The sequence below is a fragment of the Streptomyces sp. NPDC102437 genome, from assembly GCF_044765565.1.
Classification (GTDB): Bacteria; Actinomycetota; Actinomycetes; order Streptomycetales; family Streptomycetaceae; genus Streptomyces.
This window is the reverse complement of sequence record NZ_JBIWKI010000001.1, coordinates 511,078-567,171: the sequence shown is the minus strand read 5'-3', so window position 1 is coordinate 567,171 and position 56,094 is coordinate 511,078. Positions and strand designations below refer to the sequence as shown.

Sequence of the window (56,094 nt, the reverse complement as noted above, 5' to 3'; positions counted from 1 at the left end):
CGCGACCCGGTCAGCAACCTCTACCGTCTCAGCCTCGGGATTCTCCCGCTGGCCGCCACCGCGACCAACCGGCATCCCGTCCACCGCGCGGCCCGCATGGTCCTCCAGGACCTCGCGACCCGCACCGGGCTGGGGGCCAATGTCGCGGTCCGCCGGGGCTCCGAGCTGATGTTCCTGTGCAATTTCGAGGGGCACCGCGCCCCGAAGTCCTATACGCAGGCCGGGCACACGGCACCGCTGCACGCCACCAGCATCGGCAAATGTCTCCTCACCGGCCTCACGCCCAAGGAGCGCCGCAAGCTGCTTCCCGAGCCGCTCGTGGCACACACCGACTACACGACCACCAGCCACGACCTCCTCGACGCCGAGATCGACACGGTCCGCCGCACCGGTTACGCGATCGAAGCCGAGGAACGCGCCCTGGGCCGTGCTTCCCTCGCCGCGCCCGTCCGCGACGCCTCGGGTGACGTGGTCGCCGCCATCTCCCTGTGGGGCCCGGCCTCCCTCCTCGGCAACCACGCCGAGACCAACGGGCAGCGGCTCGCCCTCACCCGTGAGGTCATCGAAGCCGCCGACGCCATCAGCCAGGCACTCGGCGTCCTCTGAATCACATGGCGAAGGGGCCCGGTGAAGGTTGTGCGACCTTCACCGGGCCCCTTCGCCGTGCCGCTTACGCGCCGTACGCCTTGAACGCGATCACGTGCGCGTGCCGCGCACCGTGCGTCGCATCCACCACGAGCCGCAGCGCATCGGTGCGCAGGGGCCCGCCGTCCGCACCGTTCAGCGGGTGCACGCGGTGGCGGCGGCGGTTGCCCTCCACCGTCAGCAGCGTGCGCCAGGTGCCGTCGGCCTCGCGGCTCTGGAGACGGTAGTCGCGGACCAGTTCCGGCATGACCTCGAACGGGGTGCGGTGGCGGTGCAGGTTGTTGAGGTACTCGTCGACGTCGTCGTCGAACACCACGCGTGCCTCGGTGAGCTGCTGCTTCTCGTCCCAGTCCAGGCTCAGCCACTGCCCGGCCCGGTCCGGGTCGGGCAGCAGCTCGGACGACCACATCTGCGGGCCTCCGTAAGCGCGCTGGAATCCCCCGACGGCCCGCTCGGGCCGGAACGCACCGGTGTCCGGGGCCGCACGGAACCCGAAGCTCCGGCGGCGCAGCCCGCGGGCCTGCCATTCCAGGACCAGTTGGCCGTCCTCCTCCGGAATGTCGTGGTCGACGGCCGCGTCCCCCTCGACCCTGCTGCGCAGCGCCAGGACACCGTCGGTGCGCTCGGGGACGAGGACCAGCGCGGCACCCGGGCAGGCGCGCACGATCAGGACGACGTTCTCCGGGGCGTCCGGGCGGTGGCCGAGGCGGGCCGTGACCCAGTGGGGGCCGTCGGCCGGCACGGCGACCGTGGTGGTGAGCAGGTGGTCGACCGGGACCGCGTTCTCGGGGCGGCCGGTGCTCCACAGTTCCACGCTGAGCTCGCTCGCCGGCCCGCCCGGGACGCCGTGGACGAGCAGGTCGACCGTGTCGAGTGCGGGGTCCACCGGCAGCAGCAGCGCGAGGTCTCGGGTGAGCGGGTAAGGCTCGCCGGGTGCGGTCCGCGTGGGCTCGGCGGCCAGCCGGCTCAGGTGCGAGGAGGCGCTGACGCGGGCGGTGCGCGCCAGGTTCTCGGGGTCGTCGTCGTACAGGCCGATGACCGAGGCGTCCTGCCGCAGCAGGGTGCGGCGCACCAGTTCAGGGTGTTTTGCGGCGAGTTCGCGCGGGGTGAGGCCCTCGGTGACACAGAGCGCGGCGGCCGTGCCCGCGGCCTCACCGAGCGTGGCGCAGGTGGCCATGACACGGGTGGCGCCGAAGGCGATGTGGGTGGCGGAGATGTTGCGCCCGGCGAACAGGAGGTTCGTGACGTTCGCCGAGTACAGGGAGCGCAGCGGTATGTGGAAGATGCCGTCCGCATAGCGCTGGCGGGCGCCGGGTTCGTCGGCGTACATGCCCTGCACCGGGTGAAGGTCCACGGACCAGCCGCCGAAGGCGACGCGGTCGGCGAACTGACGCTGTTCGAGGATGTCCTGCTGGGTCAGCATGTGGTCGCCGAGGAAGCGGCGGTACTCGCGTTTGCCGGGGAGGCTGCCGACCCATTCCAGGGTCAGGCTCTCGGCGTCCGGGAATTCGCCGGAGTTCTTGATGTGGTCCCAGATGCCCATGATCACGGACTGGAGCTCGTCGCGGATGCGTTCGTTGTCGTGGACGGTGTCGAGTTCGCCGCCCCACTCGATCCACCAGTAGTCGCAGCCGTTGTCGCCGGTGCGCAGGACCCGGTTGCGCAGGATGGGCGTGGTGGTGAGGTCGCGGGCGCTGGCGGGCGGCACGAACTTCACGGGCCGGCCCGTGTCCTTGGTGTGGAACAGGATCGTCGACCCGAGCAGCGCCTCGTCCTCCTCCTCGGGTGCCCAGGGCTCGCCGAACTCGGCGCGCGCCTCGCGGCCGATGCGGTGGTGGGCGCCGGCGAGGTGGCCGAGCAGGCCGTCGCCGGTGCAGTCGAGGAACTGGTGCGCGTGGAAGGTTATGCGCCGCTCGGAGCCCATCATCCAGCCGGTGCAGGAGTGCACCTCGCGTGCGTCGTCCGGGCCGCTCGCCTCGACCTCGCGTACGTCGGTGTTGAGGTACAGGTCGATGTTCGGCTCGGCGCGGACCGCGTCGAGGACCACCTGGTCCCAGTAGTACGGGTTGCCTTCGGGGTTGCGGAACTGGTTCTCGGTATACAGCTCGCCCATGATTCCGGTCTCCCGGGCCCAGCGGTGCACGCCGTGGGCGGTGGCGCCGCAGACCCAGACACGGACCTCGCTGCTGGCATTGCCGCCCAGGACGGGCCGGTTGTTGACCAGCGCGACGCGTCGGCCGAGCCGTGCCGCGGCGATGGCCGCACAGGTCCCCGCCAGGCCACCGCCGATGACGGCGATGTCGTAATGGACCTCTTCTTCCCGCACGGTGCGGCCTCCTTGATGTGAAGCTCGGATTCTCTCCGCCACAGCGGAGCGGCCTTGAACGTACATCACATCCATATTGTGCAACCACTGTTCAGCCAGTGGGATGTGTTGTAAGTTTCCAGCGCAGCCGACGACACCGTCGCCGCGGGCCGACGGACCAGCTCATGGCAAGTGCGGCGACTTCGCCGGTCCCCCACAGAACCGGCGATTCACTCACCAGCAGGGTTGACGCCGTCGCACGATATGGAGAACGATCCCGCATGCTGCAACTTGCGTTCAATGGAGCATGCAATGGCATTCACACAGGGCCTCCGGCGAAACAGGGGACGGGGCGAATCACCACTCGCGCCCGGCCGCGTCACATCCGGCTGCCGGTGCACGGCCTTCCGTGCCACGCCCTGCAACACCGCTCCCGCCCCGTTTGAGAGGACACACCCATGAGTACGGCCGCACCTCCCCAGAAGGCCGCTCCACGCCGCGAGCGGGCCGGTGGGCGGCTCTCCAACGGCGCGTTCGCACTGCTGCTGACCGCCCCGGGGATCGCCCTGTTCGCGACGATCATCGTCTACCCGCTGGTCTCGGCCCTGTTCACCGGCTTCTTCAAGCAGGATCTGCGGCTGCCGGGCCGGGAATTCGTCGGCCTGGAAAACTTCTCCTACTGGCTGGACGGCGACTTCCTCACGATCCTGAAGCAGACGCTGATCTTCACCGTCGGTGCGACGGTGGTGCCCTTCGTGATCGGCTTCGCGCTCGCGCTCGCTCTCAACTCGGGTCTGAAGGGCAGCGGCTTCCTGCGCGGCCTGTTCCTGTTCCCGTGGGTGATCCCCGGTGTAGTGATCTCCTTCCTGTGGATGTGGATCTTCAACGCGAACTACGGCGTGCTGAACGGCATCCTCATGAAGGCCGGGATCATCGAGGAGTCCATCTCCTGGCTCGGCCAGCCCGGCACCGCCATGCTCGCCGTCATCATCACCAAGACCTGGGCGAGCTTCCCCTGGATGATGGTGATGCTGCTGGCCGGTCTGCAGACCGTTCCCAAGGAACTGCACGAGGCGGCCTCCATGGACGGGGCGGGCTCGATCCGGCGCTTCTTCGCCGTCACCTGGCCGCAGGTCCGCGGTGTCGCCTCGATCGTGCTGCTCCTGGAGTTCATCTGGAACTTCCAGCACTTCGACACCATCTACGTGCTCACCGGCGGCGGCCCGGCCGGCTCCACCGAGACCTTCGCGACCGCCGTGTACCAGACCGCCTTCAAGGGCTTCGACATCGGCCGGGCGACCGCGCTGGGCGGACTGTGGATGCTGCTCCTGCTCGTCCTCGTCGCCGTATACCTCAGGATCACCGAGCGGAAGGGCGACGCCCGATGACCTCCACGACCTCCACCCCCCTGTCCGGCACCGAGCGGCTGAGGCCGCACACCGCGTCCGCCGGGCGCACCTCGCGACGCCGGGTCCGCAAGGACCTGCTGCGCTCGCGGATCGCCGCCTGGACCGCGGTCCTGGTGATCGGTGCCTTCGGCATGCTGCCGATCTACTGGCTGCTGGCCACCGCCCTGAGCAGCCCCGAGCAGACTTTCCAGTTCCCGCCGAAGCTCATACCCACCGAGATCACCTTCAGCAACTTCACGGCCCTCGCCGAGAACGAGCAGCTGATCAAGTACCTGGTCAACTCCCTCATCGTGGCCTCGATCACCGCCGTGCTGAGCGTGGTCGTCGCCACGTACATGGGCTACTCGTTCTCCAAGTTCCGCTACCGCGGACGCCGGTCGCTGATGCACCTGGTGCTGGCCTCCCAGATGTTCCCCCAGGCGGTCCTGCTGGTGACGCTGTACGCCGTCTTTTCCAGCTTCGGCCTGCTGAACACGTACACCGCCCTGGTGCTGTCCTTCACCACGTTCACGATGCCGCTGTGCGTCTGGATGCTGAAGGGCATCTTCGACACCATTCCGGACGCCCTGCTGGAAGCCGCGTCCATCGACGGCGCGTCCCGGTGGCGGACGCTGCACTCCATCGTGGCGCCGCTGGCCGCGCCCGGAATGATCGCCGCCGGCCTGTTCGCCTTCGTCCGCGGCTGGAACGACTTCATCTTCGCGGTGACGCTGGCCGACAAGGAGAAGCAGACCCTGCCGCCCGGCCTCGTCTCCACCTACATCGGTGAGTTCCAGACCGCCTGGCCGGAGCTGATGGCGGCCTCGCTCGTCGTCTCCGTCCCCGTGGTCATCGCCTTCATGTTCCTGCAGCGCTACCTCGTCGGCGGCATGACCGCCGGTTCGGTCAAGAGCTGAGACCGCGGGATCCTCCCGCACCCTCCCCCCACACTCTTCCCTTCCGCCCACTCCCCCATGGAGAGACCATGACCACCTCTGGCATCAGCCGGCGCGGCGCGCTGCGCATGTTCGGCATCGGCGCGCTCAGTGTGGCCGGAGCCGGTGCGCTGGGCGCCTGCGCACCATCCGGCGCCAGCAGCTCCTCGAACGGAGGCGACACGAAGTCCAAGGACTTCGACTTCACCTCCTGGTCGCTCAACGAGGAGGCCGCCAAGCCCTCCATAGAGAAAATCATCAAGGCGTGGGAGAAGGCCGAGGGCTCCAGGATCCGCGCGGTCTCGTACCCGTACAACGAGTACCTGAGCCAGCTCACCCTCAAGCTCGGCGGCGGCGAGACGACCGGCGCGGTGCACCTCGACATCGCCTGGCTCGCCGCGGTGGCGCAGATGGGCAAGCTCGCCGAACTCGACACCGTGGCCATGAAGGGCGGCTACACGAACGTCGCGCTGAACAGCGGCATGTACGACGGCAAGCAGTACGGCCTGCCGTGGAACACCGGCTCGATCGGCGTGATCGCCAACTCCAAGCTCCTGGAGAAGGCCGGCATCAAGAAGCACCCCACCACCATCGAGGAGTTCGAGGGCGCGCTGCGGGAACTGAAGGGGCTCGGCAACGGCATCGTGCCCTACGCCGCGGCCACCAAGGTCGCGCAGCTCAAGGACATCTTCCCGTGGATGCAGACCTTCGGCTGCGTACTCATGGACGGCGACAAGGTGACCATCGGCGACGACGCCTCCGTCGACGCGGTCACCTGGTACAAGAAGCTGCACGACGAGAAGCTGATCGCCGCGGACGTCGACCGCTTCGACGCACGCGCCCTGTTCGGGCAGGGCAAGGCCGCCTTCTACGACGACGCCATCATCGGCAAGGGCGTGACCTCGGCGCAGTCCAAGGACAAGACGCTGGCCGACGCGATGCAGCCGATGAAGCGGCCGGTGCTGAAGGCCGGCGACACGCCACAGGCGCTGCTGTGGGGCGGCGTGATCGCGATCGTCAAGGGCAAGGGACAGGACGCGGCGACGCAGTTCGCCCTGCACACCACTTCCGACCGCGCCACCACCACCGAGTACTTCGCTTCCCGCGCCCTGCCGCCGTCCACCACGGTGGGCCTGTCCGACCCGAAGGTCGCCAAGGACACCTTCACCACCGAGTGGACCGAGAAGATCACCGACACGGCGACCGGCAGCCCGTTCTGGCAGTTCGCGCAGAACGCCCAGATCGAGGAGGCCGTGGCCAAGCAGGTCCAGGCGGTCCTGGTCGGCAAGTCGGAGCCGAAGGACGCGATGAAGAAGGCCGGCGAGGAGGTCGCCGCCCTCATCAAGCGCTGAGCCGGCGAGCGGCGCTCCGGGCCCGGTGAAGGTCGAAACGGCCATCACCGGGCCCTTTGTCATGCCGCACACATCATCCCTATGACGTATTCAAGTTCCGCATTGTGCAACCTCTGTTCATGATCTGGGAACTGCTGTAAATTCCGGGCGCAGCGGAGGGGGTGTGCCGACATGCGGGGACACTCCCGTTCGCCTCACCGCCTCACCGCCACGAAGGAGTTCACCTTGCGACGTCCCAGTGCACGCGCGTACGCCGCCTCGGCCGCGTCCCTGGCCGCCCTGCTCTCACTCGTCCCGGCCGCCGCCCGCGCCGACGACACGGGCCGTGCCGCGACCGCGGCGGCCGCGGCGACGGTGATCGAGAAGGTCCCGTACGCGATGGACTCGTCGAACCAGGCCGCCTGGTGGGCGCCGGTCGCCACGTACAAGGGGCGCGGTCAGTACACGTACTTCGCCTTCAACGAGCCCGGACCGACGGCCGCCACGCACCGTCCGGCGATCGCGCGGCGCGACCCGGACGGGGTGTGGAGCCGTCTGCCGCTGCTCGACAAGAGCGGACAGCAGGCCGAGTTCCCCGACGACAACGGTCACAACCAGTCGTCCGTGGCGCGCGACGGCAGCGGCCGTCTGCATGTGTTCGCCTCCATGCACGCCGACCCCTGGCGCTACTTCCGCACCGAAGCCCCCGGCGGGGACGTCACGGATCACGCGTCCGAACTGCCCGACCAGGGCGTGGGCATCACCTACCCGGTCGTGACCACCGCGCCCAACGGCGATCTGTACCTGGCCGCCCGCGTCGGCTCCGGCTCCGACAAGCGCCCCGGCAAGCTGTACCGCTGGGACAACGCCGCCGCACGCTGGAGCGTGGTCGCCACGTTCGCCGACGCACTGAACCGCTCGGTGTACCCCGACGACCTGACGGTGGACGCCGACGGCCGCGTACATCTCCTCTACGAGTGGGCCAAGGCCCCGGCGACCGGGTTCCGGCACCAGCTCTCCTACCTGAGCTACGACCCGTCGACCGGCGCCTTCGCGGACAGCGCGGGCGCGAGCGTCACCACTCCGGTGACGCCCGACACGTCCGACGTGATCCAGGAACTCACCACAGGTGAGGAGTGGAGCATCGACAACGCCTACACGGGTCCGGCGGTGCAGAGCGCCAAGCTCACCCTCGACGGCTCCACCCCGAAGGTCGCCTACCGCTACCGCTCGGCCGACAGCGGCGGCAACTTCCGTGTGTACTACGCGTATCCGAGCGGCAGCGACTGGGTCCGCAAGACCGTGTACGCCGGTGGCCAGACAGCCGCGGCCCTCGGCATCACCTGGGACGAGACGGACACCAAGCGGATCTACTACGTCGCCGGCTCCGGCACCGACCGCGTCTTCGCCGCGACACAGTCGGCGGACGGAGCCTGGACCGCGGAGTCCGCCGCACCCGGCGTGAGCGCGGACCGGCTCGCGGTACGGCGGGACTCGGACGGCAACGACGTGCTGTACCTGCCGGACACGACGCACAACTCGCTTTACTACGGGCTTCGTTGATTACCTGAGACAGCGGCGGGGAGGGGCGGCGGACGACGGACGCCGCCCCTCCCGCCCGTTCAAGGCCGTTGGATTGCGCCGCGTACGTCCAGTGCGCGCTGCCGACGGGCGGGATACCTCCACCGGCTCAAGCAGGCAGGTTTTGCTGTGGATCTGATGACAACGGCCGTGCTCGGACTCAAGAATGCGGGAAGTCGGTGATTGCAGGGTCAGAGGGATTCAGGGGGAAGAGAACGTGCCGCAGGCTGGGGATGTACTGGACGGGCGTTACAGGTTGGACTCCCGGCTGGGCGCCGGAGGATTCGGCACCGTCTGGCAGGGCCGTGATCTGCGTATGAACCGCGACGTCGCGGTGAAGACCGGGGTCCCGGACACCGTGGAGGAAGCCCGCCGGTTCGTGCGGGAGGCGGAACTTGCCGGCTCTCTCGCACATCCCAACATCGTGACCGTCCACGACTTCGCCCACATCCACTGGGAGGGGCGGGAACTCGTCTATCTGGTGATGGAGTTGGTGCGCGGAGAGAGTCTCGCGGACGTGCTCCGACGCGGCCTCCCCGGCTTCCACGACGCCGTCGGCTGGGCCGGGGGGATCTGCTCGGCTCTGGAAGCGGCCCACTCGGCGGGGATCGTGCACCGCGACATCAAACCCGCGAACGTGATCATCGGAGCGGCGGACACCCTCAAGGTCCTCGACTTCGGCATCGCCCGGCACCAGCTCTCCCGAACCGATCTCACCGGGAACGGCGTCATCGGCACCGCTCTGTACATGGCTCCGGAACGCTTCCGGGGCGCGGCGGACGCGCGCTCGGACCTGTACTCGCTCGGCTGCCTGCTGATGGAGATGTGGACCGGCCGACTACCGTTCCCCGGAACGTCGTGGCAGGAGCTGTACGCCCAGCACATCGGTGCACCGCCGCCGCGGCCGAGCGCGTTCACCCCCTCGCTCTCCCCCACCGCCGACCAGCTCGTCCTCGATCTCCTGGCCAAGGACCCGGCCGGCCGGCCGCCGCACGCAGCTGCTGTTGCGCAACGCCTGACGTTGCTGGCCCAGGTCACCGAGCCCACCGCGCCGCGGCCGGGCACGACGCCTCAGCCCCCTCTTACACGCCCACGGTCCTCGACGAGGGTGCGGAGCCGGTGCGTGCCGCTCTGCGTCGTCGACTGGGCCAGATCATGGCCCTGCCCGATGACTCGGACATCGGCGAGTTCCAGGAACTGCTGGGTGCGCTGATCCCCGAGGCCCAGCGGGAACTGGGCCCGGACGACCCGCTGACCACGGAGGCCGTCCTCGTCCGTGCCCGGCGGTTGTGGCGCCGGGACCCGACCGACCCGGCTCTGGCCCGGACCGTTCCGAAGTTGCGGAGGGTCTTCGGCGAACAGGATCGGCGGACGATCGAGGCACGGGCAGTGCTGCTGGGGCACCGGCTTCAGTCGGAGCACGCGGACAGGACTGCGGTGACGGCCGAAATGCGCGAGGTCATCAAGATGGCGCAGCATGTACTGGGCCCCTTCGACCCGGTCACTCTGCACGCGCGCGCCGAGCTGGCCACGGGCCTGTGCAAGGGGCTGTCGCGGGACAGGTTCGAGGATGTGAAGCGGCGAAGGGCCGTGTTGGAGCACCTGCTGCCCGACCTCGTCCGTGGACTGCCTGCCGAAGACTCCCATCGCCGCGACATCCACCTGACCGTGGCCGACGACGCCTACCTCATGCAGGATTACGAGACGGCCGCGCGGTACTACGACGAACTGGCGGCCCTCGGTGACGGCGAAGACCGGGGATGGCCCGCGAAGACCCTCTTCGCCCACGCGCGCAGCCTCGGTGAGTCCGGTGAGTTCGAGCGCGCGGCTGCCATGTTGGCGCAGCTGGGAAACACACTGGCCGACGAGGGGAACGCCCGGAGCTACCTCGGGAGCGAGGCGCGCCGACTGGAATCCCGCTACAGGCGACGGCTGCGCCGCCGGACGAATCAGCCGCGCGGCTGGTTCACACGCGGCTGAGAAGCCGGCCTCCATCCCCCTCCGTGTCGGCCGGTCTCGCAGGTCGCCGCCCCGGCCGCCGGAGGCGTTCCATAGGATCCCACCGTGACAACGGGGACAGGAACAACGGGTACGGGTACGGCGGAGACAGCGGCACCGTGGGCGGACTGGTCGCCGCCGACCGAGACGGAACGGCTGGTCCACGAGACAGTGGTGACCGGCAGCCGGGATGCTTTGCTGGACGTCCTGGCCAGGAGCAGGCTCTTCGTACTCGTCGCCCGGCTGTACGCGGACACTCCCGGCTTCACCCCACCGCTCACGGCGCAGCCGGATCCCGCGTCGGGCCGGAGGTGTGTCACAGTGCTGACATCCGGCGCGCTGCCGCCCTGGCACCCGGACTGGGTGTTCGAGGCGACCGGTCTCGACGATCTCGCTCGCCGTTGGCCGGACGGAGTGCGGTGGCTGGGAATCAATCCCGGCACACCGTATGCGGTCACTCTTGAGGCCGGTCCGGGACGTCGCCGGGCGTGGCTGAAGGCCCACGAGCGGTCGGGCGGTCCGCAGCCCGGCCTGCTCTTGACCCATCGGGCCGGTCCGCTGCACGGACCGGTCGCACACGGGCTGGCTCTCGGAGCCCATCTCGCCGTGCACAACGGCCTCGTCTGGAACGACCTCGGCGCCGCCTACGAGGGGTACGCGACGGATCGCGTCCGGCTCCGCAACCCCTGGTGCGTGCAGGACCGCGCCGCCTACCGGGAGACTCTCGAGGCACTGCTGGCCGCCCGACTCGTCGGCCGTACCTACGAGTCGGTGCTCGGGATCCGTCGCACCCTCGCCGGGCGGCTGGGCCGCACCCCCACGGTCCCGGAATGGTCTGCGGCGCTCACCGACGCGCTGGCGCGCCGCCGGTCCACGCCCTCCGACGCGGACGAGGCCCATGAGGCGCTGCGGCTGGCCGCCAAGTACGAGGACAGGTTCCGCGCGGACGGCGCCCTCGGCCCCGGCGAACGGGTCGACACCCTGTCCGCATTCGACTACGGGCGGGCGGTCAACTTCGTACGGCTCGCGCTGGGTGCCCGCCTCTGCGATCCACGCGAAGCCGAACAGGCCGTGCTGCGTATCGGCGCCCTGGCCGGGCAGGCGTACGGCTCCTGGGCACAGTTCTCCCTCGGTTACTCTCTGGCGACGAGGACGATCCGTCCGGAGTGAAATACGGGCAGTCGCTCGCACAGCACCGCGTCCTGACCGAGGACCCCGACAGCCCCTACCGGAACATCGCATGGTCATGAATCCGCTACCCCCTCACCCCGGCTTCCCTGCCCCCGGCGCCCCCTGGATCCCTCCGTCGATGACCGAGCACCTGCTGCTCGAAGCGGGCGTACGCGGTGACACGGAGGCCCAACTGCGTGTGCTGGCCGGCGAGGAACTGTTCATCGTCGCCCCGAAGGCCGAGGTGGACGCGGCTCCCGACATGGTCACCTGGCGCCCGTACCGGGACCAGGGCGGGCGAAGCTGCCGTCCGGTGCTCACCCGCGGGATGCTGCCGCCCTGGCACCCGGAGTGGGTGTTCCACGCCGTCTCCCTCAAGTGGGTGGCGGAGTTCACCTGGCGCGACCCGTGGCAGCTGCTCGTCGTCAACGCCGGCACTCCCGCACAGTCGGTCTTCCCTGCCACGCCTGCGCACCGTGCGCTGTGGATGCGCTACCACGCGGAGAACGACCGTCCGAGGAACGACCGGCTGATCGCGTTGCGGCACGGGGCCCTGCACGGCCCACTGGCCTACGGGCTGGCGTGCGGGGTGCATCTGGCGGTCGGCAACGGCGTGCCCTGGAACGAGGTGGGCACCGCGTACCACGACTACTCGCGCGAGCTGGAGCTGCTCCGCGACTCATGGGGCATCACCGAACCGACCCGCTGGCGGGAGCAGTTGGACATCCTGCTTGAGGCGCGCAACAGTCCGCCCGAGCCCGATTTCGTGCTCCGGGTGCGTGAACGGCTCTGGGCCGGGCTCGGCGAGCAGCCCACCGTGGAGCTGTGGCGCGAGACGGCCGCCGGGCACGCCCAGGACATCGGGGTGGGCCACGGCACGGTCAAGGACATCGAGGATTTGGTGAGGCGCATCGTCAGGTACGAGGCCCGGTTCCGCGCCGACGGGCTTCTGCCGCCGGACGGCCGGGTCAGCACTACGGTCGCCTACGACTACGGACGTGCCGTGAACCTGGCCAGGTGGGGATTGTCCGCCCGTTTCTGCGCCCCGCACGAGGCGGAGCAGGCCATCGTGCACGCCGGCGGCCTGAGCAGACCGGCCTACCGGTCCTGGGAGGAGTTCTCGGCGGGATACGCGCTGGGCCGTGTACTGCGGTTCGACGGCGAGGAATACGGCCACTACTACCAGAGCAATGTCACGGCGCACCGTCTGCTGACGGAGAGCGAAGGCAGCCCGTGGCGGAACCTGCCCTGGCGCTGAACCCTGCCGCGTCTCTCCGCCGACCTCGCTGATCCGGCGGCGGCGGAGCGCGAGTTGCTTGTATGATCACTGGCGGGATAGGGCTCGTAGCGCAGAGGTCGTCGCGCCTTCACCGCGTGTGGGAGGACGCCGGTTCGAATCCGGTCAGCCCCATCCCGCCTTCCGTGGTCACGCGGAGTGGACACATCCCTGACATCGACGGCAGACACGGCAGCCGCCAGATTCCGTCCAAGGGCGAGCCTCTGGGTTCAAAGGCTCAGCACGATGGCGGCGCTGATGCCGCCCACGAACAGCGCGAAAGCGGCTTCCGGCCAGCCGCCCCTCCCCCAGCGGAACGGTCTGTCGAGGGCGAACCGGCCGGGACCGATGGCGGCGACGGCCAGTGCCACGACGGCGATGCACACGTTGTACTCGACGCCGCCTTCCGTCTCCCACAGGCCATGTGCCGCGGTGACAGTCGCCATGGCATTGATCATCACGCCGATCAGGGCAGCCGCTGCCAGTGGGGTGAACAGCCCCAGTGCCAGGCCCAGCCCGCCCAGGAACTCGCAACCGCCGCCGATGGCGGCATAGACCGCTCCTGGGCGGTATCCCAGAGCGGCGAAACCCCTGCCCGTTGCGTCGAGACCTTCACCACCGAATATTCCGAAGAGCTTCTGTGATCCGTGCCCGGCCATGAGGAGGCCGAAGGTGATCCTGACAAGAAGCAGACCGCAGTCACCGGCGGAGACCATGCTCCCTCCCGGAACGCGGGCCGCCTGCTGGGGCGGAGCGCGCAGCTTCTCATCGATGAACTTCATCGCAGACTCCTTCTTCGCTCCGGACTGCCGCGGAGATTCAGTTGGCCTGCCGCCCCCACCATCGAGCAGATGCGCGTTCTCGCATCGAAGTGCGCGAAGCGGATTGCCTTTCCATCGTTACCCCTCCTCCCACCGGTATCGACCCCGGAGCGGTGGAGTGTGCGCGGTATCAGCAGGCGAAAGCCCTGAGGTCAACATGATTCATCGTGCACCGATCCGTCCGATCGCTGTCGGTGACGCCCCGGTCGTGCCGGGGATCCACACGTCGCCGCCCGGTGGACCCCGCCTTGTCATGTCAGGGGGCCGGAGCGTCGGCGATGCGATAGCCGACCCCGGGTGTGGTCGTGATGACTGACGGGCCGCCCAGCTTGCGGCGCAGTCGGCCGATGGTGACGGTCACGGTGTTGGTGAACGGGTCGGCGTTCTCGTCCCACACCTGTTCCAGAAGACCCTCGGCGCTCAGGAAGCCGGGAGCGGCGCGCAGCAGGGCCTCCAGGACGGCGAACTCCTTGACCGACAGCTCAAGCGGGCGGCCGTCGCGCAGGGCGGTGCGGCGTACCGGGTCGAGTTCGAGGCCGGCGGCGCGCAGCGTGCGGGACCGGGCGGCCGGTCTGCGGCGGGCGAGGGAGTGGATGCGCAGGATCAGCTCCGGGAAGTGGAAGGGCTTGGCGAGGTAGTCGTCGGCGCCGAGGGTGAGGCCGCTGACCCGGTCGCCGGGTGTTCCGGCCGCCGTCAGCATCAGGACCATCGCGCGGCCGTCCCGCTCGCTGATCATTTGACAGAGCGTGTCGCCGTGGATCCCGGGCAGGTCACGGTCGAGGACCACGACGTCGTATGCGTTCACGTCGAGCCTGGCAGCGGCGGCCAGGCCGTCGTGCGCGACGTCGACGGCCATTCCCTGGTCCCGCAGCCCCTCGGCCACGACCTCGGCGAGCGACCTCGCGTCCTCCACGACCAGAACTCTCACCGCTTCACTTCTCCTCTCCGGAAACCGACCGCCGTCGGCATCGCCGCCGCGACACGCAGGCCGCCCTCCGGCCGGGCCAGGAGGGTGAGACGGCCGCCGTGCGCCGCGACGATCGCTGCGACGATGGAGAGTCCCAGCCCGGAACTGCCCTCCGGTCCCGTCCGGTCGGCGCCGAGCCGCTCGAACGGCTGCGTCAGCCGGTCGACCTGGGCCTGGTCGAGAACGCGCCCACCGGTCTCGACGACGAAGTGTGTTCCGGCGCCGTCGCGTTCGGTGGCAACCCGGATCCAGCCGCTCCGCTCGTTGTGCACGATCGCGTTGTCGAGCATGTTCTCCACCATCCGGGACAGCAGTGGCCGACTGCCCCGTGTCCAGGCGTCCCGCCCGACGGCGTCGTCATCGACGGTCAGCTTCTTCGCGGTGATGTCTCCGGCTCGTCCGGTCAGTGCCTCCCGCGCCAACTCGCCCAGCGATACGGGGGTCCGGTCGGCGAGGGTGCCGTGCTGGGCCCGTGCGAGGACGAGGAAGCCGTCCAGCAGGTGGTCCACCCGGTCGAGTTCGGTCCGAAGCCGGCCCACGAGTCCGATGGTCTGCGGCGCGGGCTCCGGTTTGGCGGCGGCGACGTCCAGCGAAGCCCGCATCGTCGCCAGTGGCGTGCGCAGTTCGTGCGAGGCGTTGCCGACGAACCGGCGCTGCGCGACGAACGAGGCTTCGAGTCGCTCCAGAAGGCCGTCGACCGTGTCCGCCAGCTCCTTGACCTCGTCGATGGGCCCGGTCACGGCAAGGCGCTGATCCAGGTTCTCCGCGGAGATCCGCTGTGTCGCCGCCGTGATCAGCCTCACCGGTCGCAGGACATGGCCGGCCAGGATGCGGCCGAGCAGGAGAGAGACACCTGCCATCACCAGCAGTGCGATCAGCGAGCCGACCAGCAACCGGTGGCTCTGCTGCGCATGCACGTCCGCGAGTCGCCTCTCCAGATCCTGGATCTGCTGTTCGGCGGCTGCTACGTCGAACGGGCCGGCCGGGGGCTGTTCGGGAGCGGTGCCGGACACCCGGCCACCGGACATCAGATACGTCAGTGCGAGCAGCACGATCGCGGACCCGAGGAACCCGGCCGCGTACAGGATCGTGAATCTCCGTCCGACGGTCCAGCTCCATGGCTTTCCCACGTTCCTCACTCCCCTTCTTCCTCCTTCTTCCGTTTCCGTCCGCTGCGGGTCCGGCAGCCGGACCCAGACTGCCGCACGGCGCCTAACAGCGGGATGACAGAGGCGGTTCGGACCATGTCATGGGCCGAACCGTAGAACCAATGCCATGCTCACGACCAACAAACTGCTTCGACAGGTTCGACAGGAGTGGACCGGGTTCCGGCGTCCGGGCCGGCTGAGCGCGATGGCGGTCGCGGCTCTGGTCGTCATCGCCCTCGGTCTCCTCCCCGCGTTCGGCAACCACACATCCTGCGACGGCCCGTGCCCGGCCGAACCGACCGGGCCGGACGGCTCCCACGTCAACGACCAGTTCTCCTTCCTGCATCGCGATCTGGACGAGAACGGCAGCATCACGGTCCGCATGACATCCCTGACTGGCACGATCACCTATCCGCCGCCGGACCATGACCGGATCGTCCCGGGCCTGGTGCCGTGGGCGAAGGCCGGGATCATCGTCAAGGACGGGCTCCGCCGGGGATCGTCGTACGCGGCGTTGATGCTCACCGGCAGCCACGGTGTGCGGATGCAGTACGACTACCGACACGACATCGCGGGCAGCCGCGGTGGGGTCTCGGCCCGGTCGCCACGCTGGCTGCGGCTGACACGGTCTGGCGACTCCGTCACCGGCTACGAGTCCGCCGACGGCCGGCGGTGGACGAAGGTCGGCACGGCGCAGCTGTCCGGGCTGCCCAGGACTGTGCAGGTCGGTCTGTTCGCCACCTCTCCCGGCGATCTGACACTGCGGCCCGTCGGCCTCGGCGGCGCGACGGAACAGGTGCGTTTCACTCAGGCCGGCGGTTCCTTCGACAACGTCGTTCTCAGCGACGTGCCCTCCTCCGCCGAGGGCTGGCGCTCCGACACCGTCGGAGAAATGAACCGGACCGACTGGGAGAAGTACCACAAGGCATCCGGGGCGGTGGTGGATGGCGGCACGATCACCGTCACCGGCACCGGCGACATCGGGCCGGGAGGTACCGAGGGAGGAGACCGCCCGGTGGAACGTACCCTCGGCGGCCTGGCCCCCGGGCTGCTCATCGTGCTCGTGGTCGCCGTGCGGTTCGCCCAGTCCGGGTCCCGCCGTGATCCCGCGCGCGGCACTCCGGTCACCCGCCGGGGGCTCGCCGCGAAGGCGGCCGTCGTCGGAACCGTCACGTTCGTGACCGGTCTCCTGGCCGTGGGGATCGTGATCCCCATCGGCACGGCGATCCTGCGCGAGTACGGGACCACCGTCATCGCGGTGTCCGCACTCACCGGCGTGCGGATGGTCGTCGGGACGGCCGCTGTGCTCGCCCTCTCCGCCGTGCTCGCGCTCGCGCTCGGCGCCCTCCTTCGCCGCATCTGGCTCGCGGTCCTCGCCGCCGTACTGGCGATCGTGGTCCCGTACGTGGTGACCTCCGTCCCGCTGCTGACCGACGGTCTCTCGCAGTGGCTGTTGCGGGTCACTCCGGCCGCCGGCTTCGCCACCCAGCAGACCCTCGTCGAATATCCGCAGGTCACTGCCCACTTCGTGCCCTCCACCGGGTACTTCCCGCTTCCGTGGTGGGCCGGGATCGCCGTGTCGTGTGCGTACGTGGTTGTGTTCCTGGGGCTTGCTCTGAGCAGCCTGCCGCGAAGCGACGGGCGGGCCGGGCAACCGGGACGCTGGAGGTGACCGTCGGCGGCACGGGGCCACGTACCGGAGTACGCCGGAGGAGACCGCGGTGACCGGCTCCTGGCCGACATCGGCATCGCATCGGCCGAGGTGTCCGACGCGCTGGAACGAGCCATGACGAACGGACACCTCGGCGAGCCGGACCGGGCCTGGGCCGCGGCAGCGCTCTCACGGCTCGGCCGGATGGATGTGGTGGCGAGGCAGCTCGACAGCATTCCGCCGGATGTGGCGGCGCAGGGCCTGGCCGCACCGTACACATCGTTCCGCGACCACGGCGCCCACGGTCCCCTCGACTACGCGCCACTGGAAAACGTTCTGACGGCGCATCCGGACCGTCATGCCGCCGTACTCCACCAGCTCGCCCCCGGCAGAGGCCTCTGCGCCATCGGCGCGGAGGAGGTCGAAACAGCGCTCACCGCACTGACTTCGGCTCTGCCCGTCGTACGGCGCCACGCGCTCGTCGTCCTGTCCGGCGCGCCGCTGGACGCGGAGCAGCGTGAGCGCTACACCGCCCGGCTGCGACACCTGCGTCAGGACGACCCGGATCCGTCGGTACGCAACGCGGCGGCCACGCTCGGCGGATGACGGTACACGAACCCGGGGTCCGTCCGGTGGCGGGTCACGGAACAGCCCTCAGGACTGGCGACGTGCAAAGAGGACAGCTCCTGGCCGGCTCCCGTCGAGATCGAGCAGCCATTGGGCCTCGACGGTGAATCCGGCATCGCGCAACCAGTCCGTCATCCGGGCAGGCTGTCGTCGATGGACGTGAACGTTCATCGGGTGGCCGCCGTAACCCTGGGTCTTCAGTCGCGACTCGTCGCCCACGTGAAAGCCGAGCAGCAGTGGTCCACCAGGGCGCACGACCCGTCGGAAATGGCCGAGGACCGCAGGGATCTCGTCGTCGGGAACGTGGATCAATGACCAGAAGGCGAGCAAAGCGGTGACGGAGGCGTCGGCGAGGCGGAGGTCCGTCATCGTTCCCACCTCGAACCGCAGGTCGGGGTGGTCGCTCCGGGCCACGTCGATCATCCCGGGCGACAGGTCGATCCCGAATGCGTCCACACCCAGCTCATGCAGGTGAGCGGTGACATGACCGGGTCCGCAGCCCACGTCCGCCACCGGCCCGCCGCCGGCTGCATGCGCCATGTCGGCGAACAACGCCAGTGCCGCCCGAAGGTACGGCTCTCCAGCGATGGCCTCGCGCAGTTGGTCCGCGTAGCTGACCGCGACTGTGTCGTACGAATTCCGGGTGTCTGCCAACCATCCGCTCACATTCATACTCCGCCACGGTAGTCGACCAACTGTGCGATGTTGTCCTGACGGCCGCGGGAGCACACGGCACGAGGCGGCCTGGCCCTCGAATGGTCAGTGACAGCATCCATGTCTCATGGTGCCCCCGACCCGCCAGTCCCAGAACACCCTGCTCAGCCGAGCCTGCCTGCCCGGGACAGCGCTTCCCCGGCCTGTGCGGCAAGGGTGCCGACCAGGCCGAACGCGGACGGCAGGTCGTCGATGAGGTCGATGGCCTCGCTCGCCCACCGGGGCATCGGGGGGATCTCGCCCCGGACCACGGCTTCCTGGTACGCCTGTTGCGCACGCGGGGCAGCCGCGAGCTCGTCCTCCCGGCCCCGCCATGCGTCGAGGTAGGGGTGGCCGAGAGTGCGAGCGGTGTACTTCGACGGCCACCGCGAGCTGCGGGCGATGTCCAGCACCCTGTTGCGCTCGGTGTCCTCCCCTCGTCCCTCAACGATCGCCTGGGCGGTCCCGGGAGCGAGCAGGGCCTCGGTAGTGGCCTGGAAGCGGGTCCCGATCAACGCTCCCTCGGCCCCCAGCGCCAGGGCGGCGGCCACACCGCGCCCGTCGGCGATCCCACCGGCCGCGAGTACCGGGACCGGCGTCGCCAGGTCCACCACGGCGGGGACGAACGGCAGTGTGGACCGCCCGTTCCGGGCTCCGTGCCCGCCGGATTCGGTGCCCTGCGCCACGATCACATCGGCGCCCAGGTCCACCGCCCTCCGGGCCTCCTCCATGTCGGTGGCCTGAATGATCAGCACCGCCCCCGCGCTGAGGATGTGCTCCACGAACGGACTCGGGTCACCGAAGGACAACATCACCGCAGCCGGCCCGTGTTCCAGCGCTCGGGCCACCACTGCGACGTCGATCGCGCACGCCTGGAATCCGATGCCCCACGGCTTCCCGGCGGTCTCGTCGACCAGGACAGGGAGCTCGCGGGCCAGCCAGTCCTGATCGCCGTTCCCACTGCCCAGCAGTCCGAGCCCGCCGCCACGCGATACCGCCCCCGCCAGAGCCCCACCGGCCGACCCGCCCATCGGGGCCAGCGCGATCGGATGTTCCACACCGAACATTTCCGTGAATGCCGTCGACAGTCCCATCAATCCCATGGTTTCAGTCCTCGCCCATCTGTCCTGTCGGCAAACGGCGCCGAGCCGTACACCGGAAGTGAACCAAGTGGGGTCAAGCAGATCAGGCGGATCAGGGCGAACCGGCAAGTTCGACGAGGTGCCGGGCTGTTCCCGCAGGATCCACGATCTGATGGAGGTGTGCACCGGGCTGATGTGCCACGCGCCAGCCGCGTTCGCGAGCCTCGGCGGCGCAGTCCTCGTACGGAGGGCCGAACAGCAAGTAGGAGCACGGGTGGTCGTCCCAGCCTTCGGGGACCGGGATGTGCTGCTCGTAGTAGGACAGCGGAAGGCAAGGCTGCTCCTCGATGACCTCTCGCCTCACCACCGGATCGGAGAACATGGGGGCGACGTCCGCTTCGTCCCACCAGTCGGTCCAGCGCGGCAGCCTGCCGTTCACCGCCATCGGGCGGAGGAATTCCAGAAATTCGGGAGAGGCGACAGGCGTCGGTCCCGTCCGGTCCGGCAGCGCGGCATCGACGAAGACCGAACCGGTCACCGGATGATCGAGGCGCGCACGGATCGCCGGGAGGAACAGTCCTGCGTTGCTGTGCGCCACCAACGTGACGGGGCTGTCGGCCGGAACCTGCCGGAGGTCGTCGCGGACGGCGTCGGCCACGCAGGGCCAGAAGGGCGGAGCACCGGCGCCGATGTGCAACAGGGACGGCACCCGTACCGGGTAACCAGCCGCCGTCAGGCGTTCGGCCACGGGGTGCCAGGTCGAAGGACCTACGGACGGGCTGTGCACAAGAACGAAGATCGGCTGCATCTGACGATCCTGTCGCCCTCGCCTGGAAGGCGCGACCGCGTCAGCCGACAGCAGAACGGCTCCCTCGCAGCGGCTCAGCCGGACTCCGCCGCACGCCACACGACTGGATGAACCAGAAACCCGCGCCCGTCGACCGCGCCGGCCCGACCGTCCTGCTGCGCACGTTCCTTGGGCACGTCCGGGGGCCCGGCCGTGTGCGGGTGCTCGCTTGCCTGGAGCTGCACCGCGAGGCGACGCGGACTTCGTGGCCGGCGGCGCCGATCGACGCCTTCGCGGCCGCCGATTTCGCGTACTCCGAGCACGCCCAGCGCAGTGCGGGCCTGCCCTCCGTGACCGTGCGGCGCGCCGCCACCGTCACGCTGGCCCTGCATGCCGCGCTCCCCCACCTGGTGGCCGACAATCCCACCACGCAGGCGGCAGCCGGACTCGACGGGTACGTCAACGGCCTCCTGGACACGGTGTACGGGACAGCGTGAGGGCGCCCGCCCCCTGCGCCTGCGGACCGGTGGTTCCGCAGGCGTCTGAGGCTCTGGTGGACTCACCCTCATGACGACACCGCTGTCCGCATCGTGCGAGCACTTGATCAGTTCCACGCCACCCACTCCTGGGACCACAACGCCCACTACCACCGATGGATCCTGCTCCGGCTCCCCAGACGTTTCGACAGCGCTCTGGACGTCGGAAAGCGGTGACCTCGCCAGGCTCCTGGCCTCACGGGCCGGAGCAGTGCACGGCATCGACGTGGACCCCACCATCCTCGCTCGCGCGCGGGAGCTCACAGCCCCGACAGCCCCGGTGACCTTCTCTGTCGGAGACGCACTGAAGGAGGTACCGCCCGGCCCCTACGACGTCATTACCTGTGTCGCCACCATCCACCACATGCCGTTCAGCGACGCCCTCACCCACTTCCGACAGCACCTGGCGCCCGGCGGAACTCTGGTCGTCGTCGGCCTCTCCCGCCCGCAGTCTCGGAGCGATCATCTGATCGATGCCGTCGCCATCCCGTCGAATGTCGCCATGGCCTGGATCAAGAACAAGGGCCGCAAGGCGCCGCGACCAGCCTCAATGACCGCCCCGACCCAACCGGCGACCATGACCTTTGCAGACATCGTTCGCGACGCCCGCCGGGCGCTGCCCGGCGCACGGCTGCGCCGGCGGCTGTTCTGGCGCTACACGCTGGTCTGGCACCAGCAGTAGGCGCTCGGCCTCACGGCTCGGCCGGGAACGGCCCGTCTCAGGCCGGGGCCTCGGCTCCCCAGTCCCACAGGGCGTGGAGGACCGGGCCGAGGCGGTGTCCTCGCTGGGTGAGCGCGTAGCGCACTCGCGGAGGCCAGCCCGGGTGGCGGTCGCGTTCGACGACTCCGGCCTCGCCAAGGTGTGCCAGCCGATCGGACAGCACCTTGTCCGACAACACGGGCGGCACGTCTACCGCAATGGAGCCCTGGCGCTGCTGGTCGTGGACTGGGCCATCGACGGGACCGACCGTGACGGCAAGACGGTGCACGTCGAAGGCACAGCTACCGACGTCGCCCGGCGGGGCCCGGACGGCCGCCGGCGGTACGCCATCGACAACCCCTTCGGTCTCCGTTCGCAGCGGGTCGCCACCGAGGACGCCGCAGATCCGACGTCCTGAATCGGCACAGCTGGTCGAGCGTCTGCTGTCGGCAAGAGCGAGCAGACGGCTTCCGCCATCTCCGCGTCCGCCCGGACAGTGCGGCCGAGGCCCTTGATCGGATCGGTCGGCCGAGCCGGTTTCCGAACACCCCCGAGGCATCACCACGCTGGGCGAAGACACCTTGCGGACCCGCGAAACAGGTGCTGCTGGAAGTGGAGAATCAATCCAGTGGGACGCGCGGCGCCTTCTTGTGTAGCTTCTGCGGATGAGGCAATTCGCGGGCACCGAAAACCTGTCGGAACTCGTGCGTGATGCGCTGGGAACGGGACGCCGCGTTGTCTCGGTGGACCGGTTGCGTGGGGGAAGCCAGAAGGGCGTGTACCGGGCTCGCCTCGATGGCCCCCGTACAGAGAGCGTGATCGTCTACAGCTGGGCCGAGGACGAGAACTACTGGCCGAGCACAGGAGAGGCCGATCCCGCCGATCCCTTCGCGCCCGCGTCAGGAATGGTCCAGTTCCTGACTGCACAACGGACCTTGCACGGTCTCGGGGTACGGGTTCCGCGGGTGCTCCTGGCGGATGGCAGCCGACGCCGCTTTCCGGCCGATTTCGCCGTGGTCGAGGACGTTTCCGGTGGCACGCTCGAGGCTTTCTTCGAGACGGATCCCGCGCGCGCAGCAGGGACCCTCGGCGGCCTTGCCGAGATGCTCGGCGTGATGCACCGTGACCGGTCCCGGAACTACGGCGGCGTGGGCCTGCGGGAGCACGGCGACTGCGTCTCCGAGCTCCCGTGCGAGCGACGGGTCCTCGACCGTGCCCTGGGGCACCTCAAGGAGGCGGCGGCGCGTGACGGCAGCATCGCGGCGGCCGAAGCCGCTTTGCGCGACCGTCTTGAACAGCTGGCGGCACGCGTGAGCCCCCGCCAGGAATACGGCCTGATCCACGGAGAACTCGGACCCGACCACGTCATGGTGGATGCCGACGGGCGCCCCGTCCTGATCGACATCGAGGGCCTGATGTACTTCGACATCGAGTGGGAGCATGTATTCCTCCGGCTCCGCTTCCACGAGCGGTACGCCGCGCTGTCCCGGTCCGATCTCGATCCCCGACGACTCGACCTCTACATGCTCGCGATGCGGCTGTCACTGGTGGCCGGCCCGCTGCGTCTCCTCGACGGTGACTTCCCCGGTCGGGCGTTCATGCAGGGAGTCGCTGTCCACAACGCCAAGGAGGCACTGGCGCTTCTGCCGCAGGCGTAGCCCTCAGGGGTGTCCAGCCACCTGCCGGGGGCAATGGGGTGAACTGCCCTATCCAGTAGGGACATCACGGCCAGTCGGCGGGGCGGACCCGGTCGTCGACGGTCGGAGTTCGGCGCGTCGTAGCACGGGGACGGCCAGGCCGAGCACCGCGGCGGACAGGCAGATCGCGCCGCATCCGGCGAAGAACGCATCCGCTCCCCACAGAGCCACCGTCACGCCGACCGCCGGGAAGAGCGCGGGCGCGAGGCCCAGCGCACACAGGGTCGTGACCGAGGTGACCCGGCCGAGGTAGCGCGGATCGGTCTCCGTCTGGATCAGGGCGCCGGTCACGACCGTGGTGAGCCCGCTGGTCAGGCCGATCAGGGCGCCGAACCCCACGGCAGCGGGCAATGAGGGCGCCTGCCCCAGCGCGACCGCGCCCGCGGCGGTCACGAGCAACGACCCGGACATCGCCAACCCGGCACGTGGGATCCGGGGCGACACGGTGAGACTCAACCCCGCCGCCGCACCTCCGACACTGAACGCACTCGCGACCCAGCCCATCCCCGACGCGCCCCAGCCGCGTTCGTCCGCCAGGAGCACCAGACCGGTGGCGACCGGGCCGCTGAAGCACATCTCGCTCAGCCCGACAACTGCGACCAGGGATGAGAGCGTCCGGTGGCGGCGGACGTATCGCAATCCGTCACCCAGCTCACGCCAGACAGAGGCTCGCCGAGGCAATTCGGTCGGGGTCGCGATCCGCACGGTGAGCAGAACGGCGAGCGAGCCGGCGAAGAGAACCCCCGCGGCCGCGAACGCACCGGCCGCACCGCCGATGGCCAGCACCGCCCCCGCCAGGAGCGGGCCGACCGCGTTGCTCAGCCGGATCGACAGCCCGCGCATCCCCTGGACCCTGGCGAGTTGCCCGGGCGTCGTGATGCGCGGCGGCAACGCACCCACCGCCGGCATGAACACCGCGTCCACCACACCGAAGATCAACGCCACCGCGACCAACAGCCACACATCCGGCGACGCAGACATGACTGCCGCGGCCACGGCGAGGATCACCACGCAGCGGACCGCATCGCTGACCACAGCGACCCGGCGCGGCCCGAACCGGTCGGCCACCACGCCTCCGCCGAGCATGAGTACCGCCCGGGGAAGTGCCCCGGCCGCGACCACCAGGCCCGCCTGCGACGGCCCGCCGGTCCGGGTGGCGGCCCAGGACAGGGCGAGGAAGTACACGACGTCGCCCGTCACCGAGGCGGTGTACGCGGCAAGCCAGCGAAGGACATTGACGTCCCGGTGAGCGGGCCGCGCGAACGCTGCCATGCCGTGCGTACTCACGCGTCACCGGTCGGTCGCAGGGCCGCACCGGGCACCGGAAACGCCTGCACTTGCAGGACTATCGGAGAGGAACCTTCAGGCGCCCTGCGTACCTCGGTCGCCCCGCGCACCTCGGTCGCTTCAGGTACTTCGGGTGCTTCCCCGGCTCCGTGGCGGTAGCGGGCGATCACCTCGAAGAGCTCGGACCTCATCCGGTCCACGTCGCCGGGCGTCAAGCACAGGAGGAAGTCGCTGTAGACGGCGACGTCGAGCCATTCCTGAGGAAGCAGGGCCACCTCCTGCGCCGCCCTGCGCAACCGGTCCGCGGCAGCCACGGCGACTGTCTGCGTGTATGCGCGTCCGGCCTCGCGTTGCTCCGTGGACGCTGTCGCAGGATCGTGGATGGACTGGCGGTGAAGGGATTTCCACCATCGTTCCCGCCCGGTTCCCCGGCCCGGCTCGTCCACGATCAGCCCGCCCGACGCGAGGCGACGCAGATGGTAGCTCGCCGCACCGGGGTTGATGCCGAGTTCCTCCGCGATGCGGGTGGCAGTGGAAGGACCGCGCTCGCGCAACAGGGTGAGCACGTTCAGGCGCAATGGATGAGCAAGTACGCGCAGGGCGGCGGTGTCGAGTTCGATGTCCCGTTCCGACGAATCGATGTCTCGGTCCGAGGGATCGGCGGGGGCGGCGGAATCGGAGGAAGAAGCGGCCATGCGCCGAGGATAGACCTACAACAGTTGTTTTGAAAGAGATGTTGTGAACCATGGCACGACAAGCCGAAGCTTTGCTGAGTGTTCGTCGACTCAGCCTGCACCGGCTCAGTTTGCTCCGGAATGTTGATCACCGCGGTGAAGCCGCCGATGTCGACGAACGTGACGCCGAAGTCGGCAATGCACGTCACGGTGCCGGTGACGAGCTGACCGCGCCGTAGGGACTTCAGGATGGCCCAGCCCCGGTCGCTGGGCGTCGATTCGCCGATCTGCGGTTCACGGACCACCAGTTGGTCGATGCCCGTGTCCTCGGCGAAGGCGGCCACTGCCATCAGGTAGGCGGCCTCGACCGTTCCGTGGTCGCTGATCTCGGACTCGGCGCCGGTGTAATGGCCGTGCTGGTCGCGGTCGGCGGGGTCGTGTTTGGTGACCCGGTGGACATGAGGCAGCACGTCACTGCCTGCCAGGGGTCGAAGGCGATGCTGGGGACATGCCTTCAGCGTGGGCCGGTCTCCCCTCTCTTGCGCGAACGGCCTCTCTCCCCCATGTCGGAGAGGCCGTTCAACGTCTTCGTCTGGGCGGCCCCGCCGAGTGGTCGGGCGCGGCCGTCTCAGTGGGCGCCAGCCGTCTCGTCGAAGAAGCGGACGATGCGTGGCAGGGCCTGCCTCACCGAGTTGCCGTGGTCGTAGTCACCGACGTCCGTGAGCCGGTAGTCGGCGCCGTTGTCCCTCAGCTGTTGCGCACAGTACGCGGAGTGGGAGTAATCGACGTCCTGGTCACCGCGGGCGTGGAAGAGGCTCACGGGTACGTTCGACTTCCAGTCACAAGTGGTGTCCAGCGCATGCAGCCGGTACTTGAGGACACCGCTGGGTGTGCGGACCCTTTCCAGGAAGTCTTCGGTGAACAGGTCCTTGGACGTGGGCGGAAGCGCACCGGCGATCTCCTCTGTCGTGTGATCACCGTCGAAGAGCCCCTCCACGATCCGGTCGTAGGGTGCGCGGAAGGCTTCGCTCGGCGAGCCGTAGAGGCCGTAGGCCTTGTTCCACGCAGTCGCGAAGTAGGCGAGATAGAGTCCGGACTTGGCGATCCTGTCGTTCGCCGCAGCCGATTCGAAAGCGGACAGATGGAACGGACCGGCGACCGGGGCGAGCGCCCCGAGCCTGAAGTACCGGTCGGCTCCCCCCTGGAGGGCCCGGCCGACGGGCATGGTCGCGGGCCCGCCTTGCGAGAACCCGCTGACGTGGACCGTACGGTCGAGTTCCCGGCCGTCTCGATGGGCGAAGGTACGTGCCGCGCGCAGCCCGTCGACGGCGGCGGCGACGGTGGCCCGTGGATCGCCGTACGGATGGAAGCCCTCGCCCGTACCGAGGCTTACGCAGCCGGGCGCCGAGACCGCGCGTCCGGTCGAATCGGGGCGAGGTACGGAAGCGTTGTGAAGTCAGGTGTGGATCTTGCCTGTTGACGGGTTCGCAATGACATGAGGCCAACGGCTCGCTCCGCGTAGGGCCAGCCCTACAGGGATTCCCTAAGGGCTGTCCGGTGATCCCGGGTGAATCAGCGTGCGGCGTTCGGACGCGGTGCATCGCAAGGCGGAGGGGCGCCCGAATACTGAATGTATTCGGGCACTCCGACAACGCGGCGAGGGATGGGGGCCTCCCGTGCACGAGCGCAGCCGAGAGTTTGGGGTAGTGGCTGTCGTCGCACGCCCACCAGGGGTCCCGGGAAACCACTTAAGGGTTTGCGCGTGGAGGGCAGGCACGGGGCGTCGGTCTCGGGCAGCCCTTGCTCCGCGACAGGCCCGTAGCGATCATGGGGACTCCAGGCACTTGGCTGTACGGCTCGCTCCACTGCACACCGATTGCCGATCGCCACTGCCAATCGATCAACGGAAGGTCGTCCGTGCGCAAGCTTGTGTACTACATCGCATCCACTCTCGACGGTTTCATCGCAGGACCGGACAATACAGACCCCTCCGGTCCGGACGGATTCTGGCCGATCCCCGAGGACTACATCCAGCACCTCATCGCCGAGTACCCGGAGACCCTCCCTGCCCCGGCGCGTGCCGCGCTCTCCATCACAGCCGACGGCACGCATTTCGACACCGTCCTCGAAGGCCGGCGCTCCTACGAGATCGGCCTCAAGGCCGGGCTGACGAATGCCTACCCGCACCTGCGCCATCTGGTGTTCTCCAGGACGCTGACCGAGAGCCCGGACCCTGACGTGGAACTGATTGCCGACGATCCGGCCGCGACGGTAAGGGAGTTGAAGCAGCAGGACGGCAAGGACATCTGGCTGGTCGGCGGTGCCGAGCTGGCCGGAGCTCTGTACTGCGAGATAGACGCGCTGATCATCAAACTCAGCCCCATGACCATCGGCTCAGGAATTCCGCTCTTCTCCCACAAGGCGGTGTTCGACCCCCGCACCTGGGAACTCACCGATCACACTGTTCTGAAGTCCGGGACAGCGTTCCTCACCTACGCCCGCAGAACCCCCACCGCGTAACGGCTCGAGAGCGGGTACACCTCTGACCCAGCCCGGTTTGAGGACGTACGTCCTGCGGCTTCATCCTTGGGGTGGGCCGGAGCTTGCCCCGGCCTCGGCGAGTCGGAGCCCTTGGCCGCAGTCGACGGGACGATGTCGGTCTTCCTCCTTCATCGTCTTGTCGATCCGGCCCGCGTGGGCTGAACGCGGAAGGTTCCCGCCGTTGAGGCGTGGTGTCGGCGGTACGTCGGAGCGCTGTCGGTCCGATGTCGACGAGGCCTGGCACCCTTCGAGAGGTCCTGCGTTTCCTCTCCTCAACCGAGTCCAAGGAGCCCACGTGTCGATCACTGTCCGGCCGGGAAGCACCGTGATGTTCACCGGCGATTCGATCACCGACTGCCAACGGCGGGAGAGCGAAGACGGTTTCGGGTACGGCTACCCGTTGCGCGTCGTGGGCGAGTGGGGACTCCGGTACCCGGACCGGCCCGCGACCTGGCTGAACACCGCGAACGCGGGCGACAAGGTGAGGGACCTCGAAGCCCGCTGGAAGACCGACGTACTCGACGCGCGCCCGGACGTGGTGTCGATCCTCGTCGGGGTCAATGACATGGGCTGGCACACCCTGGCCCCGAAGGGGCACGTGATCTCGGCGCAGGAGTTCGAAGCGGGCTACGACCGCCTGCTCGCGCCCCTCGCCGAGGCGGGCACGCAACTGGTCCTCATCGAGCCGTTCCTCCTGCCGATCAACGGCGTCATCGAGGCCGGTGCCGCGCGCATCGGGGAGGAGGAACGGAGGCAGTGGCGCAGCGACCTGGATCCGAAGATCCAGGCCGTGCGCAAGCTGGCCCGCGCGTACGACGCCCATCTGCTCGCCGCCGACGGCATGTTCGCCGAACTCGCCGCGACGAACGGCCCGGAGTACTGGGCCGCGGACGGTGTACACCCGACACCGGCCGGTCACGCCGCACTCGCGGCGGCCTGGCTGCGCCTGGTCGCATGACCGGTCGGCGGGATCGGTGACGGCGAGCTCATGCACGTAGTCGACTGTCAGCTACACATTCAGGGGCGAGCTGCGCATCGCTCCGGGGTCAGGCTCAGCAGAACGGCATGGTTCGCACATAGCCGCCGCTCCGGGGCCGCCGACGGCCCGGCCCTGGAGGGGCGCCGGAGGGCGTCACCACTCTCCGAACTCCACTGACCGATCCATTAGTCGGCCTCGTCCGCGGCCGGTGCAAGGATTGCGGGATGAACGATCTACGCTTCCGTCTCGCCGATGACACCGACCTCCCCGCTCTCGTTCGTCTGCGCGACGACGCCGCTCGCTGGATGCTCGCCCAGGGCATCAACAACCAGTGGCAGCCCGGCGAGCTGGACGAGGCGCATTTCCGCCGGGTCATGGCCGGTGGTGAGGTCTGGATCGCCGCGACCGGCGGCAGGGTGGCCGGGGCCTGGGAGCTGTGGTGGACGGACGAGGATGCCTGGGGGCCGCAACCGCCGGTGGCCGGCTATGTGCACCGGTTGATGGTGGACCGCAGCAGCGCCCGTCCGGGTACCGGGCGGCAGCTGCTACGAGCTGCGGAGCAGCGGGTGGCCACGGCGGGACGGACGTTCGTCCGTCTGGACTGCCTGGCCGGGAATGCTCGTCTGAGCTCCTATTACGTGCACGACGGCTACCGGATCGTCGGCCACAAGGCGGGCAAGCCGCAGCCGGGCGGTGTTCCCAAGTCGTTCACGCTCCTCGAGAAGGACCTGCAGACCGTCCACGAGCGCTGAGCAGCCGGGGCCCGACCCGCCGAGGACGACCCTGGCGGACTTTTCCGGAGCGCGCGGTAGCGGAGCGTGCCACGCCAGCCGCACGAACACGCGCCGCGCAACTCGGTGGCGACCGGAGCGCCGGACGTGCCGTCGTACACGTACCAGTCAGTGCTCCGGTGCACCGTCGGCCCGCTTTCGGTGTCGAAGTACACCGGGCCCGGCTCGGTGCCGTCGGCCTGCAGGACGCCAGGTCGGCCCTCGTGCTCGCCACCGAACTCCTCGGTCTCCCACATGCCGGGCTCTGCACCGGTCGCTCCCGAGGTGTTCGACCAGCGGTACCAGGCTCCGCGGAGCCGCTCGTCAGAATCACGGCCAGTCGTTGCCGCGGTCGATCGCGGGCGCCGCCGCAGCCGGCCGGTGCTGCTGAAGAATGCTGCTGGGGACCGGAGGATCGGGATGGCTGTCGAGATGGACCTGCCGCTCGGCGAGATCGCCGGTGCTGGTGCCGATTCCGATGACCATGCCGCCCGGCTCGCTGCCGAGCTCACCGAGCTGGGGAACGAACGCTTCCTCCGTGCGGCGCTGCCCGGTACGGCACGCTTCCACCACCGCAGCACCGACCGGCTCGTCGGTTGGCCGACGACCGCCCCGGAGGCCGGCGAACCCACCTCCAGTCTCCTCCTGCGCGCCATCCATCTGTGCTTCACGGCTCACTTGCCCCTGAGCCTGTCCCCCGACCTGCTCTGGTACGCCGTCGTGCACGAGACGGCCGTGCACATCCGCCTCAACTCCCTGGCGTACGAGGGAGTGTTCACCGAAACACCGGGGAAACAGCAGCTCATCACCGTTCGCGACGACCTGGCGGCGCTTGACTGGGAGCGCTCGACCAACCTGGTGCAGCAGCCGCTGCGGGCCCGGATCGGCGACGACGTGGCCGATCTGTTCCAGCCCACGTTCTCCACCACCACTCCTGGTGACGCCACGGCCGCGCTGGTGGCGCTGATGGACGTGGTCAGCCCGTACTACCGCTTCCAGTGGGTCTCGCTCTGCGGAATCCCCAGGATCAGACTGGAGGGCTCGGGCCGGGACTGGCGGCTTCTGGCCGCCCGCGTACGTGAACTGGAAGGGTGGTTCGAGGGCCTGCGGCCGTGGTTCCAGGCCCTGCATCCCGTGCTGGACGCGATCTGCGCGACGGCCTCGGGGTGGGGAGCGGACCGGGAGTTCTGGCGTTCGCTGTACAAGTGGGAGTCGGCGTCCGGCGGCGATCGTGTGACGGGCTGGATCACCACCTTCTTCGCCCACCGGTACACCGACGACGGCCCCGTTCCCAAGAAGTCGTTCGGCGCGGGGGCCACTGTGGAGGAGGACTTTCCCTCACATCTCTCGCGCGTCCCGTTCCGCTGGGAGACGCCGGCCGGCGACCTCCGGATGGCCTTTCTGGGGGGGCGTTCTCGGTATCGACCGCGACGGTGAGTGGGTCCGCCCCCTGCTCGGTCATGCGGTGGTGGAACTGACCGCGGATCACGCGGATTGATCCGGCGTACGGTTCGCTGCCGGGCGGCCGGTCAGCGGTCCTGCGACAGCTCAAGGAGTTCGGCGAAGGTGCCTGCCGCGTGGACCAGGTCCTCGTACCGGCCCTGTTCGGTGATGCGGCCGTGCTCCATCACGACGATGTGGTCGGCGATCTTGGTGTTCTCCAGCCGGTGGGTGACCACGACCGTGATGCGGTCGCCTGCAATGGCCTTGATCCGCTCGAAGATGCCGTGCTCACCACGCGGGTCCATCTGCGAGGTGGGCTCGTCCAGGATCAGCAGCGAGGGCCGACGGTACAGCGCGCGGGAACAGGCCAGCCGCTGCCACTGTCCGCCGGACAGCTCCGCGCCGCCGAAGAGCTCGCGGGCGAGGAGGGTGTCCAGACGCTCCGGCAGTTCCTCGACCGCCGCACGCATTCCGACCGCGTCGACCGCCTCCCACACGGGTCCGTCGTCGGTCGTGCGGGGCTGGCCGAGGGTGATGTTCTCCCGCACCCGCAGCGGCCACTGGGCGAAGATCTGCGGGACCAGCCCCGTGCGGCACCAGACGGAGGCCGGGTCGACCTCGGCGAGATCCGCTCCGTTCCAGGTCACTCTGCCCTTGTCGGGCAGGTTGATTCCGGTGAGCAGCCGGGTCAAGGTCGACTTCCCCGAGCCGTTCGTGCCGACGATCGCGACGATCTGGCCGCGCCGCAGTGTCAGGGAGACGCCCGCGACGGCCGGTTTCTCCTTCCCCGGGTACTGATAGACGACTTCGTCGAGCCGGATCTCGTCGACCGGACCGGTGACGGCGCGATCCCCTCGCCTGGGCGCCCGCGCGGCGGCGGCGTCGAGGAATGCCTGCATGTCGCCGAGGTAGAGGCTGGTGTGGAAGACCGCGGCTCCGTTGATGACGACCTGCGACAGGGAAGCCAGCGTGGTCTGCACGGCCAGGACCGCGGTCGCGGCGATCGCGAGCCCGATCCGACCGGTCACGGCCAGCCAGGCCAGCACGGCCCAGGTGAGCACGAGGAACGCACCGCCGGCCAGTGAGGAGAGCAGTGCGATGCGCAGGGTGCGCGGGGCGGCGGCCAGGGTCCGCCGGTCGCACCGTTCGGACAGTGACCGGTACCAGAACAGCAGGTAGTCGGTCATTCCGTTGGCGCGTACCTCGTCACCGTACTTGGGCGTGGTGGACCACCAGCGCATCATGCCCCGCACGTTGCGGTCGGCGACGTTGGCGTAGTGGATCTCGTAGTCCACGCGCGCGGACAGGACGGCTCCGATCCCGGCGGGCAGGACGGCGAGGAGCAGAAGCGGCAGCATCACCGGGTTCAGTACGGACAGGACGCCGCCGGCCGTGACCATGCGAATCAGGGCGGAGATGAGCCTCTGGGCATCGGTGACCATCACCTGGGTGCGCAGCACGCCCATCTCCGCGGCCTCCTGACGGTCGGCGAAGCCGTGTTCCGAGTAGGCCGCGGCCTCGACCCGGCAGACCGCCTCGACCAGGGCGGTGTCCGTCTCGGTGGTCAGCCTCGGGGTGATGCGCCGCTCGGCGTACGTGGCCGTCGCGCCCGCCGCTCGGGCGAGGGCGGCCGCGACGGCCACGAGAAGGAGCGCCGGCAGGGCGTCGCGCAGCCGTTCGGCCACGGCGCCGGTCCCGAGGACGGGTTTCATCGCCCGTGCCGTCGCCGTGAGAAGGACGGCCGCGGACAGGCCCGTCAGCAATTGGCACCCGATCAGCAGCCGCACCGCATTGCGGTCGGTACGCCACGACAGCCGGGCGATCCGGTGCAGGACCGTAGGGATCTGCCCGCACATCTTCCGGAAGGAGACCTCGGCGAGCGGGTTGACCGCGTACTGCCCGCTGTAGCTGAACTCCGCCGGAGGCGGTGGCGGCAGTTGCGGTGGCGGCATTGGCGTCGTGAGCTGATGCTTTCCTGTCTCGGTCGAGGTCAAGTGAGCCTCCTGGTAGGTCGCTTGGGCATGTCACGGAGCTCAACGACCGGGCCGGACCATTCGAACACATGTATTTGAGCCGAGGTGGATTCCGTACGGCAGAGCGAGAAACGGAGCGTGCGGGATGCACCGACCGTTGCCGGGTACGGGGGCGGCTCGGAACGTCGTTGGCCGAAACGCCGACGGGCCCCGCGAGAGCCCGGGATCAAAAGCCGAGCCAGGTCGCTCGCGGACTCAGCCGCCCCACTCCCGGCCGGGCGCCGTAAGCATCGCCCCGCGGTCACCCACCGAGGCCGCACCTCTTCCCCACTCCGCCGCAGTGGACGACACTCGTCCCAAGATCACAGCACTCTGCGACGGGGGAGATCGGAGTGGGTACATGCGGGGTCTCGTGCTGCGACTTGCCGGGCTCAACGCCGGGGCGGAGAGCGCCATGCAGCTCTTCGGCTTCTTCGACACCCTCGTCGAGCAGCGGCTCGGCCTCGCCGGGGTACTGGGGATGGCGGCCCGGGTCGCCGAGTGTCCGGTAGGACTGTCCGGGCCCGGTTGCGACGGCCTGGCGGCCGGGCCGGACGGCAGTACCCGGCCGGGCGAGTCTCCCCCGGGCGCGGCCGTACGGGAGCTGCGCGGCGGGCAGTACGCCTGGCTGGCACGCGAGGGTGGACCGCAACCCTTCGACGAGCTGCTCCTGGAGCGGCTGGCGCTGGCCTGCGACACCGTGCTGAGCCGTCGCGGCAGCGAGGCCGTACCGCTCGACCCGGCGCTGTTGGAGACCGTCATCAGCTCCACCGCGCCGCTGCCCGAGCGGGCGCGCGCACTGCGACTGCTGGGTTTCGCGCCCTCGGGCCCACTCACCGTCCTGGCCGTCGACGGCGGGCGGGGCCCGCAGGGAATGGCACCGGTCCTCGAACGGCTCCCTCCCGCCCCGGCGGGGCGCCGCCACGGCCACGCTCGGCTCGGTGCACGCGGTGGCCGTGGTGGGTCCGCTGCCCGAGCGGCTGCTCGCCCCGGCGGGCTTCCGGATCGGGGTCGGTCCCGAGGTCACCGCGACCGAGGCGCCGCGCTCCTGGGAGGGGGCGGTGCGGGCGCTACGGTTCGCGGGGACGTCGCGCTCGGATGTGGGGCCGGCCCCGGTCGCGGAGGAGCCCGCGATCTACCACTCCTCGCTCGGCGTCTTCGAGGTGCTGGCGAGGGAGCTGTCCGGCCCGGCCATCGCCGGCATAGGCGACCTGGACGTCCTGGACGCGCTCGCGGCGGAGCCGGGCAGCGGCACGGAGATGCTGACCACGCTCGAGGTCCTGGTGCAGGCGGGTTCGCTGCGCGCGGCGGCGCGGGAGTTGCACCTGCACCACAACTCGGTGGAGGTTCGGGTCGCGCGGGCGGAGACGGCGCTCGGATACGGTCCGGGCGAGACGGTCGGCCGTTTCCGGCTGGCGCTTGCCCTGACCCTGCGGCGCCTGCGGGACAACCCGGCATAGCGCGATTGCGGTCACGGAGCCGGTGGCGCGGGCCGGACGCGTGACGGGTGGGGCGAAGGACGTTGCCGAATGGGCGGGGCCCCTCTCCCCCGCCCGCCCCACGAGCCCCGCCCCGCCGGACAAGTCGCGCCCTCTCCCCCGCCCGCCTGACGAGTCGCGCACTTGTCCCCTCCGCCCGCCGGGCGCAAGCCGCCAACCGGCGCGGACGGGGGCGGATCGCGCGCCACCCGGCTCATGACCCGGTCGGGCCCGCGGACACAGACTGGCGACGTCAGCAGCGGTTCTCCCGGGCGGTCCTGTTCCGTCCGGTGCCGCTCCGTGTCGTCCGCCGGAGGCCACCGTGCCCCTTCCCCTGCCCGTCGATCCCGAACTCGCCCCCTGGCTGGCCCTGCTGCCCGCCCTGGATGTCGGTGACGCCGCCGCCGCGCGGGCCACCGTCGAGGCGATGGGTGCCGCCGCGCCGACGACCTGGGAACGGAGACGGACGGCACCGGGAGCGAGGACTCGGGCCCGGCGGCGCAGGTCGTCGAGGAGATCCGGGCGGCGGGCGGGACGGCGGTCGCGAGCACCGTGGACGCGAGCGGTATCGAGGGGACGCAGTCCCTGATCGATCTCGCGTGCGCCGAGTTCGGCTCCGTCGACGGGATCGTGGCGAACGCCGGGATCTACCGGCCCGGGCTGCACTTCACCGACATCGACGAGGCGCTGCTGGAGCGGATGACGGCCATTCACTCCCTCGGCGCCTGGCGTCTGGTACGGGCCGCCTGGCCCCGCTTCACGGAGAGCGGACGGGGCCGGGTCGTCCTGGTCACCTCGGCGGCCGGCCTGTACGGGATGGCCGGGAACGCGGCGTACTCCCTGCTCAAGGCAGGGATCGTGGGGCTGACGCGGACGCTGGCCGACTATGGCGCCCGCCACGGTATCCGTGTCAACGCGGTGGCTCCGGTGGCCTGGTCGCGGATGTCGGCGGCGACCGAGGGCGTGCCGGCGGAGGTGCTGGAGCGGCTGCGGGAGCAGGCGCCGCCCGAGGCGGTCGCGCCGGTGGTGGCCGCGCTCCTCGCGGATGACGTACCGGTCACGGGCGAGGTGCTGAGCGCGGGGCGCGGCCGTGTGGGGCGGGTGCTGACGGGTGAGACCCCGGGCATCCGCTCGGCGGACGGCGGACCGCTGCTCGCCCAGGACCTCCCCGAGCGGCTCGACGAACTGCTCTCTGTGGACGGGGTCGTGTACCCGGCCTCGGCGCACGAGACCCCCTGAGCGGAGTTCCTTCAGGGGCGCCCCGCGGGCGGCGGGGACGCCCTCCGGTGGACGCCCCCGTCCATCTGCCTCAAGCCGCCGCGGCGAGGAACCGGCGGGCACCGCGCAGCGTCGTTTGCAGCCTCCGCCGGGTGGTACGGCTGTCGAGGCGGATGTCGAGTCCCCCGGGAAGTGCGCTTTCGGACCGCAGACCCGCAGGCAGGCGGGAGGCGTCGAGCCCGTCGCGCCGGGCGATGAGGATGCCGAGCTCGTGACGGCTCACGGCGTCGGTTCCCGCCAGATGGTGAACACCCTTCGAGTCGTTGTAGGCGAGTTCCAGCAGGGCGGCGGCCAGGTCGGTGACATGCACCGGGCATCGGATGTCGTCGGTGAAAAGGACTCCGTCGCGGGTCCCGGCCGCGAGGCCGTGCACCGCGCGTACGTGCTCGGAGCGTCGGCCGTCGCCGATGATCAGTGAGGTACGGGCAATGACGGCATCGGCGTGCAGGAGGCGGACGCCCGTCTCCGCCGCTGCTTTCGCCGCACCGTAGGGAGTAAGAGGGTCGGGGAGGCAGGATTCGTCGTAGTGGACACGGTTGCCGGAGAAGACCGCGTCGCTCGAAACGTGGATCAGGCGACTGCCGTACTTCGCCGCGGTCATTGCCAGCCGGACAGGGCCCTCCGCCGTGACCGCCCAGTCGGATCTGCTGCTCGTCGCGTTGATGATCACGCGCGGTCCCACCTCGGCCACGACCGCTTCGACACGATCGGGGGCGCGCAGGTCGAGGGCGTGCCAGGTGGCCTCCGCGGTGCCGCCGGGGCCGGTCGCGAAGGTCGCGGCCGTCGTGTGCCCCGCCGCCACCGCCCGGCGGACCAGCTCGGCACCCAGGAAGCCACTGCCGCCGATGACCAGGAGTGTCATGACGCGACACAGTAGAGGATCATTCGGTAGGCCGTGGCCACCGGAGTTTCGCCGTAGCACCCCGATTCCGCCCGCTCGCGGGCACCACAGGGCCGGGTCTGCGAACACCCGAGAATAATTTTGCGCAGCACGCAAACTTGCATAGCATGCACTCCATGAGTGCCGACCATGCCGACAGCGCCGACGACACGGCCCTCGGGCTGCGCGAGCGCAAGAAGCGCGCTACACGCAACGCACTCGCGGACGCGGCGCTGCGCATGGCCGCGGACCGCGGGATCGAGAACATGACCGTGGAAGCGGTCACCGATGCGGTCGGCGTCTCCGTGCGCACCTTCTTCAACTACTTCCCATGCCTCGAAGACGCGATCACCCGCCCCGACCACGACAACGCCGAGCGGACCCGTCGCGCGGTGCTCAACGCACCGGAGGGACTCACGGCACTCAACGCCCTGCGCGAGGCGGTCGGCCAGGAGCTCGCCCATATCGAGGAGGACCACGAACGCTGGGAGCTCCAGATGGCCGTGCTCAGGAAGAGTCCTGCGCTGCTGTCCGGATTCCTGGCCGCCCGGGGCGCGGACGAACGCGCGCTGGTCGCAGCCGTGGCCGAGCGCCTCGGCCGGGACCCCGATACCGATCTCCGCCCCCGGCTGCTCGCGCTCGCGACGATCGCAGCCGTGCGCGCCTCCGTCGAGTTCTGGGTGGCCTCCGGCCGTACCCGCACGTTCCAGAGCATCTATCGCGAGGCGTTCGCCTCGCTGGCCGCCGGTCTGAACGACTGAGGCACATCCGAAGGCCCCGCCCGGGGCCGTTCGACCGAGAAATCAGAGAATGAGGAACGCCAGCCGATGAGCGCTGCCGTCACACCCGAAGCCGGCACGGCCGGTGCGCCCGAGGGGGCCGCACCAGCCATGACGCGTCGTCAGATACTCCAGGCCATGTCGGGCCTGATGGCCGGCATGTTCGTGGCCATCCTGGCCTCCACCGTGGTCTCCAACGCCCTTCCCCGCATCATCGCCGACCTGCACGGCACCCAGTCCTCGTACACCTGGGTGGTCACCGCGGAGCTTCTGGCGATGACGGCGACCGTTCCGATCTGGGGCAAGCTGTCCGACCTCTACGACAAGAAGCTGCTCATCCAGCTGTCCCTCTCGATGTTCATCGTCGGCTCGCTGGTCGCCGGCTTCTCGCACAGCGTCGGCCTGCTCATCGTGAGCCGTGTGGTGCAGGGCATCGGCGCGGGCGGCCTCACGGCGCTCGCCCAGGTCGTGATGGCGGCGATCATCCCGCCGCGTGAACTCGGCCGCTACTCCGGCATCTTCGGTGCCGTGTTCGCCGTCGGCACCGTCGCGGGACCGCTGATCGGTGGTGTGCTCGTGGACACCTCCTGGCTGGGGTGGCGCTGGTGCTTCTTCATCGGCGTGCCGTTCGCGCTGCTCGCGATCGCGCTGCTCCAACTGACCCTGAAGCTGCCCACGGTCCGCCGGGAAGTGAAGATCGACTATCTCGGTGCCGTCCTCATCATGAGCGGGGTCAGCTCCCTGCTGCTGTGGGTGACCCTCGCGGGCAACCGGTTCGACTGGGCGTCGTGGCAGACCGCCGCCCTGGTCACCGCCGGTGTGATCCTGCTGGCCGCCGCGGTGGTGGTCGAGTCCAGGGTCCAGGAACCGATCATCCCGCTGGACATCTTCCGCAACCGCACCGTGACGCTGACGACCGTGGCGAGCCTGCTGGTGGGCGTGGCCATGTTCGGTGGCACGGTGTTCCTCTCCCAGTACTTCCAGATCTCGCTCGGCAAGACGCCGACCGTCGCCGGTCTGATGAGCCTGCCGATGATCCTCGGTCTGATGATCTCCACAACGGTCGCCGGGCAGATAATCTCCGCCCGGGGCAAGTGGAAGGGCTTCCTGATCGCGGGCGGCATCATCATGACCGCGGGCATGGGCCTGCTGTCCACGATCAGCGCGGACTCCTCGTTCGGGCTGCTCAGTGTGTACATGGTGGTGCTCGGCGTGGGCGTCGGCATGCTGATGCAGAACCTGGTGCTTGCGGCCCAGAACGACGTGCCCGCGTCGGAGCTGGGTGCAGCGACCTCGGTGCTGTCGTTCTTCCGCAGCCTCGGTGGGGCGATCGGCACGAGCGCGCTGGGCGCCGTGCTCAGCCACCGGGTGGCGAGCGAGATGGCGAAGGGCTTCGGCGGGGCTGCGGACAACGGGGGCGCCGGACACGGCGTTCCCGACCTCTCCACGCTTCCGGAACCGGCCCGGCAGATCGTCGAGCACGCGTACGGGGTCGCGACCGCGGATGTCTTCCTGATCGGAGCGCCCTTCGCGTTCCTCGCCCTGATCGCGGTGCTGTTCATCAAGGAGAAGCCGCTCAAGACGCAGAGCGGCATGGAACGGCTCGCGCAGGAGAACGCCGCCGGCGGGAAGTCGCCGGCCGCCCCGGCGCACTGACCCCAGCGGGGCAATGAGACCAACGGCCACACCGATCAGCCGATCGGTGTGGCCGTTGGTCTCCGCGGGGTCAGCGGGCGGGAGGAGCGGGCCAGGCGCCAGGTTGCGCCGGGCGGTTCGGTCTCTTCCCGGCCGAGCGGTTGCTGATGAGCGCCTGCCGGATCTGCGCGGCGGTCGCCCGTGCGTGCTCCGAGGTGGAGATCGCCTCGGCGGTGGCGGGGACGAAGCGGTGGGCCGGTCGGCGGCAGTACGGGCAGGGCGCTCCGTCGGCGAGGAGATAGCCGTCCTCGCAGACCCGGTTCGAGCAGTTGGTGGGACTTACGAGGGCCTCGGCGATCTCCTGGGGTGCCCAGCGCCGGCGGTTCTCCTCGTCGCGTTCGTGGATCGCGTGGGACCAGCGGTTGCTCCAGCGCCTTTCGATCCGGTCGAGGAGCTGGGCGGCCGTCCGGAGCTTGAGCTCCTCGTACAGGATGTCGTGCAGGGTGCGCGGGACGCGGTGCCCGAGTGCCTGGAGCAGTGGCTGGGGAAAGCCCTGCATGATGAAGCGGATCGGGTCGCTGCCTGGGCTCTGCTTCCACTGCTGGCAGTTGCAGATTCCCCCGTCGGGCAGCGGCTTGTGGCAGCGGGTGCACAGGCCGCGGCAGTCCACGCAGATCCCGTCGTTCAGCCCGTCCAGATGCGGCGCGGGGGCCCGGCCGCATTCGCGGCAGCAGGCCGCGCACAGCCCGCACAACCGCTCGTTGCCCTGCTGAGTCGTCCAGTTCCGCTGCTGGCAGCGGCAGCACAGACTGGTGTTGCAGTAGTCGCTGTGCTCGCCGTTGTGCCGGCCGAGGGGAGCGAAGGACATGGTGCTTCCTCTCTTCGTGCCCGCGCACGGTCTTGCTCCGTACAGCGTAAGGGCTCTCCCTTGCTCCCCGGCGGACAAGGCCCGAACCGGACGGCACGGCTCGCAGGAAGTCCTCGTGGCCGCATCGGCGGAAGCCCGCCGGCCTCTCGCTCTCAGCCGTTCGTCTCCTCCCCTTTCATGAACCGGCGCAGTTCGTGGGCGAGCGCCGACGGGTTGTCCATGGGGACCAGCGTTCCGGCCCCGGGGATCTCGACGTATCGCCCTCGCGGCAGCAGTTCGGCCAGGCGTCGGCCGGTCTCGGGCGGCATCATCCGGTCCTCCGCGCCCCAGCGGATCGTCGCTGCCGCCACCGAACTCTTCCGGCACCAGGGCTATGCGGCGACCGGCAGGCGCTGGGGTCCACCGAACAGTGCCGGGCCGCCCCGTGACGGCCCGGCCCCGGAAGCGCTGATCGCAGCGCTCGTTGTGTCGTCGAGGCTGTCCCGATGGTCTACGAGTGGAGCCCGGTCCGCGGCGACTGAGCGCCTGCGGCACGCGGACGGCTCGGCACCGCGCGACGACCGCACGCACCCGGGCGGCCTCTCCCCGACGAAGTCGGAACGTGGCAGGGCGACGTCCGATTTCCGCCAGCTCCGGTGCGGACGTCCGCGGATGCTGGAGCCATGACCACGACTTACGAGGTGCGGGCCATCGACTCCGCCGTGCTGAAGCGACTGCGGGAACGGGACGACGCCGGTCGGACCCGGACTCCCCTCACCGATCCGGAGGGCGGTGCCCCGCTGCGCTGCTGTCTGCGCCACAGCGAGGCGGCTGAGCGCATCATGCTCGTCTCCTACGCGCCATTGCGTCGCTGGGGGGCGGAGACGGGTGCCGATCCCGGCCCGTACGACGAGTGCGGTCCGGTCTTCGTCCACGCCGAGGAGTGCGGCGGACCGGCTTCCGGCTCCGGCTATCCGGCCGAGCTGCACGGTGCTCGCCGGGTACTGCGGGCCTACGACGGCCGGGGGCACATCCTCGGCGGGCGACTGATCGAGATCCCCAAGGAGCGGGCCGCCGAGGTGGACGACGCACTGCACGAGGTCTTCGCCGATCCGACAGTGGCCCTCGTTCACGTCCGCGCGGTGGAATTCGGCTGTTTCATGGTCGAGGCGCGCCGCCGGTAGCCGAGGTGGGGCAGGTCCGGGTTGCGGCGGCCGGACTCATGCGCCTGCACCGCCGACAGCGCGCACACGCCCCCGGGGCCGCCGGGGAGATGGGAGCACTCGGGTCTGCGACAGCCTCGTCCACCAACGCTGCGCAGTGACTCCACCTCCCCGGCGGCACGCCAAGCCTGCCCCACCCCACAGTGCCGCGACGCGCGTTGAACCGCAGGTCAGTCACGTATCTGTGCCGTCGGACCCGTCTCACCCCGTTGGCGTCGGCAAACGTACCGGTGGCGGAACGGGTATACGTACGGCTGCGGGGCAGCCGGGGCGGGGCGCCGCCACGGGACAGCCCTCAGGGGCTCAGCACGGACTCGATCTCCGTGCGCGAATCGATCGCGAGCTTGGTGAGAATGCGCTCGACATGTGTGTCCGCGGTGCGCTTGGAGGTCACGAGCTGCTCGGCGACCTCCCGGTTGGACAGCCCGCTCGCGAGCAGCGTGGCGACTTCCCGTTCGCGTGGGGTGAGTACATCGGCCGGCGTGGACCCCTGCCGGCTGCGGGGCAGGCGCCCCGCGGTGAGCGGGCTGTCGGTGTCCGCCCGTACCGCGTGCAGGATCTCGGTGCCCGACAGCCGCGCCCCCGCGCCGTGCCAGCGTTCGTACTCCATGTCTCCCAGCACTTCCCGCACGGAGTTACGGGTCGCCTCCTGCTGGTCCAGCAAGGACGCCAGCATGGCCACGGGGTCGCCGCTGAGCCGCCGCGCGCGGCTCGCCGCGTGAACAGTTCCACGGCGTCGTCCACGCCCAGCGGGGCGCTCGGCATCGTCCGCTCGTCGGCCACATCAAGGGGCTGCCGACTGGTGGCCGGTACGCACACCTCGGCGGCCTCGCGCAGCAGGACGTGACAGAGAACGGCGCAGGCGTCAACCATGGGCTCGCAGGTGTCGAGCACGATGAGCAGCTGCTGTCCCTTGAGATGGGCGACGACCGCGTCCAGGGGTTCCATGCCGGCCTGGTCCGGGACGCCCAGCACGCTGGCCAGCGTCGCGGGTACCGGTTCGGGGTCGGACAGGGCCGACAGTTCGGCCAGCCACACCCCGTCCGGGAACCGTTCCCGCAGGCCCTCCGCCGCGCACGGAGCGGTGGGGCTCTTGCCGACACCGCCGGGGCCCACCATGGTGACGAGCCGTACCTCGTGGAAGGCCTCCTGGATCAGCGACACCTCCTCGGCACGTCCGACGACACTGGTCCGCTCGGCGGGGGGGTTGCCCGCTGCGCCGCTGCCCGAAGCCGAATGCCATGGCGTCCCCCAGGCGGGGGCCGGTGACCCGGCAAGGGAATTCGGGCCCACCGGACCGCAGTTCAGCGGGTGGTTGCCCCGGTGGACGGACCGAGGCTGTGCATGGTGGGTGCGAGAGCTGCTGTCAGGGGCCGGAAACGGTGAAGAGCGCGCCGTCCGGGTCGCGGATGACGAAGGCGTCCTTCGACGGGTCGTCGAGTGCCGGAACCAATGACGACTCACCGCCGGAATCGGCGGCGGCGGCTGCGGCACGTGCGCTGTCCTTGACGCGGAAGTCGACGATCCAACGGGGCCGGATCCGGGGATCCGCAGCGGCTTCGATGCCTCCGCCGCGAAGGGTGGCAACGGTTCGCCCGTCGAGCTTGACGAGAACGTGGTCCTGCGCGTATTCGACCGTGCAGCCACCGGGCGGTTCGGCCCAGTCGAAGATCCCCGCGTAGAAGATCGCCGCCTCGAAGGCGTGGCGAGTCTGCAGGTCCAGCCGCGCGGGAGCGCTGCCCTGCCCCACCGACCAGGCAAGGGCGGTGCCCTCCCAGAGGCCGAAGACGGCCCCGTCCCGGTCGGCGGCGATCGCCGCTCGGCCATCAGCCAGTTTCACCGGTCCGACGGCGAGTGTGGCGCCACGCTCCCTGACCCGGTCCGCGGCATCGTCCGCGTCGTCCACGGCAAAGTACGGGGTCCAGACGGCGGGCGGACTGGCGGCGGGGCCGCAACATCCGATCCCGGCCACGGGGCAGCTGTGCGCCAGGGCCACGGAGAAGTTGCTGCCGAGGCCGCTGGCCACGAAATCCCAGCCCATGACGTCGGCGTAGAAAGCCTGGGTGGCATGCAGATCGTGAGTCATCAGGCTGACCCAGCAGGGAGCGCCGTTCACGTGCCTGATCCTTCCGAGGGCCGGCATTCGATGCTCCTTCGGGTCTCTCGTCGCTGCTGATGTCCCACGGACAGCGCCTCGAACCGTGTGAACAACTCGTCCACGTCGGCCTGGCCTCGCCGTGGGTTCCGCGATCGATCGCCTCCCATACCGAGAGCTCGGCGGTGCCTTCGTCACCGAACGTCGTACGGGGTTGGCCGGTCGGTGACGGACGGGCTGGGATCGGCAGGCCGAGTTCGTGATCTAACGGTGTACCTCAGACCGCTCCACCGCACCTCAGCGCACCCGCGCCCGCGCCCGATCCCGCACCGCCGACGGTGCGGGAACCCGGCGCGGGCCGGCGGTCGCCGTGGATCCGATCACTCCGCGGACGGGCCCGGACGGTGCTCGGGCAGCCAGCCCTCGGCGTACGCGACGGCCTCGGCCAGGCCGAACAACCGGGCCTGCGCACCGCCCACCGCGCCCCGTACGACCGGGCGTTCCTCCTCGAAGGCCGCACCCAGCTCATCGAAGCGGTCCGAAGTGAACGAGGTGTCACGCACGGTTGCCCATGCCCGGCCCTGCGGAGTCATGACGGCGAAGGAGTTGTCCACCTGCGACGAGGGGACCCGGTACTCGGCGAGGTGGAATGCCGTGCAGGAATCGAAGCCCGCACCCAGGAGAAGGACCCGCGCCCCGGCTTCTTCCAGCCGGGCGAGGGGGCTGTGCTCGCCAAGCCGGCAGTCGAGTGCGTGGGCGTACACGATCGCTGATGCGCGCGGGCCCACGGCCGCGAAGGAGGTCTGCGGAGGACGACTGCGCAGAGCGCGCGGCCAGTTGCGTACGGTCTCCGGGATGATGCCGACGCCGAGGGCGGGAGTGGTCCGGGCGTCGAAGGCCGGCATCGAGGCGCGGATGTCCGCCCACCACGCCTCGGGCACGGGCGGGTTCTGCCAGAAGGCCGGATCCGAATTGTCGCCGGAGTGGGGTGGGCACCACCAGGGTCCCGCTGTCGCCGAGAGCGTCGAGCAGCGCCATGACGACGGTGCCGGGACCGCCGCAGACCCAGCCGAGCGAGCTGAGCGAGGAGTGCAGGAGGACCTCACCGGCGCGCAGGCCCATTGCGCGGAAGTCGGAGGCGAGCGAATCACGGGTACACATGGGGCCGGAGGGAGGCTTGAGGCATGAGCAGCCAGTGCCCAGGCGCCGATCGGCTCGGGCCACTGCTTTTCGGAGCGGGTGGACCAGCCTGCGTGGGGGTCGGGACGGTGACTACCAGGGCCGTCCTTCGGGTCAGTGTGCGGTTCGCGCGCGGTGTCGGCGTACCGCGTCGCGGTTGGCGCACCGCCGGGAGCAGTAGCGCTGCCGCCCGGTGCGGGAGGTGTCGGCAAAGACCACGGCGCACTCTGCGACGGCGCACCGCCAGAGCCGCCGCATGCCCCGCCCCGCCAGGTGCAGCGCGGTGCCGACGGAGATCAGGGAGAACAGCAGCGAGCCGAGCGTCTGCCGGTCGTCCCGGTAGTGCAGGTGCCAGCCGTCCTCGGCGTGGTCGGTCAGCCTCGGGTAGGCGGCGGCTGCCGCGAGCATCCGGTTGAGCAACTCGGCGCGCTCGTGTTCCTCTTCGGCATCGACGACCTTCTCCCAGGCGTCCAGCACTTCATGGGTGCGGTCGAGATCCTGTGGCGTGACCGCAAGCTCCACCACCAGGCCGGCGGCGCGGCAGCGGTCCGCGAGTTCCTCGGAGCTCGCGGGGCGCCGGTTGGCCAGATCCGCCGCCAGCTTCACGACATCCTCGCCGTAAGGGTTGAGGTGCATAAGAGCATTACATCAGTGTGGTCGACATGAGCCAACACACTGAGAACCACACAGCTGTACGGCAGGCGATGGAGGGCGACATCGCGGAACTCGTACGCCTGCGGGCGGTGCTGTTCGACGACCTCGGCGGCAGTTTCTTCGACCCCGCGTCGGGAGGCGACGACTGGCTGCAAGCCCTGGCCGTGGTGCTCAAGGAGCAGTTGTCCGCAGACGCGGGCGCCGCCTCCGGTACCGACGCCGTACGCAACCTTGTCGTGGACGGCGGGAGCGGCCTCGCCGCCTGTGGCATCGGCACGATCGAGCAACGACTGCCCGGCCCACACCTGCGCAACGGGCGGATCGGGCAGGTGATCGGCGTGGTCACCGACCCGGGGTACCGGCGGCTCGGGCACAGCCGCTCGATCATGCGGGGACTGCTCGACTGGTTCCGGGAGAGGGATGTCGCCCGGGTCGACCTGTACGCCTCCCCCGAGGGCGAGCCCCTCTATCGTGAGCTCGGCTTCACCAACCACCCCGACCCGTCGCTGTACTGGCGTCCGTGACCACACGACGCCGACGCCCTCCCGCCCTGTTCGCGGGACTTGTCGGTAGGGTCACGAAAATGAGCGTCGAGGTGGAAGTCGTCCGTGGGGCGACCGATGAAGTGGTGGAGGCGATCGCTCGCCTGCTGCCGCAGCTTTCGAGTACTGCCGGTGTGCCCGACCGGGACTCGGTGGCCGCGTTGTTGCGCAGTGACGCCAATACCCTGCTGGTGGCCAGGGTCGAGGGCCGAGTCGTCGGCATGCTGACTCTGATCCTGTTTCCGTTGCCGACGGGCCTGCGGGGCCGCATCGAGGATGTCGTGGTCGACGGGGCGGCGCGGGGTCACGGAGTGGGCGCGGCGCTGACGGAGGAGGCACTGCGCCTGGCCGAGGTGGCCGGTGCCCGGACGGTCGATCTCACCTCGCGTCCATCCCGCCAGGCAGCGAATCGGCTGTACGAGCGTCTGGGGTTCAAGGCCCGCGATTCCCAGGTCCACCGGTTCGTCGTGCGGTCATAGACTCGACCGCACGGCTGTGCTGCTCGGCAAGGTCGAGCAGCACAGCCGTATGCGTCACGCTCCGGCCAGCAGCGCTTCCAGCGCGGTGGCCGTCTCCGGATGGCGACCGGTCAGCGCCGCACCTGCCGGGCGGTCGGTCTCCGCCGTCTCCCACGTGCCTTCGCAGCCCAGCAGGCTCGCCACCGCGTCACACGTCGCGGGGTGCGCGGCAAGCAGTGTGCAGCCATGGATGCCTTCCGGGCCGGCTGCCGGAAGCACGGCTGCGGGCTCCGGCTGTGCCAGCCACGGCGGCACCCATGCGTCCAGTGCTGCGAGCCGGCCGGGGAAGGTCCGCCCCGCTTCACGGATCAGCAGCGGAGCCAGCTCCGAGCCGCCGGATCGCAGAGTGGTGATCAGGGTCGGCAGCCATGGCAGGAGCACCGGATCCGGCAGCCGTGCGAACGCGTTCGATACTGCCTCCACCACGAAGTCCGTGAGGCCCGGGACGGGCTCCAGGGCCTGTACCAAGCCGCTGAGGTAGCGCGGATAGGCGGGCACCACCAAGGGGTTGCCCAGCAGTTCGTCGCACTTCGCCCGAAGGTCCGCGCGGGAGAGGTGCCCGAGCTGCACCTGGGCCGACCACAGCAGTGCCGTCTTGGACGGCTCCTCGGGATGCGACTGGGCCACGGCCAGTTCCAGCTGGGTCCGGTCGCAGCCCAGCGACAGCGCCAGGCTCTCCATGCTGAACAGGAAGCCCAGCGTGGCGGCCACCTGGCGGACAGTGGCGTCCTCGTCGGTGAACGCCGTCGGCAGCAGGGTGCAGTAGTGGGCGTATCCCGTCTTGGCGAAGGATTCGATCCAGGACGGCAGCACCGGTTCGCTGGTGCGGTAGTACGCCAGCAGACGCCGCACCCGGCGCAGTACCTCCGGTGCGCCGTCGACGCTGCGTTCGGCCGAGAGCACCTCCAGGGCGTGTGTGCCCAGTTCGTCGGCGAGGCGGCGGCTGCGCAGGTACAGCGTCGCGTCCTCGACGGCTTCCAGGACGGTCGCGGTGGTGGCTCGCCGGTCGTACGCCGTGCGGCGCAGTCGCTGCTCCAGTACCTGCTCGATGCTGACGCCCTCGTAGCCGAGCTCGATGAGCGCACGCTGGTAGGTGCCGAGCGCGAGATCCCACGATTCCTGGATCGGCCGCTCCCCCAGTTTCCGTTCGCCCATGATCGGGCGGGCGGCGCCCTGCGGCAGCAGGTGGCGCAGCATCCACAACGCGTCGGAGCAGCGCTCCAGTTCCGGCTGGGAGGCGATGTCCAGCAGTGCCCGTTGCACACCGGTCTGCTGGAGCTTCAGCCCCAGGGGCGCGAGCCGGTCGTGCACGTCGCGGGCCAGGGGCGGCAGCGCCTCGTAGCCGACCTGGCCGACCCGGTCGCCGCCCATCATGATTTCCACGAGGCGCCGCACATCGCGCCGGCCGGGCACGGTGTCCTTCTCGATGCAGGTGACGGCCGCGTCCTGGAAGTCGTACGGGGTGGGCTTGGCCCGGTCGCGCATTCCGGCCAGCAGGATCGACGTCTCGAACACCGCGATGGCGTCGGCGGTGGAGGCGAGGTAGCCGTTGCGGCGCGCGGCGCGCACGATCTCGACCGACCAGCCGAGCAGTTCCGCCTCGTCGAGCCGGTCCAGTGCGGGCGGCCGCTGCAGAAATCCGGTCAGCTTGTCCGAGGGCGGGATCGCCTCCGCGGGCCCCACCGCCGCCGGGGCCACGGCCTTCTTCGCCTTGGCCCTCGACTTCTTCGCGCCCGCCTGCCCGGCCAGGCGGAAGGGCTCCACGCGGGTACGCCGGACGTTCTTCGCCCATACGGTCGCGGCGATCGACACCGATCCCGCGGCGAGGCCGAACTGCGCCTCGATCGCCGCGTGGCTGGACGGGATCAGGCCGTGCTGCCACGTGGTGGCACTGGGCGGGCTGATCTCGAAGGTGTCCGTGCCGTGGACGCCGAACTCGGCGACGCGGCTGGCCGCGTGGAAGGCGCCGCACACGTAGAGGCAGTCCGCGGGGTCGGTGCCGGTCGCGGCCAGGTGTTCGCGCATCCTGGTCCACATGTAGCGTTCGCGGTCCTCGTCCACCCGGAGCCGGTGGGAGTCGCCGGGTGCCAGTCGCCGGAAGAGGCTTCCGATCAGGAGCATGACCTGGCGGTAGGTGTCGTGGTCGCTGTCGCCGAGCGGCAGCTCGACGTACTGGTGCCACCACTCCGACCAGTGCCGCACCTTGCCGTGGTGCAGCAGGTGCTCCTCCAGTTCGGCGAAGCGCGGTCTCAGGTCTCCGATCTCCACGCCGACCGCGTCACCGTGCAGTGCGGCTTCCTCCTCGGCGGGAGCCGCGTCCGGGCCGGCCGGCCCGGCGGACTCCGTCGCACGTGCGTCCCACTGGAAGACGTGGTCCGAGGAGCGGTCAACGAGGACCAGTTCCACGCCCGGGGTGTCCAGGGCGTAGGCGATCGCCTGGTACTCGGCGGAGGCCTCGGTGATCGGTGCGACCACCGAGAGCGGGGACCACTCGACCGGGAATCCGTCGACCTCGGTCGCGAACGACTGGACCGCCACCGGGAGCTTGCAGTTGCGCAGCTCCGTCAGCAGTGGCGCCATGTCCTCGCACAGTTCGAGGTAGACCACCTTCGGCTGCTTCTCCCGCAGGCGACGGGCCATCGCGATCGCCGAGGCGGGTGAGTGATGACAGACGGGGAAGATCTCGAGCGGCTCGCGGACCGCGTGGTCGACGTCGTCGACGATGCCCAGGAGGATGCCCTCCAGCGCGTCCGGTCCGTCGGCGAACGTGGCTGCGGCCTCCTGCAGCTGAGCCCGCAGTCCTTCGAACGTCCCCTCGTGGGTGCTGGTCATGACAGGGTGGCGATCGCGTCGCGGCCGCCCTCCAGGAACTCCGGCCAGGATCCGCCCTCTTCCTTGCTGCGCGGTTCGACGACACCGTGCAGGTACTTGTTGAGAATGGCCAGGTCCTCGGGCTCGCGCCGGGCCAGCGATCCGACGAGCGAGGAGGCCAGCGTGCGGGCGGTGAGAGCGCGCTCGCCGAAGAAGTTGCTGTGCAGCACCGCGTCCTCCAGCACACCGATCTGTTCCGCGGTGGACAGTGCGGACTCCAGTTTCTCGTCGTCGCTGCCGGCCGCGGCCGCCGAGGCACGGAGGTCGGCGAAGCTCTGCAGCAGCACGTCGAGCAGGGTCGGCGGCACTTCCAGCTCGATCTGGTGACGGCGCAGCAGTTCCTCGGTGCGGAAGCGGACGATCTCCACCTCGCTCTTCTTGTTCGTCACCACCGGGATGCGGACGAAGTTGAAGCGTCGCTTGAGCGCCGAGGACAGGTCGTTGACCCCTCGGTCGCGGCTGTTCGCGGTGGCGATGACCGAGAAGCCGGGCTTGGCGAAGACGATGCTGTCGCTGTCGAGTTCGGGTACCGAGATGTACTTCTCGGACAGGATCGAGATCAGCGCGTCCTGCACGTCGCTGGTGGAACGGGTGAGTTCCTCGAATCGGCCGATCGCGCCGGATTCCATCGCGGTCATGATCGGCGAGGGGATCATCGATTCCCTCGACTGGCCCTTGGCGATGACCATGGACACGTTCCAGGAGTATTTGATGTGGTCCTCGGTGGTGCCGGCTGTGCCCTGCACTACCAGTGTGGAATTGCGGCAGATCGCGGCGGACAGCAGCTCGGCCAGCCAGCTCTTGCCCGTGCCGGGGTCACCTATGAGCAGCAGGCCGCGGTCGGAGGCCAGTGTGACGATGGAACGCTCGACGAAACTGCGATCGCCGTACCACTTCTGCGAGATCTCCCGGTCCAGGCCGTCGGACCGCTCGGAGCCCAGGACGAACAGGCGGACCATCTTCGGGGACAGCCGCCAGGAGAAGGGCTTGGGGTTGTCGTCGATGGACTCCAGCCACTCCAGTTCCTCGGCGTACTTGATCTCGGCGGGGGCGCGCAACAGGTCGGACATGAAAGTGCCTTTCTAGGCGAGGAAGGTCTTGAGCTCGTCGACGAGCTTGCGGATGTGGCCGGAGAGGACCGGCGTACCGAGGTCTTTGAAGCGGTCACGGAACCACGGGTTGACACTTCCGCGGCCGGAGCTGGTGACCGAGCCGACCGGGATGAACTTGGCTCCCGAACGGTGAATGGCGACCATGCTCTGGAACAGTGGCTCGGTCTGCCATTCGTAGAAGTCGGAGATCCACACCACGACGGTGTTGCGGGGTTCCGCGATCTTCGGCTGGGCCAGTGCCATGGCCACCGTGCCGTCGGTGCCGCCACCGAGGTTGGTGCGCAGCAAGGTCTCGAAGGGGTCGTGCACCCATGGTGTGAGGTCGAGCGCCTGTGTGTCGTACGCGATCAGGTGGACGTCCACCTTCGGCAGCCCGGCGAAGATGGACGCCAGGATGGTGCAGTTCACCATGGAGTCGACCATCGAGCCCGACTGGTCCACGACGACGATCAGCCGCTGGGGTGTCGTCCTGCGGGCCGTGTGCCGGTAGTAGAGGCGGTCGACGTAGAGCCGCTCCTCCTCCGGGCTCCAGTTGGTGAGGTTCTTCCAGATCGTCCGGTCCAGATCGAGGTTGCGGAACACCCGCTTGGGCGGGACGGAGCGGTCCAGGGGCCCCACCGTGGCCTTTTCCACCTGGGTGCGCAGTACTTCGGCGACCTCGTCGACGAAGCGGCGGATGAGGTTTTTGGCGTTGGCCAGGGCCACGCCCGAGAGGTTGTTCTTGTCCCGAAGCAGCTGCTCGATCAGCGACATGCTCGGGGTGAGCCGCGAGGCGAGCACGGAATCGGCGAGCACCTCGCGCAGGTGCATCCGTTTGACGAGGTCGGCCTCGATGGTGGCCAGTTCCGGTCCGATCTCCGGAATGAGCCGGCCGAGGTCGGGGGACGTGTGCCGACCGCCGGTGCCGGTCGGGCTGACACCCACCCCTGTCGCGCCTCCCCCGGGACGGCCGCCTCGCAGCTCGCCGGGGACGCAGCCGAGGGCACGTTCGAGCCAGCCCGCGTCGGACTGCCAGCGCGCCAGCTGTCCGGCGGTGACCGTGCCCGAGCCGGAGGCGAAGACATTGAGCAGCACCTTCGACACCAGCGCCGCCCGTCGTACTTCGGCGGCCCGGTCGCGGGCATCGGCTCCCTCGGAGTCGAGGTCCGGCGCGGGGTCAGGGGCGGGGTCGGGCGTCATCAGGCCGTCGAACTCGGCTGCCAGGTCCGGGTGCCGCTGCACGATCGAGTCGACGGAAGCCTGTGGGTCCAGCAGTGCGGAGGGCAGGCCGATGTCCTCGACGACGGCGAGGCTCGCGGATTCCAGCGTGCTCTGCTCCTCGGGGTCGAAGAGCCGGGCGAGGAGGCGCCAGTACAGGACCTGCCGGCGGTTGTCCTGGGGATCCGCCTCCGGGGTCCGAGGGGGCTGAAGGGTTGGCGGGGTGGTGGTCCCGGTGGTTCGTTCCGTCGTGTGGTCCGTCATTTCCGCAGCAGCCTCCCCGCGCGCTCCCGCAGCACGGCCACGGCGTCGGTGGCGGCTTTCTCGGCCTTGACACCGGCCTTGTCGGTGGTGCCCCCGGCCCATCCCCCGGCGTGGATCGCGACGGCCTTCTTCCGCACGGTCGTCTCGACGGCCAGCGGCTGCACGCGATACGTCCCGGCGTCCCAGCGGAGCAGTCCGATGCACGCACCGGATGCCGCGACGGCCTCGGGGGTGAGCGGTCCGGCGGTGGGAATGCGGTCGGTGTCGACGGCGAGGGGGCCCGCGGCGAGGGTGAACGTGACCGCGTCGTCGTCCTTGGTGGCGGCGTAGCCCTCCAGGAACACGGGGACGGCGATGCGCGCCGGGTGCCGGTCCAGGGGTGTTGTCGCCGCGTCGGTGGCAGTGGGCAGGGCGACGCGGGCGGTGGCGAAGACGTCGGCGGGCTCGCCCCGGCGTGCGTGCTCGTCGCTCCAGAGCAGGTCGCCCTCAGCGGTGACGGGCATGGCGGTGAGCTCCATCGAGCGGCCTTCGCCGATGGCGGCCAGCAGCGACATGTGCGGGCGGAGCAACTGCCAGAGCCCTGCTCCGACGACCGTGTCGGGTTTCGGCACCGCGGTCCCGGCACGTACCAGGCGGGGCGTGGAGCCGTCGGCGGGCTCGAACACCGCGTGAACCTGGGCCTGTACGGCGGTCGCGTGTTCATGGACGTCGATACCGAGAGGCAGTAGACGGCCGGTGGCCGTACCGGTCACGGGCACATCGGCCGCGCCGGGCACCGTCAGCAGCAGGGCGCGCGACCACAGGTCGGCCCAGCGGCGTGCCGGGATCCGTTCCATGGACGAGCCTGGGCAGGACGCCGCGAGTTCGGCGGCGAAGCCGTCCAGGAGCGTCGCCAGGCGGCGCAGGGCGGGATCCGGCAGCATCGCGGAGACGACCGGCGCGGCGCCGGAGACCACTTCGTGGTCGATGCCCTGCCACCCGCAGCGCGCCAGGTCGGCCAGCCAGGAGCGGGCGGCGGTGAGCAGGTTCGTCCCCTGCTGCCCGGCGGGAGCGGGGACCGTCGCCTCGGCACGGGTCCGGCCGGTCGCCTCCTCGATTCGGGTCATCAGTGCGTCGTGGACGGAGCCGAGGAGCGCGGTGCGGGCGGCGGCGAGGGCGAGGAAGTGGTCCTCGCTCGCGGCTCCGCCCGCTGCCTTCCCGGCCGCTTCGGCGACCCTTGCGGCCAGTGGCGTTCCGGCGACCGCGTGCGCGAGTCCGGTCAGTCCGGCGCTCTGGACGGGCTGCGGACGCAGCAGGCCGGAGACGAGAGCGCGGTCGAAGCCGTCGACGGCCTCCAGAGCCTCGTCGAGTCCGGTGATTTCCTCCGCGAACAGGTCGGCACGCATCACGCCACCGCCCTGGTCGGCGGAAACCACTGCATCTCCGGCAACGGCGCCGTGGTCGGGGCGAGTTCCAGGTAGGCGAGGTGGCGCAGGAACCGGCTGAAGACGGGTGCGGCCGCCTTGGTGTCCCCCTGCGGCGGACGTGCGGCGCTCATGTCATTGGCAATGGTCTGCGCGCTCGGCTCCCCGTCCGCGGGCTCGGACTTCAGGTAGCGGGCGACGCGCTCGGCACCGTACTGCAGCACCGCCTCGTTGATCAGGGCCCTGATGTGATTGCAGAACGACCCCCGCGCGCCGCCGCACGGCCGGTTGTTGTTGGTGCTGCAGGCGAACGCGTACGTAGCCGCTGCGACAGACGACACATAGACCCGCCCGATGTCGGAGCCGCTGGACACCACCCCCTGCAGGCGTCCGTCGGCCAGCTCGACGAACGGGACTTTGGCCAGCTTGCGCGGTCGCGCGGGTGTTGTCACCCGTGCCGTGCTCGACCTCTCCCAATCTGACAACACACCACTCCTATGTGCACCAAGGCGACTTCCTCGCCACAACGGCAGGACACGACCGAACATACCTACGACCACTGACAACGCCCGGTCGCAGCCGCGAAGCCGCCCGCTGCGCGGCCGCGGTCAGGGACGTGCGGCAGCCGCGCAGCCGGGCATCAACGTTTCGGCGCCGTAGGTGGACGATCACCCGCACGCGGCGGGGAGGAGCGGAGCGCGCCGTCCCCCGGCGGCGTCAGAGGGCAGGTGCGGAGCCTTCGGAGGCCACGGCTTCTCCGCCCGAAGGCCGGGGTCGGAACGGGATGGGCACGAGATCGTACTGAGGGCACGGCGTCGTGAAGCACTGCTTGGGCGAGGGCACACAGAAGTGTCCGGCAGGTGCCACGACAGCGGCACACGGACTCGCCTGCGGAGCGATGGAACCCGTCTGTCGGGCTGTCGAACCCGTCTGATGGGCGATGGAGCCCGTCCGTGGAACAGTGGAGATCGACTGTGGTGCGACGGAGCCTTCTCCGGCATGCGCCGGGCTCGCCATGGTGAGGGGCAGGGCGGTGAGAGCGACCGCCGTGGCGGTACGCAGCAGGTTGTGAATCACAAGGAGCAGAGTTAGCCGCACCCCGGCGCGTGGCCGCGTCACCCGAGGGGTCAATCACCCTTACGGGTCGAGAAGTTCACCACCGGAACATATTTACTACTGGTCTCGCACCTTGCCGCCGCAGACCGAATCTCGTCAGCACGCGGCCGCGCACGGCGCCGTGCCTGCCACGGTGTGGGGCCAGACTGGCCGGAATGGGCCGTCGCACAACGGGATGCTCTGCCGTTCACTTCTCGGAAGCTCGCAAGCAGCGCGACGGATGAGGGGCGGCGTTCACAGTGCGGCGAACTCTGCGGTCCTTGTTGCTCGCCGTCGGGGGTGGCCTCGCGGGGCTCGCGACAGTCGCTGTGCACCGGTCCCGTCTGCCGCTCGGCTTCGTCGTGCCTGCCGACGCCGCCACCGTGCTGTGCTGGCTCGTCGTCGCCGTCCTGCTGTTTCGAGTACGCCGGGTTCCGGAAGTCCCCGTGGACGGCGCCGGCGGCCGACACCACCAGGCTGTGCGCTGCTCCACCGACGGCGAGCCCTGCGCCCGCTCCCACTGGGGCGCCCGTCACCGCCCCTGATCCGGCCAAAGTCCCCGCGCGCCGGCCCCCGCGCGACCACGCTCTGCGAGTATGACCGGCAACCGCCGCCCGCCGAGCAGTCGAGGAGTGCCGTGTGACCGAGGTCCACGTTCGGCCGTCATGGCCCACCCCGTGCGCCTCCCCCAGGCCCAGGACCTCGCCGCCCGGCTGCGGCTCGACGGTCTCGCCCTCGACCCCGACCCCGAGGGGCCGCTCTCCGCGCTGCGCACCGCCCTGGTCGCATGGGCCGCCGTGACTCCGCGGGCCAGTCATCATCTCGTCGTCCAGGACGACGTCGACGCCCCCGTCGAGCTCCTGGAGATCGTCGGGCGGGCCGCTGCCCGGTTGCCCGACGAGGCGCTGGTCTTCTACACCAACTGGCACGCCCGCAACGGCGCCGCCCGGACGCCCGCGACGGGTCCGGGACGCGGACTGCACGCCTTCGCCCAGTGGCTCGCCTATGAGGGCGTCCTGCACACCGAGGACTGATCCGGCGAGACGCTGCCGGATCCCCGACGGGGCTTGGCGCGCAGTTGGGAGTGCGCGCCAAGCCGTGTGGTCGGGGATCGGCGGCGGGGCCTACTCGGCCGCGGCGGCCTCGGTCCCGGCACCCGACTCGGTATCGGCCCCGGCCTCTGCCCCTGGCTCCGGTCGGCGGATCGAGCAGACCAGCGCGTTTCCCTTCACGTCGGCGACGACGGTGTCGCCAGGCTCCGCCTCGTCGCTCAGCAGCCGGGAGGCGATGCGGTTGTCGAGTTCGGTCTGGATCGTGCGGCGCAGCGGGCGGGCCCCGAACTCCGGCTGGTGGCCGTGTGCGACGAGGAGCTTCTTCGCGGCCTCGGTGATCTCCAGCTCCATGCCCTGGGCCCGTACGCGGCGTTTGCTGCCGTCCAGCATCAGGTCGACGATGAGGCCGAGGTCGTCCTTGTCGAGGCCGTGGAAGATGATCGTCTCGTCGACACGGTTGAGGAACTCCGGCGGGAAGTGGCCCCGCAGGTCGCCCATGAGATCGTCGCGGATCTCGGAGACATCGCCCTTGTGGGCCAGGATGCGCTGGGCCCCGATGTTGGACGTCATGATGACGACGGTGTGACGGAAGTCCACCGTCCGTCCCTGCGCGTCGGTCAGGCGTCCGTCGTCGAGGACTTGCAGCAGCGTGTTGAAGACGTCCGGGTGGGCCTTCTCCACCTCGTCGAACAGGAGCACGCTGTACGGCTGGCGGCGTACCTTCTCCGTCAGCTGGCCGGCCTCCTCGTGGCCCACGTACCCGGGCGGTGCGCCGACGAGCCGCGAGACGGTGTGCTTCTCCTGGAACTCGCTCATGTCGAAGCGGACCATGCGGCGCTCGTCGCCGAAGAGCAACTCGGCCAGTGCCTTGGCTAGTTCCGTCTTGCCCACACCGGTGGGGCCGAGGAAGAGGAAGGAGCCGACGGGGCGGTCGGGGTCGCCCATTCC

Annotated in this window: 53 protein-coding genes and 3 pseudogenes (2 of these 56 cut by a window edge); 28 read left to right on the top strand and 28 right to left on the bottom strand. The window is 69.9% G+C overall.

Features of this window, described 5'->3' with window-relative positions; all coding sequences use genetic code 11:
* Positions 1–606: the 3' portion of an IclR family transcriptional regulator gene (locus ACIRJP_RS02520; protein WP_404167362.1), read on the top strand. Its footprint begins 183 nt before the window's first position; the window shows 606 of its 789 coding nt (coding positions 184–789); its start codon lies off the left edge, out of view; the stop codon is at positions 604–606.
* A gap of 64 nt (positions 607–670) precedes the next feature.
* Here ACIRJP_RS02520 and ACIRJP_RS02515 read toward each other — a convergent pair whose 3' ends face one another.
* Positions 671–2,971, bottom strand: coding sequence for an FAD-dependent oxidoreductase (locus ACIRJP_RS02515; RefSeq protein ID WP_404167360.1), 2,301 nt, complete (start codon positions 2,969–2,971; stop codon positions 671–673).
* 437 nt (positions 2,972–3,408) lie between these two features.
* Here ACIRJP_RS02515 and ACIRJP_RS02510 point away from each other — a divergent pair, with 437 nt between their 5' ends.
* From ACIRJP_RS02510 to ACIRJP_RS02475, 8 genes are all read left to right on the top strand, one after another.
* Entirely contained in the window at positions 3,409–4,338 is a 930-nt protein-coding gene (locus ACIRJP_RS02510; protein ID WP_404167358.1) for a carbohydrate ABC transporter permease, read from the top strand.
* Positions 4,335–5,255 (top strand): carbohydrate ABC transporter permease, encoded by a 921-nt coding sequence (locus ACIRJP_RS02505; RefSeq protein ID WP_404167356.1) that lies wholly within the window; start codon positions 4,335–4,337, stop codon positions 5,253–5,255. The genes ACIRJP_RS02510 and ACIRJP_RS02505 overlap by 4 nt, the downstream gene beginning before the upstream one ends.
* 68 nt (positions 5,256–5,323) lie before the next feature.
* Entirely contained in the window at positions 5,324–6,625 is a 1,302-nt protein-coding gene (locus ACIRJP_RS02500; RefSeq protein ID WP_404167354.1) for an extracellular solute-binding protein, read from the top strand.
* Between the two features lie 225 nt (positions 6,626–6,850).
* On the top strand, positions 6,851–8,167 hold the full coding sequence (locus ACIRJP_RS02495) for a BNR-4 repeat-containing protein (RefSeq protein ID WP_404167352.1): 1,317 nt from the start codon (positions 6,851–6,853) through the stop codon (positions 8,165–8,167).
* A 235-nt stretch (positions 8,168–8,402) separates the two neighbouring features.
* A complete protein-coding gene (locus tag ACIRJP_RS02490; protein ID WP_404167350.1) occupies positions 8,403–9,398 on the top strand; it encodes a serine/threonine-protein kinase in 996 nt (331 codons plus the stop codon).
* Complete coding sequence (locus ACIRJP_RS02485) at positions 9,341–10,165, top strand: hypothetical protein (protein ID WP_404167349.1); 825 nt, start codon at positions 9,341–9,343, stop codon at positions 10,163–10,165. Before ACIRJP_RS02490 ends, ACIRJP_RS02485 begins: the two co-directional genes overlap by 58 nt.
* A gap of 84 nt (positions 10,166–10,249) precedes the next feature.
* Entirely contained in the window at positions 10,250–11,353 is a 1,104-nt protein-coding gene (locus ACIRJP_RS02480; protein ID WP_404167347.1) for a DUF1266 domain-containing protein, read from the top strand.
* 70 nt (positions 11,354–11,423) lie between these two features.
* A complete protein-coding gene (locus tag ACIRJP_RS02475; RefSeq protein WP_404167345.1) occupies positions 11,424–12,611 on the top strand; it encodes a DUF1266 domain-containing protein in 1,188 nt (395 codons plus the stop codon).
* 248 nt (positions 12,612–12,859) lie between these two features.
* Here the strand turns inward: ACIRJP_RS02475 and ACIRJP_RS02470 are convergent, their stop codons facing one another.
* The 3 genes from ACIRJP_RS02470 to ACIRJP_RS02460 form a co-directional block, all read right to left on the bottom strand.
* Positions 12,860–13,345, bottom strand: coding sequence for a DoxX family protein (locus ACIRJP_RS02470; RefSeq protein WP_404167647.1), 486 nt, complete (start codon positions 13,343–13,345; stop codon positions 12,860–12,862).
* Positions 13,346–13,706: 361 nt separating this feature from the next.
* The gene (locus ACIRJP_RS02465; protein ID WP_404167343.1) at positions 13,707–14,378 is read right to left on the bottom strand and encodes a response regulator transcription factor; all 672 of its coding nucleotides are present in this window, start codon (positions 14,376–14,378) and stop codon (positions 13,707–13,709) included.
* Positions 14,375–15,547 carry a sensor histidine kinase gene (locus tag ACIRJP_RS02460; RefSeq protein ID WP_404167341.1) on the bottom strand — a complete coding sequence of 391 codons (1,173 nt, stop codon included), beginning with the start codon at positions 15,545–15,547 and terminating at the stop codon, positions 14,375–14,377. The genes ACIRJP_RS02465 and ACIRJP_RS02460 overlap by 4 nt, the downstream gene beginning before the upstream one ends.
* A gap of 145 nt (positions 15,548–15,692) precedes the next feature.
* On the opposite strand from ACIRJP_RS02460, the gene ACIRJP_RS02455 reads away from it, so the two are divergent.
* Positions 15,693–17,237: a hypothetical protein gene (locus ACIRJP_RS02455; RefSeq protein WP_404167339.1), complete on the top strand. Its 1,545-nt coding sequence runs from the start codon at positions 15,693–15,695 to the stop codon at positions 17,235–17,237.
* 114 nt (positions 17,238–17,351) lie between these two features.
* A complete protein-coding gene (locus ACIRJP_RS02450) occupies positions 17,352–17,822 on the top strand; it encodes a hypothetical protein (RefSeq protein ID WP_404167337.1) in 471 nt (156 codons plus the stop codon).
* A 48-nt stretch (positions 17,823–17,870) separates the two neighbouring features.
* Here the strand turns inward: ACIRJP_RS02450 and ACIRJP_RS02445 are convergent, their stop codons facing one another.
* From ACIRJP_RS02445 to ACIRJP_RS02435, 3 genes are all read right to left on the bottom strand, one after another.
* Positions 17,871–18,515 (bottom strand): class I SAM-dependent methyltransferase, encoded by a 645-nt coding sequence (locus tag ACIRJP_RS02445; protein ID WP_404167335.1) that lies wholly within the window; start codon positions 18,513–18,515, stop codon positions 17,871–17,873.
* Positions 18,516–18,661: 146 nt separating this feature from the next.
* Positions 18,662–19,630: a nitronate monooxygenase gene (locus ACIRJP_RS02440; RefSeq protein WP_404167333.1), complete on the bottom strand. Its 969-nt coding sequence runs from the start codon at positions 19,628–19,630 to the stop codon at positions 18,662–18,664.
* A 100-nt stretch (positions 19,631–19,730) separates the two neighbouring features.
* Entirely contained in the window at positions 19,731–20,426 is a 696-nt protein-coding gene (locus ACIRJP_RS02435; RefSeq protein WP_404167331.1) for an alpha/beta hydrolase, read from the bottom strand.
* A 107-nt stretch (positions 20,427–20,533) separates the two neighbouring features.
* Between ACIRJP_RS02435 and ACIRJP_RS02430 the strand changes: the two genes are divergently transcribed.
* Entirely contained in the window at positions 20,534–20,902 is a 369-nt protein-coding gene (locus tag ACIRJP_RS02430) for a hypothetical protein (RefSeq protein WP_404167329.1), read from the top strand.
* Between the two features lie 45 nt (positions 20,903–20,947).
* A pseudogene (locus tag ACIRJP_RS02425) lies at positions 20,948–21,623 on the top strand (class I SAM-dependent methyltransferase).
* A 37-nt stretch (positions 21,624–21,660) separates the two neighbouring features.
* Here ACIRJP_RS02425 and ACIRJP_RS02420 read toward each other — a convergent pair.
* Positions 21,661–21,825 carry a winged helix-turn-helix transcriptional regulator gene (locus tag ACIRJP_RS02420; RefSeq protein WP_404167327.1) on the bottom strand — a complete coding sequence of 55 codons (165 nt, stop codon included), beginning with the start codon at positions 21,823–21,825 and terminating at the stop codon, positions 21,661–21,663.
* On the opposite strand from ACIRJP_RS02420, the gene ACIRJP_RS02415 reads away from it, so the two are divergent.
* Positions 21,766–22,059: a YybH family protein gene (locus ACIRJP_RS02415; protein ID WP_404167325.1), complete on the top strand. Its 294-nt coding sequence runs from the start codon at positions 21,766–21,768 to the stop codon at positions 22,057–22,059. The genes ACIRJP_RS02420 and ACIRJP_RS02415 overlap by 60 nt on opposite strands.
* Before the next feature lie 247 nt (positions 22,060–22,306).
* Positions 22,307–23,299, top strand: a complete 993-nt coding sequence (locus ACIRJP_RS02410) for a phosphotransferase family protein (protein ID WP_404167323.1) — start codon at positions 22,307–22,309, stop codon at positions 23,297–23,299.
* Positions 23,300–23,347: 48 nt separating this feature from the next.
* On the opposite strand, the gene ACIRJP_RS02405 is transcribed toward ACIRJP_RS02410, so the two are convergent.
* From ACIRJP_RS02405 to ACIRJP_RS02390, 4 genes are all read right to left on the bottom strand, one after another.
* On the bottom strand, positions 23,348–24,610 hold the full coding sequence (locus tag ACIRJP_RS02405; protein ID WP_404167321.1) for an MFS transporter: 1,263 nt from the start codon (positions 24,608–24,610) through the stop codon (positions 23,348–23,350).
* Positions 24,611–24,621: 11 nt separating this feature from the next.
* Entirely contained in the window at positions 24,622–25,224 is a 603-nt protein-coding gene (locus ACIRJP_RS02400; protein WP_404167645.1) for an ArsR/SmtB family transcription factor, read from the bottom strand.
* Positions 25,194–25,769, bottom strand: coding sequence for a hypothetical protein (locus tag ACIRJP_RS02395; protein WP_404167319.1), 576 nt, complete (start codon positions 25,767–25,769; stop codon positions 25,194–25,196). Before ACIRJP_RS02395 ends, ACIRJP_RS02400 begins: the two co-directional genes overlap by 31 nt.
* A gap of 158 nt (positions 25,770–25,927) precedes the next feature.
* Positions 25,928–26,524, bottom strand: a complete 597-nt coding sequence (locus ACIRJP_RS02390; RefSeq protein WP_404167317.1) for a hypothetical protein — start codon at positions 26,522–26,524, stop codon at positions 25,928–25,930.
* A gap of 692 nt (positions 26,525–27,216) precedes the next feature.
* Between ACIRJP_RS02390 and ACIRJP_RS02385 the strand changes: the two genes are divergently transcribed.
* The 4 genes from ACIRJP_RS02385 (at position 27,217) to ACIRJP_RS02370 (ending at position 31,026) form a co-directional block, all read left to right on the top strand.
* Positions 27,217–27,819, top strand: coding sequence for a dihydrofolate reductase family protein (locus ACIRJP_RS02385; RefSeq protein ID WP_404167315.1), 603 nt, complete (start codon positions 27,217–27,219; stop codon positions 27,817–27,819).
* A 316-nt stretch (positions 27,820–28,135) separates the two neighbouring features.
* Positions 28,136–28,798 (top strand): GDSL-type esterase/lipase family protein, encoded by a 663-nt coding sequence (locus ACIRJP_RS02380; protein ID WP_404167314.1) that lies wholly within the window; start codon positions 28,136–28,138, stop codon positions 28,796–28,798.
* A gap of 245 nt (positions 28,799–29,043) precedes the next feature.
* On the top strand, positions 29,044–29,571 hold the full coding sequence (locus ACIRJP_RS02375; RefSeq protein WP_404167312.1) for a GNAT family N-acetyltransferase: 528 nt from the start codon (positions 29,044–29,046) through the stop codon (positions 29,569–29,571).
* Positions 29,572–30,009: 438 nt separating this feature from the next.
* Positions 30,010–31,026, top strand: a complete 1,017-nt coding sequence (locus ACIRJP_RS02370) for a DUF4419 domain-containing protein (protein ID WP_404167310.1) — start codon at positions 30,010–30,012, stop codon at positions 31,024–31,026.
* Positions 31,027–31,118: 92 nt separating this feature from the next.
* Here ACIRJP_RS02370 and ACIRJP_RS02365 read toward each other — a convergent pair whose 3' ends face one another.
* Together ACIRJP_RS02365 and ACIRJP_RS02360 are read right to left on the bottom strand one after the other, a co-directional pair.
* Positions 31,119–33,026, bottom strand: coding sequence for an ATP-binding cassette domain-containing protein (locus tag ACIRJP_RS02365; RefSeq protein ID WP_404167308.1), 1,908 nt, complete (start codon positions 33,024–33,026; stop codon positions 31,119–31,121).
* A 280-nt stretch (positions 33,027–33,306) separates the two neighbouring features.
* On the bottom strand, positions 33,307–33,975 hold the full coding sequence (locus ACIRJP_RS02360) for a hypothetical protein (protein WP_404167306.1): 669 nt from the start codon (positions 33,973–33,975) through the stop codon (positions 33,307–33,309).
* Positions 33,976–33,985: 10 nt separating this feature from the next.
* Here ACIRJP_RS02360 and ACIRJP_RS02355 point away from each other — a divergent pair, with 10 nt between their 5' ends.
* Both ACIRJP_RS02355 and ACIRJP_RS02350 read left to right on the top strand, forming a co-directional pair.
* On the top strand, positions 33,986–34,504 hold the full coding sequence (locus ACIRJP_RS02355) for a helix-turn-helix domain-containing protein (RefSeq protein WP_404167304.1): 519 nt from the start codon (positions 33,986–33,988) through the stop codon (positions 34,502–34,504).
* Positions 34,505–34,972: 468 nt separating this feature from the next.
* Entirely contained in the window at positions 34,973–35,761 is a 789-nt protein-coding gene (locus ACIRJP_RS02350) for an SDR family oxidoreductase (RefSeq protein ID WP_404167643.1), read from the top strand.
* 70 nt (positions 35,762–35,831) lie between these two features.
* Here ACIRJP_RS02350 and ACIRJP_RS02345 read toward each other — a convergent pair whose 3' ends face one another.
* Positions 35,832–36,662 carry an SDR family oxidoreductase gene (locus ACIRJP_RS02345; RefSeq protein WP_404167302.1) on the bottom strand — a complete coding sequence of 277 codons (831 nt, stop codon included), beginning with the start codon at positions 36,660–36,662 and terminating at the stop codon, positions 35,832–35,834.
* Between the two features lie 155 nt (positions 36,663–36,817).
* Between ACIRJP_RS02345 and ACIRJP_RS02340 the strand changes: the two genes are divergently transcribed.
* On the top strand, positions 36,818–37,441 hold the full coding sequence (locus ACIRJP_RS02340; protein ID WP_404167300.1) for a TetR family transcriptional regulator: 624 nt from the start codon (positions 36,818–36,820) through the stop codon (positions 37,439–37,441).
* 66 nt (positions 37,442–37,507) lie between these two features.
* Positions 37,508–39,115, top strand: a complete 1,608-nt coding sequence (locus ACIRJP_RS02335; protein WP_404167298.1) for an MDR family MFS transporter — start codon at positions 37,508–37,510, stop codon at positions 39,113–39,115.
* A 70-nt stretch (positions 39,116–39,185) separates the two neighbouring features.
* Here the strand turns inward: ACIRJP_RS02335 and ACIRJP_RS02330 are convergent, their stop codons facing one another.
* On the bottom strand, positions 39,186–39,962 hold the full coding sequence (locus ACIRJP_RS02330; RefSeq protein ID WP_404167296.1) for a hypothetical protein: 777 nt from the start codon (positions 39,960–39,962) through the stop codon (positions 39,186–39,188).
* 152 nt (positions 39,963–40,114) lie between these two features.
* Complete coding sequence (locus ACIRJP_RS02325) at positions 40,115–40,312, bottom strand: alpha/beta fold hydrolase (RefSeq protein WP_404167294.1); 198 nt, start codon at positions 40,310–40,312, stop codon at positions 40,115–40,117.
* Positions 40,313–40,624: 312 nt separating this feature from the next.
* Between ACIRJP_RS02325 and ACIRJP_RS02320 the strand changes: the two genes are divergently transcribed.
* Entirely contained in the window at positions 40,625–41,125 is a 501-nt protein-coding gene (locus tag ACIRJP_RS02320) for a DUF1203 domain-containing protein (RefSeq protein ID WP_404167292.1), read from the top strand.
* A gap of 334 nt (positions 41,126–41,459) precedes the next feature.
* Here ACIRJP_RS02320 and ACIRJP_RS02315 read toward each other — a convergent pair whose 3' ends face one another.
* The 5 genes and pseudogenes from ACIRJP_RS02315 to ACIRJP_RS02295 form a co-directional block, all read right to left on the bottom strand.
* Positions 41,460–41,840 (bottom strand): response regulator transcription factor, encoded by a 381-nt coding sequence (locus ACIRJP_RS02315; RefSeq protein ID WP_404167290.1) that lies wholly within the window; start codon positions 41,838–41,840, stop codon positions 41,460–41,462.
* A gap of 29 nt (positions 41,841–41,869) precedes the next feature.
* A pseudogene (locus ACIRJP_RS02310) lies at positions 41,870–42,407 on the bottom strand (LuxR family transcriptional regulator); the annotation flags it as partial.
* Between the two features lie 123 nt (positions 42,408–42,530).
* Complete coding sequence (locus tag ACIRJP_RS02305) at positions 42,531–43,280, bottom strand: VOC family protein (RefSeq protein ID WP_404167288.1); 750 nt, start codon at positions 43,278–43,280, stop codon at positions 42,531–42,533.
* A 359-nt stretch (positions 43,281–43,639) separates the two neighbouring features.
* Positions 43,640–44,420: pseudogene (locus ACIRJP_RS02300) on the bottom strand (aminoglycoside N(3)-acetyltransferase).
* A 132-nt stretch (positions 44,421–44,552) separates the two neighbouring features.
* Complete coding sequence (locus tag ACIRJP_RS02295; RefSeq protein ID WP_404167286.1) at positions 44,553–45,074, bottom strand: CGNR zinc finger domain-containing protein; 522 nt, start codon at positions 45,072–45,074, stop codon at positions 44,553–44,555.
* A gap of 26 nt (positions 45,075–45,100) precedes the next feature.
* On the opposite strand from ACIRJP_RS02295, the gene ACIRJP_RS02290 reads away from it, so the two are divergent.
* Both ACIRJP_RS02290 and ACIRJP_RS02285 read left to right on the top strand, forming a co-directional pair.
* Positions 45,101–45,616: a GNAT family N-acetyltransferase gene (locus ACIRJP_RS02290; protein ID WP_404167284.1), complete on the top strand. Its 516-nt coding sequence runs from the start codon at positions 45,101–45,103 to the stop codon at positions 45,614–45,616.
* Positions 45,617–45,675: 59 nt separating this feature from the next.
* Positions 45,676–46,113 carry a GNAT family N-acetyltransferase gene (locus ACIRJP_RS02285; protein ID WP_404167282.1) on the top strand — a complete coding sequence of 146 codons (438 nt, stop codon included), beginning with the start codon at positions 45,676–45,678 and terminating at the stop codon, positions 46,111–46,113.
* Between the two features lie 54 nt (positions 46,114–46,167).
* Here the strand turns inward: ACIRJP_RS02285 and ACIRJP_RS02280 are convergent, their stop codons facing one another.
* Genes ACIRJP_RS02280 through ACIRJP_RS02260 form a run of 5 tightly spaced genes read right to left on the bottom strand, consistent with a single transcriptional unit; the run spans position 46,168 to position 53,484 of the window.
* On the bottom strand, positions 46,168–48,984 hold the full coding sequence (locus ACIRJP_RS02280) for a hypothetical protein (protein ID WP_404167280.1): 2,817 nt from the start codon (positions 48,982–48,984) through the stop codon (positions 46,168–46,170).
* The gene (locus tag ACIRJP_RS02275) at positions 48,981–50,093 is read right to left on the bottom strand and encodes an AAA family ATPase (protein WP_404167278.1); all 1,113 of its coding nucleotides are present in this window, start codon (positions 50,091–50,093) and stop codon (positions 48,981–48,983) included. The genes ACIRJP_RS02280 and ACIRJP_RS02275 overlap by 4 nt, the downstream gene beginning before the upstream one ends.
* A 12-nt stretch (positions 50,094–50,105) precedes the next feature.
* Positions 50,106–51,596 (bottom strand): VWA domain-containing protein, encoded by a 1,491-nt coding sequence (locus ACIRJP_RS02270; RefSeq protein ID WP_404167276.1) that lies wholly within the window; start codon positions 51,594–51,596, stop codon positions 50,106–50,108.
* On the bottom strand, positions 51,593–52,981 hold the full coding sequence (locus ACIRJP_RS02265; protein WP_404167641.1) for a hypothetical protein: 1,389 nt from the start codon (positions 52,979–52,981) through the stop codon (positions 51,593–51,595). Before ACIRJP_RS02265 ends, ACIRJP_RS02270 begins: the two co-directional genes overlap by 4 nt.
* On the bottom strand, positions 52,981–53,484 hold the full coding sequence (locus ACIRJP_RS02260; RefSeq protein WP_404167274.1) for a hypothetical protein: 504 nt from the start codon (positions 53,482–53,484) through the stop codon (positions 52,981–52,983). The genes ACIRJP_RS02265 and ACIRJP_RS02260 overlap by 1 nt, the downstream gene beginning before the upstream one ends.
* A gap of 939 nt (positions 53,485–54,423) precedes the next feature.
* On the opposite strand from ACIRJP_RS02260, the gene ACIRJP_RS02255 reads away from it, so the two are divergent.
* Together ACIRJP_RS02255 and ACIRJP_RS02250 are read left to right on the top strand one after the other, a co-directional pair.
* Positions 54,424–54,639, top strand: coding sequence for a hypothetical protein (locus ACIRJP_RS02255; RefSeq protein ID WP_404167272.1), 216 nt, complete (start codon positions 54,424–54,426; stop codon positions 54,637–54,639).
* A gap of 120 nt (positions 54,640–54,759) precedes the next feature.
* The gene (locus tag ACIRJP_RS02250) at positions 54,760–55,128 is read left to right on the top strand and encodes a hypothetical protein (RefSeq protein ID WP_404167270.1); all 369 of its coding nucleotides are present in this window, start codon (positions 54,760–54,762) and stop codon (positions 55,126–55,128) included.
* Positions 55,129–55,218: 90 nt separating this feature from the next.
* Here the strand turns inward: ACIRJP_RS02250 and ACIRJP_RS02245 are convergent, their stop codons facing one another.
* Positions 55,219–56,094, bottom strand: partial view of an ATP-dependent Clp protease ATP-binding subunit gene (locus ACIRJP_RS02245; RefSeq protein ID WP_404167268.1) — the 3' end only. 1,671 nt of this gene lie beyond the right edge of the window; the window shows 876 of its 2,547 coding nt (coding positions 1,672–2,547); its start codon lies off the right edge, out of view — the gene reads right to left on this strand; the stop codon is at positions 55,219–55,221.

Bases quoted from the DNA above. Each gene is read 5' to 3' on its own strand.
- ACIRJP_RS02510 (WP_404167358.1), top strand. From the start codon at position 3,409: ATGAGTACGGCCGCACCTCCCCAGAAGGCCGCTCCACGCCGCGAGCGG.
- ACIRJP_RS02505 (WP_404167356.1), top strand. From the start codon at position 4,335: ATGACCTCCACGACCTCCACCCCCCTGTCCGGCACCGAGCGGCTGAGG.
- ACIRJP_RS02500 (WP_404167354.1), top strand. From the start codon at position 5,324: ATGACCACCTCTGGCATCAGCCGGCGCGGCGCGCTGCGCATGTTCGGC.
- ACIRJP_RS02485 (WP_404167349.1), top strand. From the start codon at position 9,341: ATGGCCCTGCCCGATGACTCGGACATCGGCGAGTTCCAGGAACTGCTG.
- ACIRJP_RS02475 (WP_404167345.1), top strand. From the start codon at position 11,424: ATGGTCATGAATCCGCTACCCCCTCACCCCGGCTTCCCTGCCCCCGGC.
- ACIRJP_RS02470 (WP_404167647.1), bottom strand. From the start codon at position 13,345: ATGGTCTCCGCCGGTGACTGCGGTCTGCTTCTTGTCAGGATCACCTTC.
- ACIRJP_RS02455 (WP_404167339.1), top strand. From the start codon at position 15,693: ATGCTCACGACCAACAAACTGCTTCGACAGGTTCGACAGGAGTGGACC.
- ACIRJP_RS02450 (WP_404167337.1), top strand. From the start codon at position 17,352: ATGACGAACGGACACCTCGGCGAGCCGGACCGGGCCTGGGCCGCGGCA.
- ACIRJP_RS02445 (WP_404167335.1), bottom strand. From the start codon at position 18,515: ATGAATGTGAGCGGATGGTTGGCAGACACCCGGAATTCGTACGACACA.
- ACIRJP_RS02440 (WP_404167333.1), bottom strand. From the start codon at position 19,630: ATGGGACTGTCGACGGCATTCACGGAAATGTTCGGTGTGGAACATCCG.
- ACIRJP_RS02435 (WP_404167331.1), bottom strand. From the start codon at position 20,426: ATGCAGCCGATCTTCGTTCTTGTGCACAGCCCGTCCGTAGGTCCTTCG.
- ACIRJP_RS02430 (WP_404167329.1), top strand. From the start codon at position 20,534: ATGAACCAGAAACCCGCGCCCGTCGACCGCGCCGGCCCGACCGTCCTG.
- ACIRJP_RS02410 (WP_404167323.1), top strand. From the start codon at position 22,307: ATGAGGCAATTCGCGGGCACCGAAAACCTGTCGGAACTCGTGCGTGAT.
- ACIRJP_RS02405 (WP_404167321.1), bottom strand. From the start codon at position 24,610: ATGGCAGCGTTCGCGCGGCCCGCTCACCGGGACGTCAATGTCCTTCGC.
- ACIRJP_RS02390 (WP_404167317.1), bottom strand. From the start codon at position 26,524: ATGCCCGTCGGCCGGGCCCTCCAGGGGGGAGCCGACCGGTACTTCAGG.
- ACIRJP_RS02375 (WP_404167312.1), top strand. From the start codon at position 29,044: ATGAACGATCTACGCTTCCGTCTCGCCGATGACACCGACCTCCCCGCT.
- ACIRJP_RS02370 (WP_404167310.1), top strand. From the start codon at position 30,010: ATGGCTGTCGAGATGGACCTGCCGCTCGGCGAGATCGCCGGTGCTGGT.
- ACIRJP_RS02345 (WP_404167302.1), bottom strand. From the start codon at position 36,662: ATGACACTCCTGGTCATCGGCGGCAGTGGCTTCCTGGGTGCCGAGCTG.
- ACIRJP_RS02340 (WP_404167300.1), top strand. From the start codon at position 36,818: ATGAGTGCCGACCATGCCGACAGCGCCGACGACACGGCCCTCGGGCTG.
- ACIRJP_RS02335 (WP_404167298.1), top strand. From the start codon at position 37,508: ATGAGCGCTGCCGTCACACCCGAAGCCGGCACGGCCGGTGCGCCCGAG.
- ACIRJP_RS02330 (WP_404167296.1), bottom strand. From the start codon at position 39,962: ATGTCCTTCGCTCCCCTCGGCCGGCACAACGGCGAGCACAGCGACTAC.
- ACIRJP_RS02320 (WP_404167292.1), top strand. From the start codon at position 40,625: ATGACCACGACTTACGAGGTGCGGGCCATCGACTCCGCCGTGCTGAAG.
- ACIRJP_RS02315 (WP_404167290.1), bottom strand. From the start codon at position 41,840: ATGCTGGCGTCCTTGCTGGACCAGCAGGAGGCGACCCGTAACTCCGTG.
- ACIRJP_RS02295 (WP_404167286.1), bottom strand. From the start codon at position 45,074: ATGCACCTCAACCCTTACGGCGAGGATGTCGTGAAGCTGGCGGCGGAT.
- ACIRJP_RS02290 (WP_404167284.1), top strand. From the start codon at position 45,101: ATGAGCCAACACACTGAGAACCACACAGCTGTACGGCAGGCGATGGAG.
- ACIRJP_RS02285 (WP_404167282.1), top strand. From the start codon at position 45,676: ATGAGCGTCGAGGTGGAAGTCGTCCGTGGGGCGACCGATGAAGTGGTG.
- ACIRJP_RS02280 (WP_404167280.1), bottom strand. From the start codon at position 48,984: ATGACCAGCACCCACGAGGGGACGTTCGAAGGACTGCGGGCTCAGCTG.
- ACIRJP_RS02275 (WP_404167278.1), bottom strand. From the start codon at position 50,093: ATGTCCGACCTGTTGCGCGCCCCCGCCGAGATCAAGTACGCCGAGGAA.
- ACIRJP_RS02270 (WP_404167276.1), bottom strand. From the start codon at position 51,596: ATGACGGACCACACGACGGAACGAACCACCGGGACCACCACCCCGCCA.
- ACIRJP_RS02265 (WP_404167641.1), bottom strand. From the start codon at position 52,981: ATGCGTGCCGACCTGTTCGCGGAGGAAATCACCGGACTCGACGAGGCT.
- ACIRJP_RS02250 (WP_404167270.1), top strand. From the start codon at position 54,760: ATGGCCCACCCCGTGCGCCTCCCCCAGGCCCAGGACCTCGCCGCCCGG.